This window comes from Bacteroidota bacterium, assembly GCA_018816945.1.
Classification (GTDB): domain Bacteria; phylum Bacteroidota; class Bacteroidia; order Bacteroidales.
This window is the reverse complement of the sequence record JAHIVC010000041.1, coordinates 1-57,671: the sequence shown is the minus strand read 5'-3', so window position 1 is coordinate 57,671 and position 57,671 is coordinate 1. Positions and strand designations below refer to the sequence as shown.

Sequence of the window (57,671 nt, the reverse complement as noted above, 5' to 3'; positions counted from 1 at the left end):
TGAATATTGCCAATTGCAAAATAGTTGGCTGCTAAATTTTCAGTTTTATTTCCTGATTCAAAAATTAATCCGGCAGATTGGTAGTACATAATTGCATTGGCAAAATCCTGGATTTTGGCATGATTGAATCCGAGATTTTTAAAAACAACTGAAACCATTTCACTATTACCTATCGATTGAGCAATTTTCAATGCTGATTTTAATTGGATAATTGCAGAATCGTATTTATTGGCTTCGGAGTAAATAAATGCAGTCAACAAGCAGGCTTTCAGTTCATTATTAACATCACCTAAGTCTTTGTAAAGAGATACTGCTATTTGAGAAGGTAATAATGCATCCTCAGGAAGCTTTGATTTAAAGTATAAATCGGCCATCTGGTAATTTAAATCTGCTTTGAGTTTTGAATCTGATAAAAGTTGAGAATTCTGTCCGGCTTTTATTAAAACACCGGCAGCACTAACATAATCCGATTTTGATATGAAAGTTTCGCCTATTTTAAGTAATTCTTGAATATTTTTCTCTTCATCGGGGGTTTTATTTAATAGCTCTGTTTGAGTGCTATCCTGAAAAGCAAACAAATATTGCGGGTCAAATATCCCTAAAACTAAAATTAAATAGATCATTTGTTTCATTTAATCCTATTTTTTATGGGCAATGTATAAGGTTTCTTCGGTGTTTATCGCATATTTTTCGATATCCGGAATATCCCATCTAATGCTTGGATTTATCTGTTCAACTGTAAAACCAGCTGTTTCAAGACGTTTTGGGTAATCAGAACCATAAATTCTCACATGGTCAAATTGTCCAAAATGATCTTCCCTTTCTCTCTCGTCGGTAATTGAAAAGTCTTCATAAGTTTCTCTTAATACTCTCGAAACAGGTACCTGTAATAAGGCCCATCCTCCAGGTTTAAGTACACGATATAATTCTTTCATTGCTTGCAAATCTTCCGGAATATGCTCAAGAACATGGTTGCAAAATATAATGTTGAAGGTGTTGTCTTCAATATCGAGTTTTCGAATATCAATGATGGATATATCTTTTGAATAATAAAAACCTTCGTGGTGCTTAATTCCTTCCTGATATTCAAGGTTGGGAATTGCACTTAAAAGAGCTTTTAAACTTCCAGATGGTGCAACATGCAGCATTTTATTGTGTTCAGTACTAATATCCGTAAAATGAGTTAAATAAAGATAAATCAATCGATCTCTATCGGTTGAATAGCATCTTGGACAGATACAATTATTTCTTCTTCCGGCCCCGATGATTCTTTTTTCTGTTATTACAGGAAGGTCAAATCCTCCCGGTAATAGCTTGCGTAGCTTACTCTTGCAAAAAGGACAGTAGTATTTATTTCCGATATAGAAAATAGATTGTACAATTTGCCAGCTTCCGCGAAGTTTTTTGCCTAAAGCATAAGGAATATATTTTTTTATTGCTGATTTCATGACTTATCTACTTTCTATTTTAAATTGTAACTGTTTTTCTAAAACGAATATACAAATTGATATTTATTTATTAAGTTTTAACTTTCGGGTTTTAGCCTTTCTTCCAAATCAGTAAAGTCCATCTATTAAATAATTATAAATTTTTCACTGAATCTTCCCAAATTACATTCAAGGATTAAAAAATAAAAACCTGTATTGAACATTTCTTTATTGATATTGATTTGATATGTGTTTGGTGATTGATATTCATTAACAAGTGTCTTAATAACCCGACCTAGTTCATCCACTACATATAAATTCACCCGCATGGCTTTTGGTAAATCATATTTAATGGCTGCTGATGTGTTTACAGGATTAGGTACAACTTTTTGTAATATTGAGATAGAACCATTAATTATATTATCACTTATTCCATTTATTGATTCCTGACTTTCATAGGCCCCAATATCATAACCGTTACCATATGGCCTTGGCCTATTAAGTATATCAAAAGTTAAATTATAAGAAAAAGAAGACAGATTTTGTCCGGTATTTACGGCCGGAGAAGTAATTTTTAAATCAAAATTATTTGCAGATGAATTTTGAAATTGAATATCGGAAATTTGGCCTTTCAACAAATTATTAGCTGTTTGATAACGGATTCCATCACTAATATTCATAAAGGAACTTTCTCCCAAAACACTATAAGCACCCGGATCAACAATGATATTGTTTTTAATGATATAGTTGCCTATCTGGGTATTTGTTAATTTTAATCCATAAGTTTTAGGGCTAACTATGGTATTATTATAAATTAAAAACTCAGAATTGGCTTTAGTATCAACATGTCCAACCCAGATTCCGTGTTTTTGATAATAAGGATTGGTTGGAAGGAAGCTTGGTTGATAGGATTTTCCGGCTCTAACAATTAAATTATTATAAATTTTGTGATTGCCGAATCCTAAAATATCAATACCATCTCCCTTTCCGTCGAATATCATATTATTATAACAATCACAACTACTTCCTCCTCCAATTAAAATTCCACTCATCTGAAACTGAGTTTCTTTGTAACTATCATTTCTGATTATATTATTATAAATGGCACAATTTTTTGTGGTCGAACTAACCTGGATCCCATCCCATCCGGTATTTTCAATTATGTTGTTGTATATCTGGACCCCTTCGATTACATGAGGTAATAATGTATCGCAACCTACAATTGCTTGCCCTGTGTATTTTGAACTTCCAATATACATACCTTCTTCTCCGATATCATGCAAATAGCAATCATGAATTTTAATATTGTACATGGTAAAATTGCCACGAACTGATGTAAGATCGCAGCTGGGCTCAGTTTTAGCATAAATCCCTGCAATCGGAGTATTAGAAATTTCCAGATTTTCAAGCTCTACATCCGTGCTTAAATTGTCGATGCTTAATCCTGCTCCGTTTTGAACATGTGAAACCTTGATGCCATATTTGAAATTTGAATGACCGGCACCGCTCATTTTTATGTATGAACAATTTTGAAATTTAATTCCATAGTTATGCGAGGTAATAATTTTAACCTGTCCACCTGAATTGATGATAACTATTGGTTTACTGCTTGTTCCGTGTATATTTCTGAACAAAAAATATTCACCTTCACCTTCTAGGCCGCCTGCTCCGGTTAGTAAGCAAATTGTATCACCGGGAGCATAAGTTCCACCATCAATAACGGTGGTTGTTCTGCTAATTAAATGATTATTGGATTGCCCATATAAGGAAATGCCCAAACTAAAAATCAGAGATAAAAAGATATAAAAACGTAAATAAATAATCTTTGGATGATTAATATATCTCATAATTACCAATTCATAGATTCTTTCTTAACTCTTTTAACCGATGAAAGTTTCAAGATTTAAGTACTTTTTAGTAAAAGTAATGAATAATAAAACTTATAATTATAGGTAAATCTCTTAGTGGTAAGAAAAATTTTAATTCAAAATGAAATTTTTATTTGATGATAAAACCCCAATCTCCCAGAAATTACATTCCTCGTTTGGCACGTTCCCAATTAACCGATTGCTGCCCTTTAAGAAATCTTCTGAAACCAAGGAATACCGAAAGATTCATTATAAAAAAATAATACGGGATGAAAAAAACTTTAATCTTGATTTTTTTATTTTCCAAATACCAACCGAGCAGTGCGGTGACATAGAAAAATATTTGTGCCCAAAAAAGCCAGGTAAATAACCGGTTGAAATCAAACAATCCACTTTGAAAAATAATAATTGCATTTAAAATTAATAAGATTGGTAAAGATAGAGGGGCGAGTGTCCATCGTAATACTCTATGTGAAATAAATTGAAAAGACAATAATCCGTATTTAAAAACATTTAACAGGCTTTTCAATCTGATAATTGATTGCAGACCTCCTGCAGAAATTCTGATTTTTCGCTTTAATTCCTCCTTAACATTGGCTGATGCAGTTTCAATGGCATAAGCTTCAGGGTCGTATTGAATGGTATATCCCTGCATTGCTACCCGAAGCGAAATAATCATATCATCGAGCAAAGTGTCTTTTTCAACGTGTTGGAATAGTTCCGTGCGTATTGCAAATAATTCACCGGCTGCCCCGACTACTGAATATAATTCGGCATCCCATTTTTTTAATAATGATTCATATTTCCAATAAATGCCCTCTGTTCCTGCAGCAGTGTCTTTGTCTTTCTGGAAAATTCTTTTTTCGCCCGAAACGCAGCCAACTTTGGGATCACTAAACAAATTTACAATTCGCCGAATGGATTCTTTGCCCAACATGGTATTTCCGTCTGAAAAAATCACAATCGGCGACTTGACAAACTTAACCCCTCGATTCATTGCGCCTATTTTTCCGCCTCTTGCATCTTCATGATACACTTCAACTCCTTTATCCGCATACTTTCTTAAAATGTCGGGAGTTCCATCATCCGAACCGTCTGTTACCCAAACTTGTCTAACTTTTTCGTGTGGATATTCCAACTCATACGAATTTTTAACTTTTGCATATACATAATCCTTTTCATTATATGCTGCTACGAAAAGAGTGACTTCCGGTTCATAATCGGGATTGATTATTTTTTTTCTTCCTAATTTTAAAATCCGCTTTATTTTAATCATGAAATAAAGTAAAATCCCATAGCCGATATAGGCATAAAATACGATAAACAGCGAAATCCAAAAAAATATTTTTAATGTCATCATGGCTTTTAAAATTAGTTATTTGATTTAGTAGCTAACATATTAAATTCATCAATGTTTTCAAACTTGAAATCCCCAAATTGATTTAACATCTTCTTAATTTCAGTATCACCTGAATGTTTGGTTTCGATAATGAGGCAAATGTCTTTTTTATTGCTAAGTATTTTTTCCATTCCTTTCAAAACATTCAATTCCATTCCTTCCACATCAATTTTAATCAATATTTTATTTGTTTCAGTTGATACACAATTCAAATCATCAAATACCTTCAATTCAATTTCGAGAATTTCAGATGTTCTTTTTATCGGATGAATACTCGATGCACCGGGCTTCAACGGATCGTAATTGAATCTTGCTTTCGAAGCTTTCTCTGCCAAACCAATCATCATCGGTTCGATAAATTCTTCCAAACGATTTAATTGTATGTTTTTTTTCAATGAAATATAATTGGTCAACACCGGTTCAAAGGCGATACATTTCACTCCGTTTTTGGCTGCAATAATACTGTATGTTCCGATATTAGCCCCTATATCGATAAAAAGATTATACAAAGGCAACAGTGATCTGAATTTTTTTAGGACCAGATATTCATAAGCACTGTTCGCCAACTTAAAATCGATGGTGTTTTTTCGAATATGAAATAACCCGTTATTTGACTTAATAACCGTGTCGGTCGAATTGGATCTTTTTACAATTAAGTATTTAAAGCTAATCCAGGCTAATCGGAATTCACCATTTGATAAATTATCCGAAAGATATTTCAAGAAAATAAAGAACTTTCTGAAAATGTTAAGATATGATAATTTTGCAAACGAATTCATTGTTAGTTTTAAACCCTTTCCCAGGTTTGTGTTTCAGGATTATATTGTTTTAATAATTTAGCCGGATTGCCGGCAACAATGGAGTAGGGAGGTACATCTTTAGTTACTACACTACCTGCTGCAACAATGGAGTGCTTACCGACGGTGATCCCGGCAACAATAACCGAATTAGCACCGATCCATGCTTCATCTTCTATGGTGATTTGAGCGGTTGTAACAGGTTGATCATGGATTGATAGGTTAATGTCTTCATAACCGTGATTTAAGCCCGACATTACAATATTCTGTGCAAACATGATATCGTTGCCGACCTTTATCGGACCGATAAATGTATTCCCTAAACCTATTCTGGTCCGGTCACCAATAATCACATCACCAACACCGTTGTTAATGGTTGTAAAATCCTCGATGGTTGAATAATCGCCTAAACTAAAATTGTTCCAGGGCAGAACATCAATCCGGGTTCTCTTTCGGATACGCGAACCTTTGCCTTTTTTGTGTACCAATGGGTTGACAAAAAGTTTGACCCATAATCTTGGTCTGGGTTGATTTTTTGGGGTTAATGCCCAGATGGTCAATTTTTTGAGTTTTGGACTCGCTTTTATTTTTTCTTTTAATCCCATAATTATTAAATGTTTGGTGCAACTTTTAATATGGATCTATAAATTTCATTCACATTATTTTCCCAACTGTGCGATTCTGCGAATTTGATTCTTGCCAGAGTTCTTTCATTGTTGTTTTCAACGAGTGCCTTTTCGATTAGTTGCACATATTCTTCATTGTCGGATGCTAAATAACAATAATCTTTGAAAACTTCCATGGTTTCAGTTTTTGTCGCTACTACAGCTTTTCCCATTGCCAGATATTCATCAATTTTACGGGGATAATTCCCAATGGTTAAGGGGTTTAATGCTTGCGGATTAAATGCAACATCAAATGAAAGCAAATAATTTGGTAATTTATCCATTGGTCTTGATCCAATAAAATGAACATTCTTCAGACGATGTAAATCGCTGCTCTTGAATTGCTCATCTTCAGGGCCAACTAAAACGATGCTCCAATTTGGCTTTGCTTTTGCGATATGTGCTATCGTTTTAATATCCAGTCTTGAACTCTTCAATGCACCAATATAGCCGATCATTGGTTTTTTAATATCATTTAATTCAGAAGGAATTTCTTTTACTGTATTTGGATTGAATAGGGTCAGATCACATCCTTGGCCTACATAATAAGAATGCTGATTAACTTTTTTTGCTATTTGCTGAAGATAAACTGAGTTTGCAACAACCAAATCAGATTTTTGCATTAAAGCGTCTTCAAATTTTGCGCCATGCATGCGGAAATAATCCGTTGCCCGCATATTATCACGTGTATAGTAAACACTAACTTTAGGTTTTAAAATATCTTTAAAGTTTAAGGCTCTCGTGAAATCACTATCGTTAAAAATGATATAATCTTTAAATTCAAGTTTTCGTATAGCTTGAGTTATCGATTTCGCGTATTTCTTATTATTTAAATTATTTAGAAGGTTGAAAAGGGGTCTAAAGCTAATTTGGTTGATTGATTCAAGTATAACATCGGGAAACAAATTCCACATCGAATCATTAATTCTAACCAATCCATTTTCCTTGCCTTTTATGATGCTCAATCGCTTTTTAACAAGAGAATCGGACCGATGTCGAATACTGGTAAGCCTATCAAGTGGATAATTGACATAAAGTACCCTGTTTTTTTTTGCAAACTCATAGGCAAGATTCACGCAGTTACTCCCAATTGGAGAATCAAGGCTTTGCAATCCATGTACGATAATGTCTTTCCCTTTTATCATAAATGGCTTTATTGTTTTCTTTTCTTATACAAATCGTTGATGTGATTATAAATTTGATCAACAAAATTACCCCACGAATGACTAGATGCAACCGCAATTCTTTTTTTAGCTAATTCCGGTGAATCTTCTTTTAGAGCCTTATCGATTTCGATAATATATTCTTCTTTTGTTGATGGTAAATAAGTAATGTCTTTAAAATAGGCCATGAATGTGGTTTTAGTAGCAACGGTAGGTTTTCCCATAGCCAAATATTCATCTATTTTAAGCGGATAATTTATATCGGTAATCGGATTTACTATTTGAGGATTTAAGGCAACATCAAAACCTTTAATGTATGCCGCCAATTCACTGGGATCTTTTCTTCCCAAGAAAATAACGTTTGATAATTGATGCAGTTTGCTTTTTTTGAATGCTTCATCTTCAGGCCCAACCAATACCAGGTTCCAATCAGTTCTTTGTTCAGCTATGTGAACCAATACCTCAATATCAAGTCTGATTTCAGTGAGGAAGCCGACATAACCAATAATGGGCTTTTTAATCCCTTTTAAGTCACCAGGAATTTCTAATTTTCCATCATCATCATTGTATCTGCTTAAATCGCAACCCTGACCAATCATATAAGAGTTGGGATTGGTTTGTCGTGCATATTCAGCAAAATAATCAGAATTAGTGACTGTGATATCGGCTTTGGCAATAATTTGGGGCTGTAAACGACTTCCGTGATAGGCATGGTATGGAACCAATATAACGGCATCTCTTAGTAAATAAATAAATACATCGGGTTTTAATAATTCTTTTAAATAAAAACCGGTAATCATCGAATTATCATTAAACAGCAAGTAGTTTTTAAACCCTAGTTTATCGGCAGTTTCCTTTATTTTTCGAGCAAATCTTTTATCGTTTATTTTATTAAAGAAATTAAATATAGATACAGATTTTATCCAATTGATCGATTCAGACATTGTCCTTGGATACAAGGTCCACATTTTATCGTTGATTTGTTCCAGATCAGGAGCTTCACCCTTTAATATTTTAAGCCGTTTTTGAACTTCGGGCAAGTCTTTATGAAACATGGCGAATTTTCGCTGCAGTGGCGAATTAACATAGAGAACCCTGTTGTTTTTCGACATTTCCAGTGCAGTATATTTGCAGGTGCTTGCAATTCCCAAATCGAAAGGTTGTAAACCATAAACTATTATATCACGATCTTTTATCATAGGTTTAGTTGTTTTGAAGAAAGAATTAATGTGTTTGTTTATAAACCTCTTTATATAATTCGAGTACTTCTTCAGCCATCGTTCTCCATGAGAATTTTTCAGCTTGTTTCAAGCCCCTTTGTACAATATCATCCCTGTAATTTTTATCAGAAAGGATTTTGTGAATTCCTTTAGTGATTTCCTCGGGTTTAGTCGGGTCAACAATATATGCATTTCCTCCTGAAATTTCGGGCATCGAAGAGGTGTTGGAAGTTATTACGGGTGCCCCGCTTTTCATTGCTTCAAGAATAGGGATCCCAAAGCTTTCTCTCATCGAAGGATAAAGAAATAGCTCACATAAATTATAGATGGCAGGTAAATCGGTGTTTTTGATATATCCTGTGAGCATAATGTGTTCCATCAAATCTTTATGTCCGATATCGGCAAGGATTTTTTCAAGATAGCCTGCCCCAAAGTCCAACATGAGTAAAGGGATTTTTTCATCTGAGGTTTTAATAAAATCAGAAAAAGCTTTTAATACATTTGGCGTATTCTTTTTTGGATCGGTATTTCCAAGGAAGAAAATAAATTTATCAGGTAAATTATATAAAGCTTTAACTCGGGCCAATTCTTGTTTATCATCTATTTGTCGAAAATGTTCGCTCACTCCGTTATAAATGGCAACAAGTCGATTATCATTTTTTGAATGACCGAAAAAGCCTTTGATTCTATCACGTTCAAATTTTGAAACTGTGATGATTTTTTTACTCTTTTTAATGTTTTTAGGTACCACATATCGGCGATACATATTCCCGATTTTTTGATACCAGGTGCCTCCCTTTTTGAAAATAGCTATGCTTTCCATGTAGATGATATCATGCAAAGTGATAATCAAAGGTATTTTTGTATTGATTGGAGCTGTGTTACTGGTACAATGTAATATATCGCAACCTTCTGCACGCGCTGCTTTTGGTAATGCAAATTGTTCCCATGTTGGATAGGGGCCTCCGGCTAATTCAACAATCTTAAAGTTTTTTGTTTGCTTTAAACAGTGTTTGTCCTCATCCGGTTTTACAAATACCACGTATTCATTTTCGTGATCGATCTCTTGCAAATAGTTTATAAGCTCAAGAGCTACCATGTCCATTCCGTGCTTTTTTACACGAAATAGTCGTTGACCTTCAATACCTATCTTCATATTTGGTGCTTTTATATTAGTTAAGTACTTGTGTGTTCAGTATGAATGAACTTTTTGTTTGCTCCCCTAACCCTTAATAATGAAAGAAACATTAAAAAGAATGCTTTAGGCAAGGTGATCAGGGCAAATAGTGTTTTAAAGTTATAAAATTTACCGGGAATTGAAAAGATGAATGTTAAAATGACTGCTGCAAGCACATATAACCATGCCATCATCCATTCATTGGAATTGAAAAGTATTGATAAAATGTTGATGATACCTAGCAATCCAAGTAGCATAATTCTGGGAGGTTGGATGAATTGAATGGCTTTATCGAAATAGTCAAAATTTCGATATTTGAATAAATGCTTCACTGAATTCAAAAAATCCTTACTGAAATAATGAATTTGAGCCGACAACCACCTTCTTCTTTGGTTTGAGAAAACTTCTGCTTTTTGAACTTTTTCGTCATAAACATAAGCATCATCAAGGTAGCCAATAATACGTGTTTCTTTAAGAATTTGTAACTCAATTTCTTTATCAAAACCACCAACGGCTTTAATTGATTTCATCATATTTTTGAAATACTTATAATCAATGGCCATTCCTGATCCGATTAATGCGGCAGATAAACCCAAAACACGATGTCCTTTTCTGAAAATCCGGTTATTGACTTCTTCACTTATGGCATCAAGTATGGCGAAGTTTGTGTTAGTGTTTTTTGCGACCCGATGACCTTGTACAGCAGTAAATCCAAGGTTAAATGCTCGGTTAACTTTTGAAATAAAGTCAACTTGCATAATGTTATCTGCATCCAAAACAACAGCCACATCATAATCATCACCCAATTCATTCATTGCTGCATTTAATGCTTTTGACTTGGTGCTAAGTTCGAAGCTAACTTCAATAATCCTCACATTTAGCTTTGAAAGTTCATCTAGGGTTTCCTTTTTAAACGAATCTGCAATAACGATAACGTCATAGAATTCTTTGGGATAATCCTGATTTAAAGCGTCAGCGGCAACATCAATAATAACTTGATCTTCTTTGTATCCGGGTATCAATACGGCATATTTCCTCATCGCATTAAATGATGGCATTTTGGGGCGAACTGCAAAAATGCTGGCAAATGCGAAAATGAAAATGTAAAAGCTTGATAACCCTAAATATATGATCAAAATGAATTGCAAAATATCAGTAAAAATCATTGTTAAGTTTTTTTAGGTTTAACAGCATGGTTTCCTCTATTTATGGTAGAATGAATGTGAGGTGTAGGTTCAAAATTCTTTTTTGCATCTTGATAACGGAATAAAGATTTGAACATCAATATGAACCCAAGTGGCAGGCTAAAAACTGCTTTTACGGCATTGATATTATAAAATTGTTTTGGAACAGCCATGAAAATTCCGAGAAAGCAAAGAGTTGCCTGTGCAAACCAAGCGTAAAAAAGAAAGCCTGAATTAAATAGTATAGAGAATAAGCTTATGATGAAAGTTAACCCAAGCAGTATAATACGAGGAGGTAGAAGTTGTTGCATCACTTTATCGAAGAAATCAACATTGCCCCGAACAAATAATTCGACAAAAGCGTCAAAAACAAATCTCTTTGCATAAATCAGCTGAAATGCCAACCAACGAGAGCGTTGTTTTACAAAGACTTCGGGTTTACTAACTTTCTCATCATAAATATATACACTATCCAAATACTCAATTGAATGTTTATTCAATAATAATTTAAATTCAAGTTCTTTATCTTCGGCAAATGTGTCGGCTTTTGCCATTATTTTTTTAAAAATGTTGTATTCAATAACCATTCCCGAACCAATGAGTGCTGCCGATAAACCCAAAGCAACATGCCCCTTTCTGAAAACACTATTATTAATTTCTTCGCTTATTGCATCCAGAATAGAAAAATGGGTATCCATATTTTTTGCAACCCGGTGTCCTTGTATTACTTCAATTCCCGAATTCATTAATTCATTGGATCGGCTAATAAAGTTCGAATCCATTAAATTATCTGCATCCAATATTACAACAGCATCATAACCTTCGCCTGCTATTCTAAGGCCTTCATTAATAGACTTTGCTTTTGTGCTAATCGCAAAAGAAACTTCAATTACATTTACAGAAAAAGCTTTGATTTTTTCAATTGTTGATTTTTGAAGTTGATCAGCTAGTACATAAACATCATACAACTCGCTGGGATAATCCTGATTTAAAGCGTCTTTCGCCACATTAACAATAACAACGTCTTCCTTATATGCCGGAATGAGTACTAAAAACTTTCTTATTTTATTGGTAGATACACCTTTTTTTTCTTTGTAAAAAAAGGAAGCCAGGGCAAATACAAATATGTATAATGAGGCCAGCCCAAGGTATAGCAGGATCATTAACTGTAATATGGTGATAAATATCATCTGTGCCTTCTTAAATATTTGAATAAAAATACGAAATAAAAAATACTATAACATGGGGTTCTCATGTATTTCCTTATTAAATAAATTTTTTAAATGCCAACCAATTGCTCGATTATAGGCATGGAATAGCTGGAACTTCCCTTTAAAGAAAAATTTTAATGCATTTTTTGGTATTGCGACGAATAACTGATAGAAAATTCCTATGTAAAAATCTTTTCCTTTGATATTTCTTCTCATGAATACCAGACGATTTCTATTCTGATAGTATATTTTCATTGGGCTCAATTTGCCTGTTGAGATGGATTCCTTATGGTAAATCAGAGAATCATGAACATAAAACATTTTATAACCTGCTTTGTGAATCCGGGCACACCAATCGGCTTCTTCATAATACAAAAAGAAAATATAAGACATCATCCCAATTTGCTTTACAATTTCCATTGGAACCATCATGGCTGCTCCATGTGCATAAGCAGTTTCCCTATCATGATCGTACTGTCCTTTATCAACTTCGTTGTAACCTATTGAAAAATTACGCATGGTTCGATTATCAATAGGTGTATATCCGGCGTACTGAATGGTGTCGGGTGTGTGAAAAAATCTAATTTTAGGGCTAACGGCACCAATTGATAAGTCAGATTCCAGTTTCTCTAATAAAGGTTCAATAAAGTTTTCGGTAACAACAGTGTCATTATTAAGCAATAAAACATATTTCCCACGGGCTCTCATCAAACCATAATTGTTTCCGGCTGCAAAACCATAATTGATAGGGTTTTCAACCAATATAATATTAGGAAATCTTCTTTTTATTAACTTGGGATCATCATCGGGCGAACAATTATCAATTACAATAATTTCAATATTTGGATACGAAATTTTGTTCAATGATTCAATGAGTTCACAAGTAACCTCCGAATGGTTATAGTTAACTGTTATTATTGAGATAAGCGGATATTCAGTTCTCCTCTTTTTAGGGATCATAGAGTCTAATGTGATTTGTCGGCAAGTTACTATAATCTCCTGTCAAGATCAAATTTAAACTGATCTACCAATATTTTTTTTGAAAAAAAATGTTTATAAAACCAAAGAAAAGCATTTTTATAAGCATGGGCATGGGTCCATTTTTTTTGAATCAGCAATCTGAGATAATTCTTTGGGAAAGCAAATAAAACCTGATACAAACCACTTAAAATCAATAAAGGAAATTTTACATTTCTACGCATATATATTAGCCGACCGCGATTTAAATAATAGGTTTTCAGAGGACTATCGGCACCTGTCGTAGCAGAATCTTTATGATAAATGATTGATTGAGGTATATAATAAATTTTATATCCGCTGTTTCTTACTCGTTTGCACCAGTCCATTTCTTCATAATAAAGAAAAAATATTTCACTCATAAACCCGATTTTATCAATAAGTTCACTTCGAAATAAAAAGGCCGCACCGTGGGCATAATAAGTCTCTTTTTCTTCGTCATATTTACCCGACTCAAGCTCATTGAATCCAATACCCTTATTACGAATGGTAATAGGGTTAATGTCGGTAAATCCTGCATATTGAATCATCTCCGGTATGTAATAATAATATATTTTTGGACTTACGATTCCAATGCTTTGCTCCTTCTCTAATTTCCGAACCAAACTTGTTAAAAAATCAGGAGTAACAATTACATCATTATTTATCAATAAAATGTACTTGCCCTTAGCCAGTTTAATTCCGATATTATTGGCTGCTGCGAACCCCAAATTATTTTCATTTTTGATAAGTCTTAAGTTTGGAAATTTTCGTTCTAATAAAGCCAGATCATCATCTGATCCGTTGTCAATGAGGATTAGTTCAATATTTGAATACGTAATCTTGCCAATAGATTCAAACAGTTCGATTGTATCTTGTAACCTGTTATAGTTAACTGTAATTATAGAAACCAGTGGGGTGTTGTTCATCCGTTCTTTGAGATTTTTTTATGTAAATTTAGTAAATATCCTAAATGCTGGATATGTCTCTATTTTCTGATAATATTGCTATCGAATGTTTTGATTAAAAAAATCCTAATTTTTTTTTATATTTAACGTCACTAAACAAAGGCTAAATTTAAATTACATAATTAATTAATTAAACTTTCTTATGGGTTGGCTGCAAGATAATAAAGAAAAAATCATACCAATACTTAAGTTTATTCGATATGATCATAAGCAATGGGTTAGAACGGTCATGTACAGAGAATGTTATGCTCTGTTAAACCAGCTACATCCGGAAAAATTGGACACACTAGAAATATCAGGTGCTGACAACTGGCAGCATTTGGGTTTTAAATCGTATCAGGCAACTGAGTATCCAGAGTTCGATATTTGTAAAGATAAGCTGGATAAGCAGTTTGATTTAATCATAGCAGATCAGATTTTTGAGCATTTATTATATCCATATCGTGCAGCAAAAAATGTTTATGAAATGTTAAAGCCCGGAGCTTATTTTTTAGTAGCAACCCCATTCTTAATTAAAATCCATCCCATGCCGGAAGATTGTACGCGATGGACCGAAACTGGTATGAAATATTTTTTGCATGAATGCGGTTTTGATCTGGAAAATATTAAAACTTATTCGTGGGGGAATAAAAGCTGTGTAAGAGCAAACCTGCGTCGAGGTTGGGCTCCAAGAGGTTGGTTTGGATCATTAAAAAACCAAGCCTATTTCCCTGTAGTAGTTTGGGCACTTGCCCGAAAAAACTAAAATATAGATATATCTGAAAACGTTACTATGAAAGGTTCCTTTAAATTAAATTGGTTATTTGAACAATTCACTTCACTGGCGAAGATTAAAAAACAATGGAAGAATTTAAAAAATCCTTGCTCATTTTATATGGGTTCCACACTTAAATTATTCCCTGTTTTTAATAACCTTATCATCACATTAAAATTCAAAGATGGAAAGCGTATCAAAATTTATGATTTTATGTCGTTTTATATTTATAATGAAATTTTTATCGACAAATGCTACGACGTTCAACTCAATAGTGAAGAACCTGTAATTTTTGATGTTGGTGCAAATACCGGATTTTTTGCACTCAGGATGAAACAATTGTATCCCAATTCAAAGGTTTATTGTTTTGAACCATACCCTCCTTGCATAGATCAATTGAATGAGACAATTAAAATGAATGCATTATCAGATGTTCAGGTTTTACCTATTGCTGTTAGTGATCAATCTGGCAAAAGTAAATTGTATATTCATCCCACTAATATAGGAGGGCACAGTATTTTTTCTGAAAACGTAAGCGAAAATTTTGTTGAAATTGAATTGGTGACATTAGCCAAGGCACTTACGGCAAACAAAATAAGTAATAAATGTGATTTATTAAAATTGGATTGTGAAGGAGCCGAATTCCCAATTATTAAATCATTGAATTTTGATTTAAGTAAGAAGTTTGAACACATCATTTATGAACCGACCTATGATTCCTACGACATAAATGAGCTAAATAATCATATGAAATCATTGGAATATAAAATAGAGCCACAACAGAGTTTATATCATGCTTATAAATTACTAAATTAGCCAAATTTTTAATTTTTACTCAAAGCATCAATTAATAATATGATAGGAATAAGTCTTCCAAAATGGATTAAACCTCATTTATATTCAAATAAGAAATATAGTGACTTAACTACTGAGGAATTAACAGATATCAAGAATAGAATTAAAAAGTTTCAGTCTGAAAATCCGTTGGTTTCTATTGTTATTCCTGCCTGGAATGAAGCAGATAATATTTTCCGGACACTATCTTCTTTAGCTGCAAGTACAACGAAAAATGAAGTAGAAATAGTAGTAATAAACAATAATTCAACCGACAATACTCAAAAGGTGCTTGATGAATTAGGTGTGAGAAATTATTTTGAGCCAAAACAAGGAACTTCTTTTGCCAGACAATGTGGTTTGGATAATTGTAAAGGTAAGTATCATTTATGTGCAGATTCTGATACCTTATATCCACCAAGATGGGTTGATTTAATGATCAAGCCAATGGAGAGGAATGAACATATAATGGGTGTATACGGAAGATATGCTTTTATACCCCCGATTGGAGTAAGTAGGCTCTCGATGTGGATTTATGAAAGAATTGTTGGCATTTTAGTTAGAATCCGGATGCGTAAGCGTGAATATCTTAATGTAATGGGCTTCACCATGGGTTTGGTAACAGAAATTGGCAGAACAACAGGTGGATTTAAAGTGAAAAATGTTCGGGTATTTAATAATACTAAAGATAGTAAGTATTTTACAGAAGAATCGGAAGATGGAACAATGGCTTTAAACCTTCAGAAAAAAGGGAAACTGAGATTAGTTAGCAATCCGAGAGCTGTTGTGATTACTTCTTCACGAAGGATTGTATTTGATGGTGGAATATGGGAAGCATTTAAACAACGTTTTGCTGTTCATGGAAAAAGACTTATAGAATACATTATTGGGAAGAAAAACCAAACTAGTTAGCAGAATCGGTTATTCCTCTAACTTCCCGATCTAACATTGGAGCCATGAACAGAAAGCCCCAACTAATGTAAGTTAAAATACCTGTTGGAATTTGACCAAGCACACCATTTCCATAGCTGGCACCTAACACTCCTGCATAGGCGCAAGCTAATGCACTCAGTTTACCCCGAAGCTCGGGGTCTTTCACCCGAAACATTATTAAGTATGAGGATTTGGTTAGAATAAATGCAAGGATAAATAAGTGAAATGTCAAACCAATAATACCCATCTCCGCCCATATTTGAACGTACCAACTGTCAGTAGCAACATTAGCTAAAAATCCATTTGGAGAGAATCGTTGACCCCAGTTACCGGCACTACCAATTCCACCGCCGAAGGGTCGGGATGATAAATAAACTTGCAGAACCCTTCTGTTATCAAGACGAACTTGCAGAGATGCATCATCTGCAGGAAAAAAAGCAGTACGCATACGCCTGATTTGAGAAATGCCTGAGCCGATATATGTATATTTAAAGAAAACATAAATCCCAGCTATTAAAACTAAGCCCAGCATAATAACTCTTAGGTTTTTCCTGTGAATCAGATATAATAAGGCACCAATCAAGGGCACAATAATTGCACCCCTTGTTCCTGAAATCATCATCCCCCAAATTCCGGTTATACCCATTATTAGAAAGAAAATAATATCCACTGGTTTTTTTGAGTTAAGTGCAACTAGAAGTCCAACAATACCTGCAGCTCCCTGTGCAGCTCCAAACTGACCGGCATCAGTATAGAATGAGAACACCCTAAGCTCCCCGAATAATACGTGCGTGATATATCCAACCTGATCAAGCCAGCGTTGTTCTGCATAATCAAGACCAAGATAAACTTGCTGCATTCCTTTTAACGACCCCAGAATTGAGATGACTCCCCACATGTACAAGAATAAATTGAGGTGTTTAACCTTTCTGAAAAGCAGGAAAACTAAAGGGACTGTTAACATCGAATATAAGGCTACACCGCGCATAGCGTAAAACCAGGCAGTCTTGCTTAAAGCTTCAGGGTTCAATATTTCTGCTGCCGCATAAAGAAACCAAAGAGTAAGCAATATAACAATGTCATTATTAAATGCTTTTGTATCTATTCCATCATAAAAGGTTCGGAAAAATACTGCGACCAAGGTCAGAACTAAAAAAAAGTCAATAGTTAGCCCAAACGGAATCCCGGTAATGTATCTAGTTATTCCGACAGCCAACCAGGCTAATATAATAATTGTAATCAGTCCTAACCTTGGATGGGTAAATAATCGATTTAGATAAACTAACACTAAAGGAAGCAGCATTAGTACCAATGCAAATTGTAATTTAACTTGTGTCAAAATAAAACTGAATAATACAGCAATCGCAAACATGCCAATCATGAATATTGGGTCGTTGAGCTTATATGAGCCAGTATATCTCTTTAGTCTATTAAACATAGTTAACTTTGCATTTGATAAAGTTACAAAGATTTTATTGAACAATAGCAGACTTAATATCCTTAATGATGATTATGAAAAACTTCCAGCCATCCGTAAAAATTCTTCGTAAGGATAAAGAAAGCGCATTGTTCAGATAATATAATCCGACTATGATACCTATAATTGTGAACAAAATTGTTACCAGCGCTACCAATTCCAATATATTAATTACAGTAAGTTCATAAGTAAATATTTCAATAGGGAATAAAGGCATATAGTTGGACAGTATAATTCCGGCAATTGATAAGAAGAATATGAATTTGCCCAGATAGAAAATCATGAATATATCACCAAAAATGTTCGCAAGCGCCATATAAATTACTTTAATAAAATTCTTTTTAGGTTGGTTAATACTGTCCAATGCAATTCCGGTAAATTTATCTACTGCAATGAAAAGTCCATAAATACAGAAAAATCTAAAGATATTTTGTGTTACAATATATTCGGGCCCACCAAGTACATGTACAAATTGTTCCGAAAAGATGAATGCGAAAATAATAACAGGCAAAATCACAAAAGTGAGTGCACCTGAATAGGAATAAAATAAACGCTTAACTTCGTCCATATTGTTCTCAATACTGGCTTTTGACATCTTGGGGAATGCAGTCGCTGCAAAGCTCCTTAATGGGATTTCCAAAATCTCGGTCAATCTTAAAGGTACACTATATAAAGCAACACCAACAGTCCCAATAAAAGGGCTTAATCCTAAGAGAACCACATCTGAGCTTTTTAATAAATTGGCCCCAATCAATGTTCCGGTAGTATATTTTCCAAAATTTAATATGGTTTTATTTGTTTGCTTATTAGCATTAAAGATATAATGATAACCATCCCATTTATTTAACATGGAGTGAATAGAAACGGCTAAATTAATGGTCAAAAAAGCGTATAGAATTGGCATGATCCCTAAGTGGAAAAATAAAAAATTAATAATTAGAAAGATGAAAAATCCACCATCTCTTAATAAATTGACCAATAATATTTTTCCGAACTTTTGATCAGCATATAAAACTGATATTGCAAGATTGAAAGGCAAGTTGGCAAAAGAAAGAATAGGGTACCATATAAAAAACAAGGAATAGCCTGATCCCTCGATGGTTGTTGGAAATAGAAAATAAGCAATCCAAATAATAATGGCAAGAAGTATAGTCGCCATGAGCCCAAGCACCCAATTCGTACCTATTAGTTTTTTTCGATCATCATTTTTTGCTCCTGATAGAAATCTAATGATGGCCGTTCTGGTAAGACCGAACCGTAACATTTCAAAAAAATTCCCGGCCGTAACAAAAATAACCCATTCACCAAAAATATTTGGTTCAAGTGAACGTACCAGCAACATGAAGCTTAAAACCCTAAAAATAGCAGCCCCAAGATTACTCGCCAACGATAAGAAGTTATCGTTACTTAGTGCTTTAAAAAAGTTAGATTTCACAATTGTCGTTTTATTCAACCCTTACCTTGACCCTTAATCTGAAAGGATAGGTAATAATGGTTTTTAACTTTTTTCTTAACGATCTTTGCTCATTTTCAGGAATATCATTGATTATATCATCTAAAGAGTTCAGTTCTGTTAGATTTAGAACGACCATGGGCTTTTCTCTTGATACTTCCTGCATAGTTTTTAGTGCTGCAGAATCCGAAATTCTCCAATAGTCATTTGCTTTAATGATAAGTAACGGTACATCAACTGAACTCATTAACTCAAATGGATATGAATTGAAAATAATTGCAGGGATTTCTAAGAAAATATAATCATACTTATAATTGTCTTGTCTAAGGTAATTACTTAGCAATAACTCATTAATATGTTTGATTTCCACAAATTTATTATCGATTTGGTAGGTAATGGTACTGTCAAAATCATTGCCCTCAGTAGTTGTTTCATCTTTTGAATAATTCAAAAACAATACTTTTTCGCCATAAGAACGCAGTTTATTAATTAGTGCTGTTGCAACAGTTGTTTTCCCAACTTGTCGCTGAGTACTAAATATTAAAATCAGGTATGGCTTTTCGGAGGTGAATATTGAATTATGGGTGATATGCAATTTTATTTGTTGTAAAAGCATTTCCGTCAGACGGTTACAGGTATATGAACAATCCCGACCGGGTTCCACGATAGGATATGCACCGGCTAATTTAAGATTTGTTGATTTTTCAACTGCCGATGGATTTTTAACACTGGTATCAAAATACTCAAGCATTAAAATTATGAAGGCGACAATGAAGAATCCAAATACGCCTGCTACTAAGATCAATAGTTTGGTTCGTGATGGATTTGCCTGCAGTGGGAACGATGGCTCATCAACAATTTTAATATTGGAAGATAGTAAATTGTTTTGTTGTTCCATTTTTGCCACATTGAAACTATGCAAAAACTCCAGATAAGATTGCTCCGCTACACTTATTTCTCTTTCAATCCGTTTTAACATAGCACCTAAAGGAGCAAAAATTTGATAGATACGCGTGAAATCTTGTTTTCTATTACTAAGTACCCGTAAACTTGCCTGAGCTTCAACGAAAGAAATGTTATTGTTCATGTACTCCACAAGTAAATCTTTAATGGGGATTCCTTCATTTGATCTGGAATATAAAAATAATTGATCAACATGGGCCTTTACCTCATCCTTAATTCTTTTGGCTTCAGCTTTTAGGTTAACCAGATTAGAGCCAATGTAGGGGTCATATTCGGTAGATATTTCATTAATGATAACCAGTTCAGATATTTCTGAGATCCGTTTCATTTTTTGCATGATGATATCGCTCTTTAAATAGATGCTGTCTTTTCCCATCAGTTTTGTTTTCAGTTCTCGTAAAGCAGCTGAAGCTGATGCAAGCCTAATTTGTTCGTTTTGATAGTAAAGATCTAAATCTTCCTTTTGTGCCGCAATGTATTTACTTTGCTCATAATAGTTAATAATATTATTTTCTTTGTTAAATTCAAGAAGCCTATCTTCAGCATCCTGTAACTTTGCATCAGCTTCTTCCACTTTTCTTTGGTAATATGCTACAACTTCATCTGTTTCATTTGATTTCAGCATGGTGTAGTTCTTTATGAATACTTCAGCCAGTATTTTAAGTGTTTGTTGACAAATACCGGGATCATCTGCCTGATATGAAACTCGAATAAAATCGGAATTGCTTACTCTGTAAACTCCGGAATTAGACTTAATACTTGCAACACTATAATGAGGATGATTATAATGCAGCAATTCGTAAATAAAATTTGTATCGCTGGAATTATAATAATTAGTGAAATTATCAACTGTATGATAAAAGTCATCCTTTCTGATATAAGGAGGTATTACAGGGTCTTTTTTATATGGCCATTCAAACCTGCTAAAATCAATCTTTGCTTCGTCCGGGTTAATGATTACCGTTGAGGTATTAATTTGATTGGTTGAATTATCAGTATACCCTGAGGCAGTTGGAGTAATCTTTTTTATCATAAGTCTGTTGCCAACAATCAAATCATCTGAATATAGATTATTTTGCCTTCTGATATCATTGATACTTGTATTATATAGCCGGGATATAGTGTAAACATTTTCTCCCGGTTTTACAATGTGATATAAATAGTCGGTAGGAAGTTCTTTATGAATAATCAAAGTTTGTCCCACATTTACTGAATTATTTCTCAAATTATTTTGATCCACAATTTCGCCTGCACTGATATTATACATCGCAGCAATAGAGTATAAGGTTTCACCGGGGCGTACGGTGTGAAATATACTATTATCCGATTTATCTATATTAGTCTGAGGTTGAGTAGAAGTATTTGAAGTGTTGGATGTGGCGCCTAATAATTCGTTTGATTTTTTTGACGAAATTTGTTGTTCAAGTCCTTGTATTTCCTGTTCAAGTCTTCTTATTTGCTCTTCTTTATCTCTTGCCAATCCCATCTTTCCATTTTTTACTACCAAGTCTTTTACGTGTTTTGGAACAATTTGGTGTAATGTGGCATGATTACTGGCTGAGATATATTGTGGATTGGGTTCTTCAAGTGAGATATCTTGGGCTAAGAGTCGTATCGCCGTATTCTCAATCGTTTGATTTGCTTTAATGAGATTTATTAGATTATCAAATTGGATATTTGTTGAAAAATAATCGACAGACCTACTGTTTGTCGATTCAATTGAATAACCGGTGGCAATCCCTGTATAAATAATAACTTCTGAAGAATAGGTTTTTGCTTGATTACGCGTGAATATGTATACGAGTAATGCCATGGATAATGGTATCGCAATAAGTAAAAACAAATGTCTTTTTATCAGTTGTATAACTTTGTGTAAATCCATTATTTTAATACATTAATGAGATTAAACCTGATACCTACTAATTCCTCAAGTAAAGTATACGCACTATTAAATCTTCCTACCGTTAAGGCGTAATCAGTAGCTCCCCTGGTTTGATAATCTTTTTGTCGGGCATATTCTTCAGGCGGTATATCACCTATTAAGAACATATTTTCTGCGTTACGCATCATCATATCAGCAACTTGCTGATAATCATTGGTTATTTTTAAAATTTCCTGTTGTTGCATTAATATGTTATATGTTGCAATAACTTCTTGTCTAATAACCCTTACATGAATTTCTCTGTTAACAATGGCTATTTCTCTGTATTTTTTCTTTTTATTAATCTCATTTTTTCGGTCCACAGCATAAAAAATAGGCATTCTAACATAAATCCCGGCTCCATAGTTAAGCCTTCTCGATTCATAAAGATAAAATTGGGTCTTTTTTACAAACTCATCACGTTCACTATAGAGGTAATTACCATAATTAACAATCATGTCTAATCCCCAATGCTGAAGCCATTGTCTTTTAGCGGATATAATTTCATATCTTGTGAAATCTGCATTTAATTCATCCATTTTAATTTGTGGCGAATTAGCAATAGCTGAATCAATAAGGGCTTCAAGAGGAGGCAGCTTTTGCGCTATGTTATCTCTAATTGGATTAAAAAACATCGAACTGTCTATCACTTGAGCTTCCACAACAGAAGTAAAGGCAATGAAAAAAAGAGGAACTGATATTTTTATTAAGAGTTTATTCCAACAAACCATGGGTTCTGTTTTTTCGAAGAATTATGATATTTAAAATTATAAATTTTCAACTAAACAAACTACAATTATTTTATGATAAATAATTAAGGCAAATTCAAATAGTTATTAAAGAGTTTTTAACAGTTAAGTATTATGTAATATGTTAAAATTTACCTATATAAGAACTGTTTGTAAATTCAAAAAGTAAACTATTATACGTTTTCTTTTTGAAAAAGAGCTGGAATTGTTCGCAATATCAGCTTAATATCACCCCAAAAAGAATAAGTTTTAGCATAATGATTGTCTAAAACTTTCCGTTCTTCTTCAGACATTTCGCCCTTTCTTCCTCTCAATTCTACTTGCCATAGTCCAGTAATTCCAGCCGGACCTAAGAACCTTTCACTCCAATCGTCGGATGTTAATAATTCAGCTTCGTATAAAGGCAATGGCCGATTACCAACAATCGACATATCGCCTTTTAAAACATTGATTAATTGAGGGAGTTCATCAATGCTTGTGTTTCTAATAATCTTCCCAATCTTGGTTACGCGTGGGTCATCTTTAATTTTAATAAATGTTGATGATTCAGAAGATTTTTTAAGTTCATTGTACCAATATTCGCAAACTTTATGTCCACCTGTATAAAGAGTGGGTGAGCAATAGAGTCCTTTCTTTAACTTTGAACACCTTGGACATTGATTCTTTAAATAATCGTCTGCATTATTCGAATCCTGTTCATGATTGTTTTTAGAATATTGATTGAGATGATCTAATTCTTTCAATCTGGCATCCGATCCATGATACATTGATCTGAATTTGTAAAAATCGAATATTTTATATCCAGTACCTACTCTTTTTGATGTGTAGTAAACCTTACCTTTTGATTCAAGCCTGATTGCAAGGGCAGCAAAAATAAAAACAGGAGATAGGAGCAATAAGGCGAAGCCTGAAACCATGATGTCAAATAATCGTTTTATGATCGGCACACTATAATCATGAACGTTCTTTTTTGTAACCTTCTCTTTTGAGTAATTTGCTTTAAAAGATTTTAGAAATTCAATACGGGTATAAATTTCCTCAATATTTATCGGAATGATGTAAAAATCATCAATTCGTTCTTTAATTGCAAGTTTATAAAGCTTCTCGTCCTGTTCGTGTGTAATGAGAATAAATGGCGTTTTAGGGTGCATGCCTTCATTTCTGATCATTCTGAAAACTTCTATCCCATTTATGCCTGGTAGATGTGCCTCTGAAATTATCCCATCCAATTCCTCAAGAGTCCTAAGTTTATTGATCGCCTCAAGTCCATTTTCAGTTAAAATAATACCGAAAAGAAGGGACGAATCCTGATATTTCTTGATGACTTCCTGATTGCCACCGATATAAAGAATATTTAATTTCTTTTTAGTTCCGTTTTCCATCAAATTCAAAGTTAACGATTGAATTATGATTTCCTAGAGATGAGTAATTCAATTCTGATGGATAACTCTTCAGGATTAAATGGTTTTACGATATAATCGTCGGCACCCAATTTTAAGCATTTAATTTTCTCCGCTGTACTTTCTATTCCAGATAACATGATTAATGGGATGTGCTTAAAATAACCACTTGCGCGCAAATTTTTAATGAAATCATATCCATCCAAATTAGGCATTTGTATGTCAGCTACTATTAAATCAGGTATATTCCCTTCTTCCAACCAAGTTAGTCCTTCCATCCCGTCATTCTTTGTCACAACATTGTATTCCCTTTTAAGGAAATTCTCCAATAACATACGGATGCTGAGCTCATCGTCAATAATAAGAATCTTTTTTTTCATGTAGTTAGTATTTAATATTCGCGCAAGACTCAGTTCGAGCCAAATTAATTTGATGTAAAAATAGTATATTTTAGTTATTGGACATCTATGTTTGTAATAATTTATCTACAAAAAATAGTTAATAAATACAAAAAATGAGTTTGCATTATTTTTCGGCTAACAATTTTTTTAAATCGTTTATTTCATCCCTTAGTCTTGCGGCTGTTATGAAGTCAAGTTCTTTTACTGCTGCTTCCATTTGTTTCTTATTATTCTGAATAGCTTTGTTGATCTGATCTTTATTCATATATTTTACGACAGGATCAGCTGCAATGGTATGTTCAAAAGATTTAATGTATGCTTTTGTATTGGCAACAGCAGATTGTCCCATAATTGACTCTCTGGACTTGGTGATCTGTGTTGGCGTAATATTATATTTAGTATTGTATGCAATTTGTTTTTCCCTTCTCCTATCAGTTTCATCCATGGTTATTTGCATCGACTTTGTAATTTTATCAGCGTACATAATTACTCTGCTTCCCAAATTTCGGGCAGCCCGCCCGGCCGTTTGTGTCAGTGACCTTGCTGATCTGAGGAATCCCTCCTTATCCGCATCCAAAATTGCAACGAGCGCGACTTCCGGTAAATCCAGGCCTTCTCTTAATAAATTTACGCCAACCAATACGTCGTAAACACCAAGTCTTAAGTCTCTTAAAATTTCAACCCGATCAAGCGTTTCTACGTCCGAATGAATATAACTGCATTTGATGTTCAGACGAGTCATGTATTTTGTAAGTTCTTCCGCCATTCTTTTGGTAAGGGTCGTAATCAAAACACGTTCATTTTGGCTCACTACTCTTTCTATTTCATGAAGCAAATCATCAATCTGATTTTGACTTGGGCGTACTTCAATAACCGGATCCAATAGCCCGGTCGGCCTGATTATTTGTTCGACATAAATACCATCCGAAAGCATTAATTCATAATCGGCAGGGGTTGCACTTACATATATGGCTTGACCAATTATACTCTCAAATTCATCGAATTTAAGAGGCCTGTTATCCATGGCTGAAGGCAGTCTGAATCCATATTCTACAAGATTATGCTTCCGTGATCGATCTCCACCGTACATTGCTCTTACCTGAGGAATCGTCACATGACTTTCATCAACAACCAACAAAAAATCATCCGGAAAATAATCGATCAAACAGAAGGGGCGACTACCGGTGTCACGTCCGTCAAAATATCTGGAATAGTTCTCAATTCCTGAGCAATATCCCAGTTCCCGCATCATTTCCAAATCGTAGGTTACTCTGTCTTCAAGCCGTTTTGCCTCCAGGTTTTTTCCAATTTCTTTGAAATAGGCCACTTGTTTTACCAAGTCATCTTGGATGTTATAAATAGACTGTATCATTTTATCTTTAGAGGTGACGAATATATTTGCCGGATAAATGGTCATGTCCTCCATCGATAAAATAGATTTGCCCGTAACAGGATCGAAGGTTTCAAGTTCTTCAATTTCATCTCCCCAGAAAACGATGCGATAACAGATATCTGAATAGGCCGGGAAAACGTCCACCGTATCTCCTTTTACCCTGAAGTTACTCCTGTTTAACGCAATTTCATTTCGTGAGTATAAGCTTGTAACCAAGGCATGCAAAAAAACATTTCTGCCGATTTTGTCCCCTAATTTCAAACGAATCACATTATTTGTAAAATCATCGGGATTTCCAATACCATAAATACATGAGACTGATGAAACAACAATTACATCCCTTCTTCCCGATAGTAAGGATGATGTGGTGCTTAATCTTAATTTCTCAATTTCATCATTTATTGAAAGATCTTTTTCAATATAAGTATTTGTTACCGGTAGGTATGCTTCAGGTTGATAATAGTCGTAATAGGAAACGAAATACTCTACTGCGTTATTCGGAAAAAACTGTTTGAATTCGCCATAAAGTTGGGCTGCAAGCGTTTTGTTATGACTCAAAACCAAAATAGGCCTGTTAAGCTGATTAATTACATTGGCAATGGTAAACGTTTTACCCGAACCTGTAACACCTAAAAGGGTTTGTGCTTTATCGCCACGCAAAACACCTTCCATCAGTTGTTTGATAGCTTCGGGTTGATCCCCGGTCGGTTCAAAATCAGAAGTAAGCTCGAATTTCATATATTTTATACTGGAATTCAAAAATACGAATTCATCAAATCAACTTCTGTATTATTTCAAATTTAATTTGGTTTTTATGGGATAATGATCGGATAAATTAATTTTGATTTCCTCATAATCGAAAGATTTAAAATGCGGATCAAAAAGAATATAATCAATACGGAATGCCGGTAAAATGCTTGCAAAAGTTTTTCCAATTCCAATGCCACTATCAACAAAAGCATCATGCATTCCGGCAGAGAGATATCTATAATTATAAGAGCAGGACAATTCGTTGAAATCTCCACATAAAATCACAGGATAAGGAGAGTGTGAGATATGGTTTTTTAAAACTATAACTTGTTTGGTGCGGTTAATCAATGCTTTACGTAATTTATTAAGCAATAAACCGGTATTGGGTTTTTGTATGCTATCACCGGTGCTAATTCCTGAAACAAAAGCATAGTCAACGTAATTAAGACTGATTGATTCCAGATGAATGTTATAAATCCTGATGGTATCATCTGCGCGTATAACATCGATGAAAGTGCCAAATTTTCTTGTTTCTGCCAAGTCAAGGTTTCCCGAATTTATGATGGGAAACTTGCTGAAAGTTGCCATTCCAAATACTTTGTTTTTTTTGGGATTGAAATAGCTCTCAAAATAGTAATTGTTCGATCCCAGTTGTTGTTTTAATTGGGCATGCGAAGCATAAATATTTTCACCAATATAGTTAAACTCCTGTAAGCATACGATGTCACTATTTTGGGATTCAATAAAATTAAAAATCTCATGCTGGATTTCTTTATCAAAAACACCTTTGCTCGACTTCTGTGAAAAATTATGGACATTATAAGATAATAATGAGATTGATTCAATTGGTCCGGCTTGCTTCCCGACGAAACTAAACTGAATAAATTTTCCGATCAAATTAAACCCGATTAAAATTGCAGTCAAAGAAATTAGAAAATAACTTCGTCTGAAACCAATCCATAAAATGATAAAAAGCAGATTTGTAATGATGAGTAAAGGATAGGCCATCCCAAAAATGGATATTGCCCAAAAATCAACAGGATTGATATAAATTGACAAATAAGATAGTCCGAGAAGTATAATAAAGATATAGTTCAGATAGAGTAAATATCTTAAAATGTAATTTTCCGGTTGTGGTTTTCCTTTCACTATTTGTTACTGCTTTTGAACAATAACTCTTTTTCTTTTGAGGTCAGGCTGCTATATCCTGATTTGGATATTTTTTCAAGGATAAGGTCGATTTCTTTTTGTTGTTTGATTTTAGCTCTGTTAAATTCTTCATCAGTTACCGGGCGTTTACTGTAATTCGGATTGCTGTATGATTTTCGAGGCTTACTAGCGTAAAAGAATTTAGGCATTTTAAGAAAGTTCCAGTTCATCGCAAAACCATTTTTTGTTAACCAAATATAGGCAAAACCCCATATAGCACCCCCTAAATGCGAAATGTGGCCACCTGCATTGCCTTTTTGAATGCTCAAAACATCGATGATAATAAAGAAAACGGCTAAATGTTTTAATCGAACTCTGCCTACTATTATCAGGTTTACATAATAATTCGGAACGTGGGTGGCAATGGCAACCAAAATGGCAATAACTGCGGCAGAGGACCCAAGTAAAGGAACTGAAAAGAGCACTTCCCTTTGGAAAACGGGAAAGAAATTATAGGTAAAAACAAATAATAATGCTCCGAAGAGACCTCCCCAAACATAAACACTGAGCAATTTTGCGGAAGTCAAATATTCAGAAAATATTCTTCCGCCAAAGTATAACATCACCATGTTGAAAAATAAATGGAAAAATTTTTCCTGAAGAAACATATAAGTTAGCAATGTCCATGGTTTGAGCAAGAGTTCGCTTACATTTGAAGGAACGGCGAACCATGTAATAAACAGAGAACTACTATGGTTTCCGACAATATCATTACCTGATTGAGTTAGCCAAAAAAACAAATTAATAATGCTGGCTAAAATGAAAATTGCAACATTAATTAAGATCAGACGTGAAAGTAAGGACCGCTGCTTAAAAAAAGTTTTAACCTCCTCAATCGGGCTATTATTTATATACATATTTCTTAGCTAATTTCGTTTCCAATATTTGATCAGGAAGAAACCAAAAATCATGCCTCCTAAATGCGCAAAGTGGGCAACATTATCGGCCGGGTTATTTGCAACACCGGAATAAAGTTCTATCGCTCCATAAATCATCACAAACCATTTGGCTTTTATCGGAATGGCAAAATAAAGATAAATTACTGCATTTGGGAACAGCATTCCGAAAGCAAGCAATAAGCCGAAAACCGCACCTGATGCACCAACTGTAGGTGTATTGATCATCGCGTTTAATTTAGCCATCGCATCATTAGAATAATTCATTCCTTGCTGGATCACGCTACTTCCTTCTCTATAAACAATATCGATCAAATCAGGGCTTAGCGCAGCCTCAATGGATTGAATACGTATAAATGTTACAAGCATTTGTATCAAGGCAGCTCCTATTCCCGTAACCATATAGTAAGTCAGGAATCGCTTTGGGCCCCAAACTTCCTCCAATGTTTTCCCGAACATCCACAATGCGAACATATTAAAGAAAATATGGCTCATGCCACCATGCATAAACATGTATGTGACCAATTGAAATGGATTGAATTGCTCAGACTCAAAATAATGCAAACCCAGATGTTTACTTAAATCAGTATGAAAGACATTTTGAAAAGTAATGGTGCCCAGAAAAAAAAGCCCATTTATAATTAATAAGTTTTTTACTACAGGCGGTAAAATATTAAATCCTGTAGGCCTAAACTGCTGATAATTCATATATTCGTTTTTTAATTAAACAATCCTTCAACTTCTTCAATCGAAATTACTTTAAATATTGCTTTCCCTCCGGGCGAAACATCAGGTATTTTGCAGGCAAATAATTTATCGATCATGGCATTCATTTCTTCTTTTTGAAGATTTACTCCCGATTTGATAGCCATATTAGCTGCCAATGCACTTACTAAATTAACCCTTTTATTAAGATTTAAATCAATCAGATTTTTTCGGTAATTCTCAATAATCCTGTCAAGACTGTCTTTGATGTTTATGTCCTTTAGGTCAGCCGGCTGACCTGTAATTACATAGGCATTCTTACCTAATGCATTTATTTCAAAGCCCAAAATTTTTAAATCATCTTTAATTTCATCAATAATGGCAGCATCCAACGAACTAAAAGTAATTGTTTCGGGGAATAATTCTTGCTGCGAATGGGAAACCTGTCCTTCAAATACGTTCATATATTCCTCGAACAGAATTCGCTCATGTGCCCGACTTTGATCAATTACCATAATACCTGATGCTACAAATGTCACGATAAAACGTTGCTTGATCTGAAATATTTTTTGGTTGGTAACTTTACTCGAATCGGCCTTTAAATGATCAAGTTCAGTTTGCTGCTTACCTCGACTAATTTCCTGTTCGAAATTTTCCTTATAATTGATGTTCCCTTGATAAAGTTTCCCCCAGTTTTCATAATTTCTTATTTCTCTTGGCGTTCCTGCCAATTTTTGTCGTGATTCAAAGGGATTATAATCAGTATTTATTTTTATGCTGGGTTGATTTACCTGAATACCTATTGGTGGCTCAGGGAAATCTAGCGACCTTTCGGTTTCAAAATCGAGTGAAGGCGTAATGTTGTATTTGCCTAATGCTTGCCTTATAGCCGATCTAAGTAGAGCATACAAGGTTTTATTGTCCTGAAAATTGACTTCTGTTTTTGAGGGATGGATGTTAATGTCAATCATTTTTGGATCAATTTCGATAAAAAGAAAATAGCTTGGAAAGCTATTTTTTGTGAGCAATTCCTCAAAAGCCGCATCAACTGAGTGGTGCAAATATGGGTGTTTGATAAATCTATTATTGGCAAAGAAAAACTGTTCACCTCTTGTTTTGCGTGCAAATTCTGGCTTTCCAACAAAACCATAGATTTTAATTTTTTCGGTTTCTTGTTCTACCGGTACAAGCCGATTCGAATATTGTGATCCAAATAATCCGGTAATTCGTTGTTTTAAATTTGAATTATTCAGATGAAAAACCATTTTTTCGTTGTGATGAAAAGAAAAAACAATTTCAGGATGAACCATGGCAACCCTGATAAATTCATCAATAATATGTCGAATTTCAATTTGGGTCGATTTTAAAAAATTTCTTCGGGCAGGTACATTGAAAAATAAATTTTTAACCGAAATGTTTGTTCCTGCAGGGCATTGAATAGGCTGTTGGTCAATTAGTTTTGATCCCTCGGTATTTAATTGGGTGCCAAGCTCATCCTCAGTTCTTCTGGTTCGTATTTCAACTTGTGCAATAGCTGCTATTGATGCAAGGGCTTCACCTCTAAATCCCATAGTTCGGATGGCAAACAAATCATCTGCTGTTTTAATTTTTGAGGTTGCATGACGCTCGAATGCCATTCTTGCATCGGTAACCGACATACCGCAACCATTATCAATAACCTGAATGAGCGCTTTACCGGCATCTTTAACGATTAGTTTGATAACTGATGCGCCCGAATCAATCGCATTTTCCAATAATTCTTTTACGGCAGATGCAGGTCGTTGAATAACCTCACCTGCTGCAATTTGATTTGCAACGGCATCAGGAAGTAATCTTATGATATCCGACATTAATCCATTGTTATAATACTGACGAGTTTCTGAACAAAATCAGTAAAGAAAATATAATAAACTGCAATAAGCAGGATGACTAAATATATGGTTGTTCTTCTCCTCGAACCCTTTTTATCATCGGTTCTGCCCCTTCTCCATTTACTTTGTAATTCTCCTCTGAAAAACGATTTATGATCAGTACTGTCGTCCAATCCCAATTCTTTCTTCCTTATTTCCCTTTTTTCTTTTTCAGGATCATAATACAGCGGTTTATATTCAAATGCTTTTGGTTTAGGTGATTTAAAGAAAACAAATTTCATGTACTTATTTTTTAAATTTTTATAAAATTAAGATATTTAACCTTTGCCAAGCCCTTTAGTTTTGATAACAAAATTATCGTTTTTTTTATAAATCAACCATGATTGATTCAGTATCTTTCTTTATTTTTAAACTGAAATTTAAATTCTAATAATGAAATCAAATACACGAAAAAAAATTGACAATTTAATCGTAGTGGGTGATCGCCTTTTAATAAAGCCCAAAACACTCAGTAATAAAACAAAAAGTGGCTTGTTTTTACCCCCGGGTTATACCGAAAGGGAGGAGATTCAAACCGGTTACATCATTAAATGTGGACCCGGATATCCTATCCCTATGTCATCAGATGCTGATGAACCATGGAAGGCCGGGGAAGATCAGGTGAAATATATTCCTTTGCAGGCGAAGGAAGGCGATTTGGCCATCTTTATGCAAAAAGGTGCGATTGAAATTGTTTATGATGGTGATAAATATTTTATAGTTCCTCAACAATCAATCTTATTGCTTGAAAGAGATGAGGGCCTATTCGATTCGTGATAAGTAAAGCCACGTTTGTCTCTGTTTTGTTGTTCATTTGATTAAACGATAAAAAAATTCTGCGAGTCAGATCAAATTATTTCTAAATTTGCAACAGTTGGTGGTTTACTCAATTGAAGAGGAAAACCTTAAAAAGGGAATCCCGTTTAAATCGGGAGCTGTCCCCGCAGCTGTAAGTCCACAGAAGGCTTAAGATACTTCAGCCACTACCCGATAAATCGGTTGGGAAGGCAATTTTAAGCAGACGAGCCAGAAGACCTGCCAATATGCTATTCATCTTCCTTATGTAATAATTATGAATGATGACATGCCGGGTAGAGCATAAAAACGAACCTATGATAAAATCTGTTAAAAATTATTTCTTACTTGGATTGCTGACAGTTCTGTTAACAACTCCGCTTTATTCGCAAAATAAACCGCGTATTATTTCATTGGCACCTTCGCTAACGCACGATTTAATTTTGCTGGGAATTCAGGATCAGATTGTCGGGATCACCAATTATTGTGAAAATAATACAGCTAAAAGCATCCCTTTAATAGCATCTGCTATTGATGTAAATATCGAACGGGTAGTGAGTTTAAAACCTGATTTGGTAATTGCCACTTCATTAACGAATCCGGAAGTGCAACAATCACTTAAAAATTTCGGAATTAGAATGGTGTACTTTCCGCTTCCAAAGTCTTTTGATGAAATTAATGAGCAATTTCTTGAACTTGGAAAATTGCTGGATAGAGAAGCCGTGGCAGAGAAAATAATTGATCGGGAGAAAGCAAAAGTTGAAGCCCTGAAAAAAATGATCCCCCAGGTTAGCCATCCTAAAATTTTTGTACAAATCGGTATTAAACCATTATTTTGTGTAATTCCGGATACATTTTTAGATGATTATATCACTTATGCTGGCGGGCTGAATGCTACTGATGATCTGAAAAATGGAAGTATATCCAGAGAAAGCGTACTGTTGAGAAATCCTGATGTGATTGTTTTATTTACAATGGGCAATATTGGAGAAGAAGAAAAGAAAAACTGGATGAATTATACCTCTGTCAATGCAGTTAAAAACAAGCAGATTTTTATCGTTGATTCAGATATTGCCTGCAGTCCAACCCCCGATCATTTTACTCAAACCTTGGAAATCTTCATAAATTTCCTTTATAAAAATATCAAAAATGAATAAGCTGGGTTTTGTTCATATTTATACAGGTGATGGAAAAGGAAAGACCACAGCAGCGGTTGGACTGGCATGCAGAGCGTTGGGGCATGGATTAAGGGTTTTATACGTCCATTATCACAAAAATCCTGAGAAGTACGGATACACTGAGATCGCTAGTTTAAGGAAGTTGGGGGCCGATATTCTTGCTTTTGCTAAAGATCATCCATTCTGCGAAGCAGGGATTAATCTAGACGAATTAAAAACCCAAATAAGCAACAGTTTTAATGAAATCAATTCCATTCTGAAAAACAAAAATTATGATTTACTGATCATGGATGAAGTGCTGATTTGTGTGAGGGATTCATTTTTAGACGAAAAAATACTGTTAGATTTTGTGAAGAATAAACCGCCATCACTTGAATTGGTTCTTACCGGTAGGGGAGCCACTCAAAACTTAATGGATTTATCAGATTATGTTAACTTTATAAAGAAGATAAAACACCCTTACGATCAGGGAGCGAAAGGTAGGATCGGAATTGAATTTTAAATTATGAAATACTCGCGTTGGCTCATATACATAATCATTTTGTTGATAGGCCTGATATTGGCAATAGGATTATCATTGAGTATTGGTGAACTCAACTTTTCAATATGGGAAATTCCCGGTATTTTAAAGCATGGTGAAGGTAGCATGGAATACTCCATTCTGAAAAACATCCGGATTCCCAGGGTTTGGATGGGGCTATCAGTTGGTGGAGCTTTGAGTTTGTCAGGGGTTATTTTGCAAGGGATTTATCGGAATCCATTGGTTGAACCGTATACGTTAGGCATTTCCGGCGGTGCAGCTTTAGGAGTTTCATTCGCCATCGTATTTGGACTTCACTTTTTGTTGGGTGCATTAATGCTTCCGCTTTTTGGTTTTATCGGAGCCTTTATTTCAATCGTACTGGTTTATTTTGTCAGCATGCGGCATGGAAAACTGAAGATTCAAAGCATGTTGCTGATTGGTGTAATGATCAGTTTTATTTCATCGTCGGCTATGATGCTATTGATGGCCATCACTACCACCGAAAATCTTCATGGAATTGTTTTTTGGATGATGGGATCTCTGGATGAGCCTAATCATTCATTAATTCGTTTGACCATTTGGATTTCTCTTTTTGGCCTGTTTGCATCTTACTTTTTCGTTCAACCACTGAACGCTTTGCGATTAGGTCAGGAGAAAGCAAGGCACTTAGGTATAAATACTGAAATGAGTATTCGTTTATTATTTATCATTGCCTCTCTTATGGCAGGAGTGAGTGTAGCTGTGGCAGGCGTCATTGGATTTGTTGGATTGGTTATCCCTCACATCATGCGCATTTTGGTAGGTTCCGATTTTAGAATTTTGTTGGTGTCATCCTTTTTAGGAGGGAGTATTTTTCTGATCTTATGCGATACTTTATCAAGGGTGCTGATTTCACCAAACGAATTACCCATTGGAGTTATCACCGGAATTGTTGGAGGAATTACCTTTGTGATCATCCTAAGTCGTACTTCCCTGAAATTTAATAAATCCCAGTGATGAAGAACAGTCTTTTTTCAATACAGGATTTTAAATGTGGATATGATAAAAAATTCCATATTCAAAATATCAACTTTGATTTACCCAAAGGATGTTTTGCAGGGATCATTGGCCCAAATGGTTCAGGTAAAACTACGCTCTTCAGAGGGATTAGTGGCGAACTTGTAACGCTTTCAGGCAAAATCTCAATCGAAGGAAACATCTTAAAAAAGATGGGATTTAAAGAAAAAGCCAGAAATATTGCCGTCGTAAGTCAAAATATTGAATCGGTTCAGATCAGTGTTGAAGATTATGTGCTGATGGGCAGAATCCCTTACCAGGGCCGTTTTCACTTTTTCGACTCGGAATATGATATTGAAGTAGCTCATAAATACATGAAACTGACGGGTATCTTTCAGCATAAAGATAAGATCATGGCTCAAATGAGTGGGGGAGAACAACAACTGGCAGCCATTGCTCGCGCCCTTACTCAGGAACCAAACCTGCTTCTGCTCGATGAACCGACTTCTCATCTGGATATTACACATCAGGTACAGGTGCTCAATTTGATTCAAAGGCTTAATAAAAACCTTGGTTTGACCGTGTTAATGAATATCCATGATTTAAACCTGGCAGGCGAATACTGTGATTATCTGGTATTGATAAAAAATGGAGAAATTCAGGTGAAAGGTAGCCCCGAAGAAGTGATCCGCTATGATATTTTGGAAGAGGTTTATGAAACCGTTGTTATTACCCGAACCAATCCCATATCTAAAAAACCCGTGGTATTTCTGGTATCAGAAAAGGTATTAAATGAAAAATCAGTATCAAATGAGTCATTAGGAGAAAAGATATAAAATAAATTCATTTTTTAACCCTATTTTTCTAAATTTGTTGAAAACACCTTAATCTTTTAACCATGAAAAAGTTGATCTCCGTAATTCTTTTATTACCCATTTTAATTTCTTGTTCGCATATGAAAACTCAAGTTGATTTAATTGTATTTAATAGTAATATTTACACTGTAGATGATGGTTTTAGTATTGCCGAAAGTTTTGCCGTAAAGGATGGTAAGTTTATTGCGGTTGGTACAACCCAGGAAATTCTGGATAAATACAGTGCTCAAAGATCCATTAACGGCATCGGGCAATATCTTTACCCCGGACTGATCGATGCCCATGCACATTTTTACGGATATGGAATGTCCTTATTAACCAATGCTGATTTGCGTGGGACTAAATCACCTGAAGAAATTGTTGAAATTTTAAAAGCCTTTCACGAAAGCCATCCTGCCGAATGGGTTATAGGAAGAAGCTGGGATCAAAACGATTGGGAAGTAAAGAATTTCCCTACCAAAGATATTTTGGATAAAGCTTTTCCAAACAATCCTGTTTCTCTGCGCAGAGTTGACGGACATGCCGCATGGGTAAACAGCGAAGCATTAAAACGAGCAGGAATCACAGCTAAAACAAAGGTTCAGGGGGGCGAAGTCATTCTTGTAAATGGTGAGCCGAGCGGTGTGCTCATTGATAATGCCATTTCTTTAGTTGAGAAAATAATAACCGAACATGCTGCTGAAGTTAGTGCAGAAGCCTTATTGGAAGCACAAAAGAACTGCTTTGCCGTTGGACTTACTTCTGTTGTCGACTGTGGACTTGATTATTCAACTGTTATGCTAATCGATGAGCTTAATAAAGGCGGAGAACTGAAAATCAGGTTAAATGCCATGCTAAGCCCTACTGAAGAAAATTTTGAAAATTTTGTTAAGAACGGGCCCTACGTAACCGATTATTTAACGGTCCGATCCATTAAACTATATGCAGATGGAGCCTTGGGTTCACGCGGTGCATTAATGATTGAGCCTTATTCTGATGATCCTGGAAATCGGGGTTTGTTAATGGAAGATAATGACGTGTACCGAAAGGTTTGCCAATTGGCTTACGAAAATAATTATCAGGTTTGTATCCATGCCATTGGCGATATGGGTAATCGTTTTAGTTTAAATTTATTTGGTGAGTTTTTAAAAGAAAAAAACGATCGTAGATGGCGAATCGAACATGTTCAAATTATTCATCCCGATGATTTTGAATTATTTGGTAAGTATTCTATTGTTCCTTCTATACAGCCGACGCATGCAACTTCAGATATGTATTGGGCAGTCGATAGGGTAGGAGCCGAGCGCATGAAAGGTGCTTATGCATACAAACAATTACTTGCAATCAACGGTTGGGTGCCAAGTGGAACCGATTTCCCGGTGGAAGAAATTAACCCCATGTACACTTTTTATGCTGCCGCAATCCGAAAAGACAAATCCGGTTATCCCGAAAATGGTTTTCAAATGGAAAACGCACTAACCCGCGAAGAAACCTTAAAATCGATGACCATTTGGGCTGCTAAAGGCAGTTTTGAAGAAGATAAAAAAGGAAGCATTGAGGTTGGGAAAATGGCCGATTTCATTATTCTTGAAAAAGATTTAATGACCACTGAAGAGCAACACCTGCCTTACATGAGAGTGTTATCAACCTTTTTAGCAGGCGAAGAAGTGTTTAAATTGGCAAAATAGAATTGATGAGCTTAAATTATATTAAGGAAACGATTGCAATTAATTTGAATTTTTGGCTTCAAAGTGTTTAGTTATGTCTTCAATAAGCATAATGATATATTTCTCTTTATTAAACAGAAATAAACGTGTCGAAAATTGTAATTGCTTTTCAATCTTTATGTTGTTGTAATCGAAGAAAGGTCTGGAAATTTGATTTTTATAAATAACTTCATTATTTGTATAAGAAGTGAGGGCTGCAATTCTTAAATCGCAGGTTTTACATCTTGAAGTTTCACCGCATTCTTTTTGTTCTTCAATCTGATAGGCACATCCAATTGCTTCACCGCATTTTACATATAGTAAATCCTCATCCTTTTTATTTGAAAAAATAGTTTTTAATGAATCATTAAAAGCCTGTAATCTTAAATCTTTATTTAACAGCAAAACACAACTATTGATGTTGTTTAGGATTATGTCTAGAAACTCGCTTGAACCCCTTAAAAAGTTAAAACTTTCGTTATTCATAGACCGGTCACTTTTCATAATAAATAATGTTTAAATTATAAAGATAATGAAATTTGAATGTAAAACTAAATCTGTATGTCAAATGTTTAACTTCATAAATCATTAATGGCTTTTAAAAAAGTGTTTTTAGTTTCAACCAACATAGCAAAGTGGTTGGAGGTGCAAAGACTATTTCTACATCTGTCGTGTTATACTTCATAATTCAGAATTACATTCTTTATATTTGTATTGTGAATAGAAACTTAAATGTCTGGTTTTCTTAACACTCAAATTTTTAGTTTCATCGCGATGTTTCAGGGATTTTATTGCTGATTCTTCTATTGTTTCATCTTTAAAATAGCACAGTACAATAATCCATTTCCAACATTTATAAATGAATTGGTTGTTAAAAAATCCTTTACTGCTAAAGAAAATCCCGATGGAAACAATTTTAATCATGGGTTGTCCTGGTTTTGAATTTCAGAAACCTTTGTCCCACGCGATAATTTAAACTTTGTTAAACCATCTTTAAGAATGGGCAACATTAAAAAACTTATAATCCATAATTCGCGTTGCAGCTTTGATTTTGTTTTTTTATGGTCTGGAATATTAGTTGCTCAAATTAAATTAAGCACTATCCGTCAGTTGATTATAGGTAATGTCATCTAACGGGTTATTCGTTTCTCGATATATTTTGAATTTAAGATTCTTAACGTTCCCATATAATCTAACTTAAATTCGATCAAATCACCAACGACATAATTCTTTTTGTTATCACCAAGGTTTATTACGATCATATCTGAACTTGCCCCGGCCAATTGTAAACTTTTGTCAACCAATTCTATATGCTTTACTTCAACATCCAGAAGCCCTAAATCAATAATAGCCCGATATGATTTCTCCCCAATATTTGTTTGATCAAATTCGATATTTTTGCCTTCTACATTTGTCCCAAATTCACCCATCGGTACCACTGGTTTCTCAATTAATTCAATTATTTCAGCATAAAGTTTAAATACATCCGATTGCATTTTTTTTAAAGGCACATTATTATAGACATCAGTACCCAAAAACAAAGTTTCACCCACTCTAAAATGATTAATTCCCTTAGGCAAAAGATGCTGAAAAATTAACGGGATCGTAACCGATGACCCGCCCGAAACATAAGGTATCTGTTTATTGAATTTAGCTTCGATCAATTGCTCATATAAACTTAATTGAATTAATTTGTCGTGATTTGGTAAAACCCCATATAAACAAGACAGATTTGCACCAATTCCTACAACTTTAATATTTTCTAATTTAAAGACACTTTCATAAAAAGCTATAAAATCTTCCCCTAACACGCCTTCTCTAAGCTCTCCCAACTCGATCATAATTATGATCTGATGAATTTTGTTTTGTTTTTTAGCTTCTTTTGCTAAAAGTTTAATGGTCTCAAATTCGGTATTCATGCTGATATCAGCGTATTTCACAATCCGCGGAATTGATCTCCTGGCCGGGGGCTTAATATAAATGGTTTCAATTTTAGGATTGATTAATTTAATCTCCTTCAAGTTTGAAACCCGAGAATCGCATATTTGTGTTATCTCAAATTTTAATAGTTCGGTCAAATATTCTTTATGCCCACTTAGTATTTTTGAAACAACCGACCATTCAATATTGTTTTTTTTGAAGAGCGCATTGAGGTAGTCGAAATTTGATTTTAATTTCTTGAGATCTAAGTTTATGTAAGCCATGATTTTTTTTGTTTTTTTATACTACGATTCGTTTAATGGTTTCTGATAAGTGAGCCAAAACTTCATAATTAAGCTGATCACTTATATCACTAAAAGCACTTACTTTTATTTCTTGATCACCTTGTTTACCGATAATGATTACCTCATCACCTACTTTTGGATCAGGCAGATTTGAAATATCGGCTATAATCATATTCATATTTACAACACCTATCACATTGCATCTCTGACCTGAAATAAGCACATGTCCTTTGTTACTTAGCGAACGGTTGTAACCCGACGAATATCCGATAGGGATGAGCGCAGTTTTAATGGTGGTTTGTGCCAGATAAGAAATCCCGTAACTTACAAACTCACCACTTTTAACTTCCTTGATCGTCATGATTTGGCTGTTCCAGCCAAGTATTCTTTCTAATGGATCTGTTTTTTTTGGTTTATTGTTGATGTATTGAATAAAAACTTCAATGCTCGACCAAAATCCATAGAGCATAATCCCAATTCTCACCAAATCCATTCTTGCTTTTGGATATATAAAAGATGCCGCAGAATTAGACACATGTTTGTATTTTGGAACGATTTCATACTTTTCAAGAATCGTCAACATTTTTTGATAATTCTTTAACTGTTTCTGGATTCTTGGATGATTCGAGATGCTTTCGGCTCCGGCTAGATGTGTGCAAAAACCAGCCACATTAAAAAATGCTTCATTTTCATTGATGATAGAAATAGCCGTATTTAAATCTTCTAAATTTAAACCCGAACGATTCATTCCAGTTTCTGCTTCGAGATGAATATTTGCCTTGATATTGAGCTTCTTTGCACATGCAAGTGCAATTTGCAAACGTTCGATGTTAAAAATGAAAAATTCGATTCCTTTTTTTATTACATCAAACATGTTTTTGTCAGAAACCCATCCCATGATCATAATAGGTTTTGGTTCTGAAAGACTATGAAAAACCCTGATCGCTTCGATATAACTAAAAACAGAATAATGATTAATGCCGTATTTTTCAAAGAGTGGAACAATTTGCTCTATACCGTGGCCATAGGCATTTGCTTTGACAACAGCCGAGATTAAGACTTTAGCGCCCATTTTTTTCTTTAAAAAATCAACATTGTTCTTTAATGCTATCTCATTCAGTGTAATAATGGAACTATCGGTCATGTGGTTATTAAGCATCATTGGTATTTGAAGTTTTGTAAATTGTATAGAAAATATTTATCCCAGTTTCTATGATCTCATCCGGGAAATCGTAATCAGGATTATGAAGTTGGGTTTGCGAAAGCCCCGCTCCCAAGCCAAACAAACAAGTCTTGTATTTTTGCGAATAATATCCAAAATCTTCCGACCATTTAAAGGGCTTCTCAATAAATTCAATTTTTAGATTATTTTGCCGTGCTGATTGTTCAGCCATGCTCACACATTCATTATTATTGATGCTTGCCGGAAATGCTTCACTATAGGAAATTTCGCATTTCAATTTTTCGAATTTTGAAATTGCGTTGATGATTTTTTCGGTGTGATGAGTTAATAATTCCATGTCCTCATTTTCAAATGAACGCAGGGTAATGTTTATTTCGGCAAATCCAGGTGAGGTGCCAAAAGAGATTTCCCCCAATTTGATATGAATAATGGTAAGCAATGTAAGATCTTTAAACAGGGTTTTGTTTCCGATAAATTCATTTAGCTGCTGAATAATTTTAGATATAGCATTTGCGGGACTGATTCCATTTTCAGGTTCCGCAGCATGAGAGGTTTTGCCGAAAAGTTTAATCGTAATGCCTTTTGAAGCAGCAGTAAAACTCCCGTTTTTAATTACTATTGTATGTTTTTCAAATCCGGGAATATTATGTAGTGCATACATAAAATCCGGTTCAATGGTTTTAAAAGCAGGATCTTCCATCACGTCTTTTGCCCCTTGTTCCACTTCTTCGGCAGGTTGAAAAAGTAAAACCACTTTCCCATACTGGGGAGGATTTTCTGCAATTCTTAGAGCCAGTCCTGCCAGAATGGCCATATGTCCATCGTGCCCGCATACGTGCGCTGCCTTTTGATTGACAGAAGCATAGCTGAGCGATGATTTCTCTTTTATTGGTAATGCATCCAGTTCGGCTCGAAACATAATTGTTTTACCGGGCCTCTCACCTTTAAAAACAAAAGCTAGCCCTGTTTTACCTAAGGAAATTACTTCGGATGGAGCTAGGGTATTTATAAAATTAGCAATCCGTTCTGAAGTTTTGAATTCTTGATTCGAAACTTCGGGATTTTGATGAAGGGTATGCCTTAATTCAATGATTTTATTATTTATCATAACATTGCTTGAAGAAGAAATTTGCCTGAAAATAAGATGAGCAGTAAATTAATGTAAATAGATAGCTCAATAATATATATGAGGCATTTGTAAAAATTAGGCTAAAACTGAAAAAGCACACCATCTTGCAATTCAAGAAAGGAGATAAAGCAGGATAGTTATATACACAGGTTAGTTTGAGCTAATCTGCATTGCTGTTTGATTAATGTATTAATTTAAATCTTAATCGACCTTTTTGAAACGCATTTCCGAATATTTATTCGTAAATCCAAGTTTTTCGTAAAGAAATCGAGCCGGGTTATTAGGCTCTACATGCAATGCAATATCTCCACTCGAAACTCCCATTGCCTTTTGCATCAGTTGTTTCCCGATGCCTTTTCCTCTATAGTCTTTATGGGTAGCAATGTAAACCAATATGTTTTCAGGGATATATCCTCCCATGCCGGTTTGATTTACTACAACGGCACTTAAAATTTCAGCCTCTTCCGAGGCAACCAAAATAAAACCGCCAAACGAATTTATTTCTTTTATCGCATAATCAATGCATTTTGTAATATGAGGTTTGGGATCACCAAATTGCTCTAAATGTTGGTGCAAAAATTCAACTATTTCCTGTCGTTCACTAAAGCTTGGTTTGTTTTCATCGTTAAACATTTTTGTTTTGAGCATATAATTTTCCTCCTATTAATTGTTTTGTATTAGGCTCAAAATACGAATAATTACTTGAAAATCAAAGTTTATTTGATTTAGCTAATTATTTGGTAAGGGTTTTAGGTTTTATAATCTTAATGAGAACAGGGAAGTGATTGGAGATACAAAGATTATTTATTCGCCTGTCGTTGAGATAACAATAGCTGTAAATTTCTAAATTTTTTGTGAAAATGTAATCGATACTATAACTGTTTCTAGGTTATAAAATTCTGATGCTAATACCTAAGGATAGGTTCATACTTATTATCATTGTTAATGGTTAAAACCCTGCAATTTTATTGCAGCTACTTTAGGTTCTGTAATGTTCTAAAAAAATTACAAATTATATCCGTCCAGGTGGGCCAAATTCTACATAAATAACAAAATTCAATATCCAAATCACAATGTTTGGTTTTTTAAAATTTCATTATTGGTATAATTTATACGGATTTGTATTTGATATTTTGAACATTGAATATTGACTTGCCCGCGGCAGGTTGTTTTTATGGCTCTTACCAAATGATTCCTGTTCAAAAATCAAGCCTATGTATTTTCAATCCATGTTGGTTTAGTTATACATGCATCAATGCACAAATAATTTTAATAATTCATTGTGACACTCAAAATTGTAAATTGAGTGATTAATTCCTCAAATGATTATTTTTGTGCTGTGATTAAACAACCTTATATTTATTTGGCTCCTTTGGAGGGTTATACCGAAATAGATTTCAGAAATATTTTTGCCCGACATTTTGGGGGTGTAGATGCAGCAATCGCGCCCTTTGTTTCCTTGATGCATCATGACCTGGAAGATAAGCGCAGATCGTGGGATATACCTCATGCAGATGTGCAAGGATTGAAAACCATACCTCAGTTCATGGGGCGAAATGTGAAGGATTTTAAACATTTAGCTAAATGGATCAAGTTTAAAGGTTACGAGGGCTTAAACTGGAATTTAGGTTGCCCCTCAAAAAGGGTAGTTCGAAGGGGTAGAGGCTCAGGTTTATTAAAATATCCTGACGAAATTAAATCCTTCTTAGATGAGATTTTTAAAGATATTGAAGTTGAGTTTTCCATAAAAACACGTCTGGGATTGGAGAGCCCGGAAGAAAGTTATCAGCTTTTTGAAATTTACAATCAATATCCTTTGAAGGAAATAATTTTACATCCCCGGCTTGGCATCCAAATGTACTATGGGGAAGTAATGCTGGAGCGCTTCGGAGAAATCCTGCATTTATCAAAAAATGAAATTGTTTACAACGGAGATATTAATACCGTGGAAGAATATCAAAAAATCATGGAAAAATTTCCTTCCATTTCACGGATCATGATTGGCAGGGGCCTGATGAAGGATCCATTTTTGGCCGAAAGAATTAAGGGATATTCACCTTCTGTTTTATTAAATGAAAAGGAGCGTTTTTTAAAGTTTCATGAGGATTTATATCGTGTTTTTGAGGAGAAGTTCAGGGATAAACATGAGTTGTTGGGAAAACTGAAAGATTATTGGCGTTATTTCTCATTCTATTTTAATGATAGAAATGAAGTTTTTAAATACCTTTCCAGAAGCCTTGACTTGGATGAATTTCAATTCAGGCTTCATGAAATTATTACCTGAGTCATATTATTGATTGCTATAATTAAAAAAAAGCTGAAAAGGATCTCCTTTTCAGCTTTTTTAATTTTCTATCATCTTTATTCTAGAAATCAGCTAATGTGCTTTTATAAATAAATGCCCAAAAAGGCTTGAATATGCTCATTACTGTTATCGTACTTTATTTCGGCAAATATTTTACCAACCTGGATTCCACCTCCGAATTCCCAGTCTATATGATCTTCGGTTCCACTACCATCATCAATACCCATATCAGCGAACTTTAATTTAATCATTCCATAGTTTACGCCACCTAGCGCATACACTTTAAAATTGTCAGCATTCAGGATATAATATAAAGCATCGGCATTAAACGCCATATAGTTCATGGTTACTTCAGCACCAAATGCATTATATTTAAAAGGAAGATAATATGAGAATCCGGCTGTAACGCCAAATTTGTCGCCAACATTGAATAATGCCCTTACGTGTGGACCAAAATTTATTTTTGCTTCAAAGTTGTCATCTATTCCTGCTTTGGTTCCGGCCATGCCACCAAGGCCAAATTGAAGTTGCGAAAAGGCAGTACTTCCAGCTATTAAAAATACTGCAATGATTAATAGGGTTTTTTTCATGGTTTTAGTTTTAATAAGGCCTACTCTAAACGCTTTTCGGCTAACGCGATATTAAGTTTTAAAATCAGACAGTTTAGCTATATTATTTGTTACTTTATTTTCGTAAAAAAAATGAAAAAAATCAACCCAACTCCAAACAATAACCTCTATTTTAAATCCAAACTCCCGTATTTAAGTTTGAAAATCAAGTTAAAGATATAAAAAAATATTATTTCATTGTTTCATTGTTTCATTCTTTCAATATTTCATTCTATATCGTTTAATACTCATCTTCACAACAGAATAACAACTTTATTATAACTGTATTATAACTGTATATCCATCTTCCTACTTCCCCTTTCGCCAGCGTTTAGATGCTATTTTCATGGGAAAAACACCTTTATTCACGAATTTCACATCTTCAATTGAATAGAAGGCATTTGGATTGTATGTTTTGATAAGATCAAGTACAATAGGCAAGTCGGATCTTTTAATAATGCTATAGATAATACTAACCTTTTGAGTACTTCCATCGGCTTCGTGATGGGTTATCCCGTAACCGGAATCGATTAAAATCGCAATTAGTTCGGAGGCCTCTTTGCGGGTAATAATCTGTAATTTAACCACACCAAAAGCCAATTTTTCTTCAATGATTAACCCGATATAATTTCCGGTGGCAAATCCTGCTGAGTAAGCAAAGTAGCAAACCCAGTTGTCCAGATTTTCGAAAATTTTAGAGATCGCAAGTAGCCAGATAAACACTTCAAAAAACCCTAAGAAGGGTGCCCAAAATTTTTGCCCCTTTGAAATCATTACAATCCGGACGGTACCTATGGATACATCACCGATTCGGGCGATGAAGATTAAGAAGGGAAGTAAGAAGTAAGTGAAAAGATTTGAATCATAAAGAGTTTCCATCATCAGCTATTTATTATAAAAGTAAAAAATAATAGAGGAGAATATTTATCTATCCTAAATGTTTTGTCGAATTCTAAGATTAAATATTTTAAAATTTCGGAATTATCGGGTAATTGGTTTTAAGTCTTTTTTGTAAATTTTGAATATATAATAGGAACTATGAGTATAATTAAAAATAAAATAGAAACTTTATTAATATCCTTCTTAAGAATTTTATTTTCAGCAGATAATTTCTCGTTTTCAGAAAATAATAATTCCATAAATTTATCATCATTGCGCTCCCATTCTCTTTTAAAAACATATAAATTTAGAGTGTCTTTCTTCCAATCAATAAACCATTTTTTTCTTTTATTATTAGTAACTGCAATGATTACAATTATAAGTGTTGTTAAAAGTGCATATATGCTTATAACGAAAGCATTTTCTTTCATTATCTCCTTAATAGTATCCATTATTGGTTATCCTTATATTTTAATGTCATGTTTTTATAAATCAACAGGTAAAGATAAAAATTCTAAAATAACATTGTTTTTATTTGATAAAGAAATAATTATTAAATAGCTATGAACATAATCCAAATAACGAATAATTTCCCAACAGAATTAAGCGCAATCAATTACTTTGAAAAAGTACGCTGGGGGAATAAAATACGCTGTCCTTATTGTAATTCTATTAAAAAGTCAGCAAGGAATCAAGATCACCGTTATCATTGTAAGGAATGTGAAAAAACATATTCAGTAACGGTTAACACCCATTTACATAATACAAGGTTACCTTTAAAAATGTGGCTCTATGCAATTGCTTTAATCAGTGATGCAAAGAAAGGAATGTCAGCAAAACAGCTTGAAAGGAACTTAGGCATACATTATGAAACCGCTTGGACAATGTATCATAAACTTAGGGATTTGATGACAATCGAAAATAACTCAATCAGGTTAAATGGAGTTGTAGAAATGGATGAAACATTTTTAGGTGGCAAACCTCGCAAAAATGCAAAAATGATGCTTTCATCTTCTGAAAAAGAAAATCTGGATTTAAAGCTTTACGACTTGAAACAAGATTTTGGATGTTCGGAATCAAAGTATAAGAAAAAATATCCAACCGTAAAACCTAAAAGGGGCAGGGGTGCAAACCGTCCTATTGTGGCTGGAATAGTTGAAAGAGATGGAAATGTGATCGCTGAAGTAATGAATCAGTTAACCCATAGCGAATTAAAAGCAATGGTTAAAAAGCACGTTGACATGGACGAATCAATTTTGGTTACAGATGAATATAAAGGTTATCATCGAATGAATAATATCATTGAACACATTAAAATTGATCATCAGAAAATGTGGAGTTATAAAGGAATCAATACTAATTCGATTGAGGGTTTTTGGTCTATTATCAAACGTGGATTAGTAGGGCAGTATCATCATGTAAGCCTTGAATATTTGCCTAAATATATAGCCGAATTTGTGTTTAAATACAACAATCGCAATGAAGATGATATGTTTATAACATTGGTTAGAAATTGTATGTTAAATAAATGAAATTATGTGTAATTTTATAGCAAAAGAAGAAGTAATGGCAAAAAATAATTGGTTAGATCAGTTATTTACCGCAGCTGCTCTTATAGGTGGAGCATGGCTTACAATTGAACTAATAAAAACTTTTGGAGAAAAAAAAGTTTATTATTCTTGTCCTAATTGTGGTTTTGATAAAATTGAAAAGGGATTAACTGAATGCCCTAGTTGCAAAGTAACCTTGAGTTGGAGTGGAACAAAATAAAGAATATATAATCAAATCGGAATCAAAACGAGAAATATATGAAGTTTCTAAATTTTGGTTTGTTTTTATTAAAATATCTACCAAAATATTATTCCTTGCAATCGCTTTATTTATTTCTTATCAATTATATGATAAATGCTTATATGAAGAATGTAATGATTTCGTAGTTGGTTATTTTTCAATTATTGGGCTATGCTGTTTTGGTCAATTAGGATTAGAACCAGAAAAACTAGTAAATTTCTCCCTCACCAAATAACCGATAATTCCGTAAAATTTTTGAAAGCATTTTATACTAGGCCTTTGTCCAGATACGGGTATTCAAATTCAATTCTTTAATGATGGTAGCATTTACCATGAATAAATTATACATATTTTCCACATCCTCAAACTTAACACCCGAACGCATTATTTTCGGTTCGAACAGATTTTTTGTAAAACTCATGGCACAATAAACCCTCGATCCGATAAACGACAAATGAATGGGGCGCTTGTATTCTTTATGTATTTTTACCAATGCCTCCATAATCGTTGGGGTTAGGATGTATCGCGCTTCAATTTGGTCGGTTGCATGGACCACAAAATATTTTTCGAACTCTGGGTTTTCTAATTTAACTAAGTCGGCTTTTCCCGTAATCTTTTGTAACTTTTTCCCCATATTGCCGAGAATTCTTTCTGCTACATCGGGGGCAATATAAGTTTTCCCTGTAAAGTGTTTGTTAAAATCGGCATGAAAAAACAACCCTTTAAAAATAGTGACCCATTTATCCTGACGATGCCCATCATGATCGGTACTGATACTTTTATACTGCGTATGTAATTCTGAGCATCTGAAGTCGGTTTTATCAATTACACCCGAAATAAAATCATCTCCTTCATATTTGTCGTAATGCGTTCTGAATAAATCACTTTCTAAATATTCGGTGATGCTGATATATTGATCGGGAACATAGTTCCAATTTGGGTCGATAGCGTGAACAATCTTTGAAACTACTTCCGATTTATAGGCATTACGATATAACCTCTTTTTTTTAATCGAAAGAATAAGAATGACGATTGAAAAAATGATGATTGCAGCTAATATAATAATTGAAAATATAACAGAATTATTTAGTGTAGAAGCAGTAGTAAGGGTAACAATAAAAATAATAAAAGAAACAACGATCCCTGCAATACCGACCAATCGATGGAAGAGTAGTTTTTTACGCATTCCCTCAAGCCCCGATAATTTTTCTTTTAAATCCTTGTTGTATAATTGTTCAAGTTCTTCTCTTTTAATCATGATTTAAATATTATTTAAATAAATTGTTTACGTTCACAACTTCACGTTCGGACTCCGGAATTACAAATACTTCTTTGTGTTTTAAATGCATCATCCCGGCAATAATGCTTTTAGGAAAGGTTTGTACCGCATTATTAAAATCAGTAATTACAGCATTGTAAGTCCGGCGTGCTGCCGATATTTGTGATTCAACTTCGTTCAATGTATGTTGAAGGTTGAGGAAATTCGCACTTGCTTTTAGGTCAGGATAATTTTCTACGGCCACCATTATACTTTTCATACCTGCAGAAATTTGATTATCGAGGGCCACTTTCTCATCGCTCGAAAGATTTCCACTGATCGCTTTTGTTCTCATTTCTGTCAGGTTGTTTAATGTTTCTTTCTCATGAATCGCGTACTGTTTAATCGATGCAACAATATTTGGGATCAGGTCATAACGCTTTTTGAGTTGAACATCCATGCCTCCGAATGCGTTGTCAACTTCGTTTCTGGCACGTATAAGGCTGTTGTACATGCCAATAATAATAAGTAGTACCAACGCGATGGCAATAATAATGATGATTGTTGGATTCATAGTTTTAATGGTTTTTAGTGATGGATAATAAATTGAAGATGAAAGAATTTTCATCCTTGGTGATTGATGCTTTTATCTCGAAGGCCTTCAAATTTCTTGCATTTAAAAGGATAACGTAAATATACAAATTTTGCGAAATTGACAATATGTGTACTAATTATATCTAGATGGTTTTATTCGCAAATTATTTGTCACAAATTACTAATTTTGTAGTCCCAAAAAAAATAGAATATGTTTGAAGGTTTATCAGAAAAGCTGGAGCGCTCGTTTAAATTATTAAAAGGGCAGGGATATATTACAGAAATTAACATTGCAGAAACCCTGAAAGAAGTGCGTAAAGCATTACTCGATGCGGATGTTAGCTATAAAATTGCCAAACAATTTACAGAAGATGTTAAACAAAGGGCCCTTGGCCTAAATGTATTAACTGCAGTTTCTCCCGGACAACTAATGATTAAAGTTGTTCATGATGAACTAACACGCCTGATGGGTTCCGAGAAAGTGGATCTGAATGAAAAGGGAAATCCTGCCATCGTTTTAATTGCCGGTTTGCAAGGTTCCGGTAAAACTACTTTTTCGGCCAAACTGGCCAATTACCTTAAAACTAAGAAAGGTAAGAAACTATTATTGGTTGCTTGCGACGTTTATCGTCCTGCAGCTATTAAACAATTGCAGGTTTTAGGCGAACAGATCGGGGTTGAAGTATTTACTGAAATTGATAATAACAACCCTATTAAAATAGCCAAGCATGCAATTAGTTATGCAAAAGATAAAGGCCTGAATTATGTAATCGTTGATACAGCAGGTCGTTTGGCGATTGATGATGAGATGATGAACGAAATTTCGTCGATCAAAAATACCATTAATCCGCATGAAACCTTGTTTGTAGTAGATTCAATGACAGGTCAGGATGCGGTTAATACTGCCAAAACCTTTAATGATCGATTGGATTATGACGGCGTTGTTTTAACAAAATTAGATGGCGATACACGTGGTGGGGCCGCATTAACAATTCGATCGGTTGTTAATAAACCAATCAAGTTTGTGGGTATTGGCGAGAAAATGGAGGCCATCGATATTTTTCATCCAAGCAGGATGGCAGATCGTATTCTGGGGATGGGCGACATTGTTTCGTTGGTTGAAAAAGCACAGGAACAATACGATGTAGAAGAAGCTAAAATTCTGCAACGAAAAATTGTCAAGAATCAGTTCAATTTTAATGATTTTCTTTCTCAGATCAAGCAAATCAAAAAAATGGGTAATGTGAAGGATTTGATGGGAATGATACCGGGAATGAGCAAAGCATTGAAAGATACAGAAATTGACGATGATGCCTTCAAAAGCATTGAAGCCATCATCTATTCGATGACGCCTCAGGAACGGGAAGATCCGAAATTATTGAACGGTACTCGAAAAAAACGTGTGGCCATAGGCAGCGGGACAGATATTCAGGAAGTAAACAGATTGATTAAACAATTTGGAGAAACCAGCAAAATGATGAAAATGATGACAGGCGGCAAAGGCAAAAATATGATGAATTTGATGCGGAATGCAGGGAGAAGATAGCTGTTTGCTATTAGCCGTTAGCTATTAGCAGTTAGCGTTTAGCTTCATAATTTTGAAAACAAGTCCCAAATATCATTATATAAAGAACATAATTAAATTATTAAGAATTAAGATTAAATTAAAGGCCTAGTAGCCAATAGCTAATAGCAAACAGCCAAAAACAAACAAATGAGAGATTTCAAAACATTAAATATTTGGCAAGACGGAATGGAGCTAGTAAAGGCAGTTTATCAGATTGTTGAATTATTGCCTAATGATGAAAAATTTGGCATGAGAAGTCAAATGACTAGAGCAGCAATTTCAATTCCTTCAAATATTGCAGAAGGATGTAGTCGGGATAGTCAAAAGGATTTTAAGAGATTTCTTGAAATAGCCTTAGGTTCAGCTTTTGAATTGGAAACTCAAATTTTAATTTTAATTGAAATTAGTATTTTAAAAATTGATGAAATTCAATTATTATTGGATAATTTAACAAAGCTTAAAAAGCAAATTAATAGTCTAATCCAAAAACTTAAAGCCAACAGCCAATAACTAACAGCCAACAGCTAAAAGCCAATAGCCAACATATGAAAATTATCGACGGAAAGAAAATAGCAGAAAAAATAAAGTCTGAAATTGCAAAAGAAGTTGCTGCGATGATTGATAAGGATGAGAGAGGTCCACATCTGGTAGCGATTTTAGTTGGAGATGATGCTGCAAGTCATACCTATGTCGCATCAAAAGAGAAAGCTTGTGCTTCTGTTGGAATGACATCATCTATTTATCGTCATCCTTCATCTATCAGTGAAAAAGAATTATTGGAGATAGTTGATTTCTTAAATAATGATGATGAAGTTGACGGATTTATTGTACAGTTGCCTTTGCCCGCTCATATTGACGAAAATAAAATAATACAACGTATCGATCCCAAAAAGGATGTGGATGGCTTTCACCCCATTAATATTGGAAAGATGGTTCTTGGATTGCCAACTTTTATTTCAGCTACACCTCAGGGAATTATGATGCTTCTAGAGCAGAGCAAAATAGAAACCGCCGGTAAACATGTTGTAGTGGTCGGAAGAAGTAATATCGTTGGAACTCCTGTTAGTGTTTTATTGTCGCGCAAAGCAAAAAATGCAAACGCCACCGTTACCCTTTGCCATAGCAAAACAGAAAATCTGAAGGAAATATGCAAATCAGCAGATATCTTAATCGCTGCTATCGGTGTTTGTGAATTCATCAAAGCAGATATGGTCAAAGAAGGTGCAGTAGTTATTGATGTGGGAATGCATCGCGTAGCTTCTACTAAAACCCAATCGGGATTTAAACTTATAGGTGATGTTGCATTTGATGAAGTAGCCGAAAAATGCAGTTATATAACTCCTGTTCCGGGAGGAGTTGGACCAATGACAATCGTATCCTTACTTCAAAATACTTTAAAAGCCTATAAAAAAGAGGTTCGCTAAACAAGCAGAACAGACATAGATGATTGAATCAGTTGAACAGAATTTGAAGAATGGGAAATTGCTTCCATTAATGGAGGAATTTTACACCATTCAGGGTGAAGGTTTTCATACAGGCAAACCAGCCTATTTCGTGCGTATTGGTGGATGTGATGTGGGATGTAGCTGGTGCGATACCAAACGATCGTGGAATGCAGAGCTTCATCCCGCTGTATTAGCTGATGATATCGTTAAACGGGCTGTTGCAACCCCGGGAAAGGCAGTTGTTGTGACCGGAGGCGAACCATCTATGTATGAATTGGGCTATTTCACTGCCGAATTGCACAAAAATCAAATACTCACTTTTATTGAAACCTCCGGTGCCCATAAACTGAGTGGCGAATGGGATTGGATTTGTTTATCGCCCAAACGACAAATCCCACCTAAAAAAGAAATCTTTAAAAAGGCCCATGAACTTAAAATGATCGTTCAAACTGAGGCTGACATTGCATGGGCAGAGGAGAATTCTCTCAAGGTTAGCGAGCATTGCGAACTCTATTTGCAACCCGAGTGGAGTGTAGCTCCGAAAATTTTACCGATCATAATTGAATACGCCAAGAACAATCCCAAATGGAAAATTTCGTTACAGAGTCATAAGTACATGAAAATTCCATAAATTAGGCTATGCTTTTAAAAAAGATGAAATATCGCTTTCCGGGTTTAATATTCATCTTTATATTTAGTTTTATCACTCCTACATTGATCGCTCAGCATCAGGTGAATAAAAAAGCCTTAAAACTTCAAGAGCTGGCATTTATCCATTTCAAACAAAATGATACTACCAATGCACTTGAGTTTGCACTTGAGGCCATCAAAAGAGATAGTTTATTTGCTTCCTCATGGGTACTTGCGGGTAATATTTATGAGATGCATGAACAAATTGAATTGGCAGCTCATTTTTATCGAAAGGCGTTAGATCTTTCGACCGATGAATTCAATCATCTGTTTTATGCGTTGGCGGAGTTGGAAGTGAAATTGAAAAATTTCGACGCTGCCATTAAATATCTTTCGAAATATTTAAGTTTGAGAATAGCCGATGAACGGGAGCGAAGAGAGGCTGAACAATTAAAATTAACTGCGGAATATAGAAAAAATGCCTATCAAAACCCTGTTGAATTTAAGCCTAAAAACCTTGGTCAAAAGGTGAATAGCTCAAACGATGAATATGTGAATTCATTAAGTACGGATGAACAATCAATGTATCTGACCATTAAAAGTAAAGTTGTTGATGTGATTCAGAACGCTCCGGCTTACATCGAAAATATTTATCAAACCCAATTGGATAGCATAAATTGGTCCGATCCGAAAATTGTAATATTTGGGGATCAGTTCATTGATGGGGCAGGAGGGGCATCGGTTTCACCTAATAATCGTTATCTCTTTTTTACATCCTGTAATAAGGCAGATAGCAAAGGCGGCTGCGATTTGTATTATTCCAAAATTATTGACGGGAAACTAAGTGATGCTAAAAATCTGGGCTCGATTGTTAATTCAGGTAGTTGGGATTCTCAACCATGTTTTTCATCCAATGGTATAAGTTTGTTTTTTGCCAGCAAACGTCCCGGTGGGTTTGGTGGGTCGGACATCTGGATTTCAGAACTGGATAAAAACGGAAATTTTACAAATCCTCAAAATGCAGGTTCAACCATAAATACCACTGGCGATGAGATGGCTCCCTTGATCCATTACGATGCTGCCACGCTCTTTTTTTCGTCGAACGGCCATATTGGGATGGGAGGGTACGATTTATTCGTGAGTAAATATTCATCCGATGGAAATTGGAGTATGCCTGAAAATCTGGGTTATCCCGTGAATACCGATCGGGACGAAATTAACCTGATCGTGGCCCCCGACGGATTAACTGCCTACATTTCTTCCGATCAACCGAATGGATTCGGGGGCTTTGATATTTATAAATTTAGCTTGAATCAAGCAGTTCGGCCCAATCCGGTAACTTATGTTAAAGGGATTGTTTATGATGCTGAAACAGGGGAGAAGTTAAATGCAAAAGTTGAGTTGGTGAAGCCGGAAACAGGTGAACTGTTCACCCGTTCCGAATCTGATTTGGAGACCGGGGCCTTTTTGGTTGCTCTACCGATGGATCAAATGATTTCACTAAATGTGGACAAAAAGGGCTACTTATTTTATTCCGATCATTTTAATACCCATTTTAAAGGCAGTAAAGCCGATCCTGTTGAAATCCAGATCCCGCTCAAAAAATTGAAATCAGGCGAAATCATGGTTTTGAATAACATCTTTTTTGAAATCAATAAATTCGAATTGATGGAAAGCTCGTTTCCTGAGTTGAATAAATTGGAAGCACTTTTAAGTGAAAACCCGTCATTAAGAGTCGAAATTTCAGGGCATACCGATAATGTCGGAACCATAGATTATAATAATGAACTTTCTAAAAAAAGAGCCAAATCGGTTTATGATTATTTGATCAGTAAAGGTTTCGAACCCTTGATGATGGAATATAAAGGCTTTGGTTTTACTAAACCAATTGATACAAATGATACTGAATCAGGTAAATCCAAAAACAGGCGGACAGAAATCAAAATTTTATAGGAATGAAGGAAACCAAGGTTTATCGGTAAAAAAAAGAGCCAATTGTTTTTAGGTAAAACAATTGGCTCTGTGGTTCAAAATAGATAAGGGCCTTTAAAAGTCATTAATTTTAAATTGTCCAACTTTCTCTGTACCGCTTTTAAAAATAGTTATGTCAGAATAAGAAGTAGAAAGTACATAAGTATTAATAGTGTTTATAGTTTTATTGGTTCCGCTTACCACAATTTCAAATACTCTCCAGGTATCACCGTTACCTGTAAATGCAGGTGGATTAAAAGTGTTTTTTAGGCCTGAAGAGTCATATAACTCAACTTTTGCGGGAGACGACTTAATTTCAGCTCCTGCATTTGCAGTATATTTATTAGTATAATTATGAACCGAGAAACGATACATGCCATTAAAGAAACCTGAAATGGTGGTTGTTTCAGGCCCTTGGCCTGAGGTGTCGTCAACATCGAGGCTTATATATTGATTCGGGTTTTTTGCAGAGCCTGAAAAATACATATGAAATCTTCCGCCGCTGCCGTCTGGTCCGGTTAAATGACTATCCAAATCAGATGGTGTCAATCCCCATGTTAAAACAATACGGAATGATCCTGCTGCAGGTGCATTGACTAAAGTAACCGGATCCAAAGTGTTAGTTCCGGATACCAATGTTACTTGAAATTGTCGCACGAAATATCCATTTGAAACAACAAAGCAGAGATAAGTTCCTGCTACAGCATTAGTTATGGTATAGTTTCCATTTTGGTCAGAAGTAACCGTATAATTTGAATTATTATAATCCGTAGCAGTTAAGTCACGGGTGAAATAGAGGGTAGCATTAGCGAGGCCAAGTCCGTTTTGTGAGTTAATAACAACTCCGGTTGCATTAGCATCCCCTACATTCTCATCTGAATCTTTTTTACAGGAATAAAAACTCATTGATACTCCAATAAACAAGATTATGCCTATTAGTAATAATTTCTTTTTCATAAGTGGTGGTTTTAAGTGTTAATTATTAGGTTTTTGGCTGTTCGAATATAAAATTAGTAATTTTTCTTCATATTCAAAATAATTTAGATATTTAAGTTATTAATTTAATAAGATAATTACTTAAGATTTTCGAATTTTGATAAAGAATATTGTTCATAATATTTTTTTTAAAGTCTGGTTTTTGTATTATAAAACATTTTAAATTTATAGGAAATAAATATGAAATTTTTATCTGTATATATTATACCTTAACTTATTGAAAATGTAATTTGAGCGAAGCTGGATGTTTGAAATTTTATTATCAGATTTTTTTTATGTTTGATTAATTCATGTATTTATCTTTAATTGAAAATCAAAAAACCTTATTATCATTATTAAAAACTAAAACTAAAAGATTATGAAAAATTTATTAAAAATGATTATCTGTGTGATCGTGTTGTTCACAGTTACTGAGGCTAATGCGCAAAAAAAAGTAGGTGGTGGTGTATGGTATGCTACTGAAATGGAAAATGTCGGTATCAGTATTAATGGTGCTTATTTCTTTAGCGATAATTTTAGCGTAGCTCCATCTTTCACATATTTTCTTGAAAAAAACCATGTGAATTGGTCAATGTTGGATTTAGATGTTAACTATTCTTTTACAGAATTGGATTTTGGTAATCTTTATGCTATTGGAGGTTTAAATTTAACCTTCTTTAGTGTCGACTTAGGTGGCTGGGGTAATGCTTCAGGAACAAATACAAGTTTCAATGCAGGTATAGGTCTGGGCATGCCGATAGGTGATAATATGACATTATGCCCTGAAGTACGATATACTTTTGGTGATGGAGATTTTCTTCGTATTGGAGTGAAGCTCTTAATAGAGATTTAGTAACAAAAAAGGGAAGATTTAATCTTCCCTTTTTTTGTCTGTTCCCATTTTAATTTGCAAAAACTTTTTATCCGTTCATTTTAGTAAAGTTGTAAATATTCTTTCCGAATAATTCTTTCTAACTCTGTTAAATAATAGTTAAATCTTCCCGTCAGGTTGAAATGGTCATTTCTATATGTACATTTGTAGATCTGTTAAACTATTTACGTAATGAAATACCTGTTAGTAATTATTTTAGGTTTAATTATTTTACAATCATGCACTTCAAATTTATCTTCTGATAAGGCTTCAGGTATTTCTGTTCTTAATTTTGATGAATTGGAGCCTTCTTTACATCGGGAGAATGATACTACCTATATTATAAATTTTTGGGCTACCTGGTG

The 57,671-nt window shown here is 34.4% G+C and carries 54 protein-coding genes and 1 riboswitch (1 of these 55 running past the window's edge); of the genes, 18 read left to right on the top strand and 36 right to left on the bottom strand.

What is annotated here, in order from left to right:
- The 13 genes from KKG99_06965 to KKG99_06905 form a co-directional block, all read right to left on the bottom strand.
- A protein-coding gene (locus tag KKG99_06965; GenBank protein ID MBU1012727.1) for a response regulator crosses the window boundary here: on the bottom strand, window positions 1-632 show its 5' portion. Its footprint begins 1,873 nt before the window's first position; the window shows 632 of its 2,505 coding nt (coding positions 1-632); the start codon lies at window positions 630-632; the stop codon falls past the left edge of the window.
- A gap of 6 nt (window positions 633-638) precedes the next feature.
- The gene (locus KKG99_06960; protein ID MBU1012726.1) at window positions 639-1,448 is read right to left on the bottom strand and encodes a methyltransferase domain-containing protein; all 810 of its coding nucleotides are present in this window, start codon (window positions 1,446-1,448) and stop codon (window positions 639-641) included.
- 125 nt (window positions 1,449-1,573) lie between these two features.
- Window positions 1,574-3,274: a right-handed parallel beta-helix repeat-containing protein gene (locus tag KKG99_06955; GenBank protein MBU1012725.1), complete on the bottom strand. Its 1,701-nt coding sequence runs from the start codon at window positions 3,272-3,274 to the stop codon at window positions 1,574-1,576.
- Window positions 3,275-3,458: 184 nt separating this feature from the next.
- Window positions 3,459-4,655, bottom strand: coding sequence for a glycosyltransferase family 2 protein (locus tag KKG99_06950; protein MBU1012724.1), 1,197 nt, complete (start codon window positions 4,653-4,655; stop codon window positions 3,459-3,461).
- 11 nt (window positions 4,656-4,666) lie between these two features.
- Window positions 4,667-5,473 (bottom strand): FkbM family methyltransferase, encoded by an 807-nt coding sequence (locus KKG99_06945; protein MBU1012723.1) that lies wholly within the window; start codon window positions 5,471-5,473, stop codon window positions 4,667-4,669.
- Between the two features lie 8 nt (window positions 5,474-5,481).
- Window positions 5,482-6,096, bottom strand: coding sequence for an acyltransferase (locus tag KKG99_06940; GenBank protein MBU1012722.1), 615 nt, complete (start codon window positions 6,094-6,096; stop codon window positions 5,482-5,484).
- A gap of 5 nt (window positions 6,097-6,101) precedes the next feature.
- A complete protein-coding gene (locus KKG99_06935; GenBank protein MBU1012721.1) occupies window positions 6,102-7,301 on the bottom strand; it encodes a glycosyltransferase in 1,200 nt (399 codons plus the stop codon).
- 8 nt (window positions 7,302-7,309) lie between these two features.
- Window positions 7,310-8,518 carry a glycosyltransferase gene (locus KKG99_06930; protein ID MBU1012720.1) on the bottom strand — a complete coding sequence of 403 codons (1,209 nt, stop codon included), beginning with the start codon at window positions 8,516-8,518 and terminating at the stop codon, window positions 7,310-7,312.
- Between the two features lie 25 nt (window positions 8,519-8,543).
- Window positions 8,544-9,695, bottom strand: coding sequence for a glycosyltransferase family 4 protein (locus KKG99_06925; GenBank protein ID MBU1012719.1), 1,152 nt, complete (start codon window positions 9,693-9,695; stop codon window positions 8,544-8,546).
- Window positions 9,696-9,715: 20 nt separating this feature from the next.
- A complete protein-coding gene (locus KKG99_06920; protein ID MBU1012718.1) occupies window positions 9,716-10,756 on the bottom strand; it encodes a glycosyltransferase family 2 protein in 1,041 nt (346 codons plus the stop codon).
- A 128-nt stretch (window positions 10,757-10,884) separates the two neighbouring features.
- Entirely contained in the window at window positions 10,885-12,090 is a 1,206-nt protein-coding gene (locus KKG99_06915) for a glycosyltransferase (GenBank protein MBU1012717.1), read from the bottom strand.
- Window positions 12,091-12,135: 45 nt separating this feature from the next.
- Window positions 12,136-13,071, bottom strand: a complete 936-nt coding sequence (locus KKG99_06910) for a glycosyltransferase family 2 protein (protein MBU1012716.1) — start codon at window positions 13,069-13,071, stop codon at window positions 12,136-12,138.
- A gap of 29 nt (window positions 13,072-13,100) precedes the next feature.
- Window positions 13,101-14,036, bottom strand: coding sequence for a glycosyltransferase family 2 protein (locus tag KKG99_06905; GenBank protein ID MBU1012715.1), 936 nt, complete (start codon window positions 14,034-14,036; stop codon window positions 13,101-13,103).
- A 181-nt stretch (window positions 14,037-14,217) separates the two neighbouring features.
- Here KKG99_06905 and KKG99_06900 point away from each other — a divergent pair, with 181 nt between their 5' ends.
- Genes KKG99_06900 through KKG99_06890 form a run of 3 tightly spaced genes read left to right on the top strand, consistent with a single transcriptional unit; the run spans window position 14,218 to window position 16,575 of the window.
- On the top strand, window positions 14,218-14,820 hold the full coding sequence (locus KKG99_06900) for a class I SAM-dependent methyltransferase (GenBank protein MBU1012714.1): 603 nt from the start codon (window positions 14,218-14,220) through the stop codon (window positions 14,818-14,820).
- Between the two features lie 27 nt (window positions 14,821-14,847).
- On the top strand, window positions 14,848-15,645 hold the full coding sequence (locus KKG99_06895; GenBank protein ID MBU1012713.1) for an FkbM family methyltransferase: 798 nt from the start codon (window positions 14,848-14,850) through the stop codon (window positions 15,643-15,645).
- A gap of 39 nt (window positions 15,646-15,684) precedes the next feature.
- Complete coding sequence (locus KKG99_06890; GenBank protein MBU1012712.1) at window positions 15,685-16,575, top strand: glycosyltransferase family 2 protein; 891 nt, start codon at window positions 15,685-15,687, stop codon at window positions 16,573-16,575.
- Here the strand turns inward: KKG99_06890 and KKG99_06885 are convergent.
- The 12 genes from KKG99_06885 to KKG99_06830 form a co-directional block, all read right to left on the bottom strand.
- Complete coding sequence (locus KKG99_06885) at window positions 16,568-18,034, bottom strand: O-antigen ligase family protein (GenBank protein MBU1012711.1); 1,467 nt, start codon at window positions 18,032-18,034, stop codon at window positions 16,568-16,570. The genes KKG99_06890 and KKG99_06885 overlap by 8 nt on opposite strands.
- Window positions 18,035-18,068: 34 nt before the next feature.
- A complete protein-coding gene (locus tag KKG99_06880) occupies window positions 18,069-19,508 on the bottom strand; it encodes a hypothetical protein (GenBank protein ID MBU1012710.1) in 1,440 nt (479 codons plus the stop codon).
- Between the two features lie 10 nt (window positions 19,509-19,518).
- Complete coding sequence (locus KKG99_06875; GenBank protein ID MBU1012709.1) at window positions 19,519-22,371, bottom strand: LysM peptidoglycan-binding domain-containing protein; 2,853 nt, start codon at window positions 22,369-22,371, stop codon at window positions 19,519-19,521.
- Window positions 22,371-23,141: a TolC family protein gene (locus KKG99_06870; protein ID MBU1012708.1), complete on the bottom strand. Its 771-nt coding sequence runs from the start codon at window positions 23,139-23,141 to the stop codon at window positions 22,371-22,373. The genes KKG99_06875 and KKG99_06870 overlap by 1 nt, the downstream gene beginning before the upstream one ends.
- 191 nt (window positions 23,142-23,332) lie before the next feature.
- The gene (locus KKG99_06865; protein ID MBU1012707.1) at window positions 23,333-24,541 is read right to left on the bottom strand and encodes a sugar transferase; all 1,209 of its coding nucleotides are present in this window, start codon (window positions 24,539-24,541) and stop codon (window positions 23,333-23,335) included.
- Between the two features lie 23 nt (window positions 24,542-24,564).
- Window positions 24,565-24,939 carry a response regulator transcription factor gene (locus KKG99_06860; GenBank protein ID MBU1012706.1) on the bottom strand — a complete coding sequence of 125 codons (375 nt, stop codon included), beginning with the start codon at window positions 24,937-24,939 and terminating at the stop codon, window positions 24,565-24,567.
- Between the two features lie 145 nt (window positions 24,940-25,084).
- Window positions 25,085-27,091 carry an excinuclease ABC subunit UvrB gene (uvrB, locus tag KKG99_06855; protein MBU1012705.1) on the bottom strand — a complete coding sequence of 669 codons (2,007 nt, stop codon included), beginning with the start codon at window positions 27,089-27,091 and terminating at the stop codon, window positions 25,085-25,087.
- A 51-nt stretch (window positions 27,092-27,142) separates the two neighbouring features.
- Complete coding sequence (locus KKG99_06850) at window positions 27,143-28,252, bottom strand: endonuclease/exonuclease/phosphatase family protein (GenBank protein MBU1012704.1); 1,110 nt, start codon at window positions 28,250-28,252, stop codon at window positions 27,143-27,145.
- On the bottom strand, window positions 28,252-29,169 hold the full coding sequence (locus KKG99_06845; protein ID MBU1012703.1) for a rhomboid family intramembrane serine protease: 918 nt from the start codon (window positions 29,167-29,169) through the stop codon (window positions 28,252-28,254). Before KKG99_06845 ends, KKG99_06850 begins: the two co-directional genes overlap by 1 nt.
- A 9-nt stretch (window positions 29,170-29,178) precedes the next feature.
- Window positions 29,179-29,916, bottom strand: a complete 738-nt coding sequence (locus KKG99_06840) for a rhomboid family intramembrane serine protease (GenBank protein ID MBU1012702.1) — start codon at window positions 29,914-29,916, stop codon at window positions 29,179-29,181.
- 11 nt (window positions 29,917-29,927) lie between these two features.
- The gene (gene mutL / locus KKG99_06835; GenBank protein MBU1012701.1) at window positions 29,928-31,763 is read right to left on the bottom strand and encodes a DNA mismatch repair endonuclease MutL; all 1,836 of its coding nucleotides are present in this window, start codon (window positions 31,761-31,763) and stop codon (window positions 29,928-29,930) included.
- Window positions 31,763-32,065: a hypothetical protein gene (locus KKG99_06830; GenBank protein MBU1012700.1), complete on the bottom strand. Its 303-nt coding sequence runs from the start codon at window positions 32,063-32,065 to the stop codon at window positions 31,763-31,765. The genes mutL and KKG99_06830 overlap by 1 nt, the downstream gene beginning before the upstream one ends.
- A gap of 151 nt (window positions 32,066-32,216) precedes the next feature.
- Here KKG99_06830 and KKG99_06825 point away from each other — a divergent pair, with 151 nt between their 5' ends.
- From KKG99_06825 to KKG99_06800, 6 genes are all read left to right on the top strand, one after another.
- On the top strand, window positions 32,217-32,600 hold the full coding sequence (locus KKG99_06825; GenBank protein ID MBU1012699.1) for a co-chaperone GroES family protein: 384 nt from the start codon (window positions 32,217-32,219) through the stop codon (window positions 32,598-32,600).
- An 81-nt stretch (window positions 32,601-32,681) separates the two neighbouring features.
- A riboswitch (cobalamin riboswitch) is annotated at window positions 32,682-32,881 on the top strand.
- A 54-nt stretch (window positions 32,882-32,935) separates the two neighbouring features.
- Window positions 32,936-33,775, top strand: a complete 840-nt coding sequence (locus KKG99_06820) for an ABC transporter substrate-binding protein (protein MBU1012698.1) — start codon at window positions 32,936-32,938, stop codon at window positions 33,773-33,775.
- Entirely contained in the window at window positions 33,768-34,298 is a 531-nt protein-coding gene (locus tag KKG99_06815; protein ID MBU1012697.1) for a cob(I)yrinic acid a,c-diamide adenosyltransferase, read from the top strand. The genes KKG99_06820 and KKG99_06815 overlap by 8 nt, the downstream gene beginning before the upstream one ends.
- 3 nt (window positions 34,299-34,301) lie before the next feature.
- Window positions 34,302-35,315 carry an iron ABC transporter permease gene (locus KKG99_06810; GenBank protein MBU1012696.1) on the top strand — a complete coding sequence of 338 codons (1,014 nt, stop codon included), beginning with the start codon at window positions 34,302-34,304 and terminating at the stop codon, window positions 35,313-35,315.
- Window positions 35,315-36,151 (top strand): ABC transporter ATP-binding protein, encoded by an 837-nt coding sequence (locus KKG99_06805; GenBank protein MBU1012695.1) that lies wholly within the window; start codon window positions 35,315-35,317, stop codon window positions 36,149-36,151. The genes KKG99_06810 and KKG99_06805 overlap by 1 nt, the downstream gene beginning before the upstream one ends.
- A gap of 62 nt (window positions 36,152-36,213) precedes the next feature.
- A complete protein-coding gene (locus KKG99_06800) occupies window positions 36,214-37,857 on the top strand; it encodes an amidohydrolase (protein MBU1012694.1) in 1,644 nt (547 codons plus the stop codon).
- A 39-nt stretch (window positions 37,858-37,896) separates the two neighbouring features.
- On the opposite strand, the gene KKG99_06795 is transcribed toward KKG99_06800, so the two are convergent.
- The 5 genes from KKG99_06795 to KKG99_06775 all read right to left on the bottom strand — a co-directional run bounded on the left by KKG99_06795 (window position 37,897) and on the right by KKG99_06775 (window position 43,060).
- The gene (locus KKG99_06795) at window positions 37,897-38,379 is read right to left on the bottom strand and encodes a hypothetical protein (GenBank protein ID MBU1012693.1); all 483 of its coding nucleotides are present in this window, start codon (window positions 38,377-38,379) and stop codon (window positions 37,897-37,899) included.
- 626 nt (window positions 38,380-39,005) lie between these two features.
- A complete protein-coding gene (locus tag KKG99_06790) occupies window positions 39,006-40,079 on the bottom strand; it encodes an alanine racemase (GenBank protein ID MBU1012692.1) in 1,074 nt (357 codons plus the stop codon).
- 16 nt (window positions 40,080-40,095) lie between these two features.
- A complete protein-coding gene (gene alr, locus KKG99_06785) occupies window positions 40,096-41,244 on the bottom strand; it encodes an alanine racemase (GenBank protein ID MBU1012691.1) in 1,149 nt (382 codons plus the stop codon).
- A gap of 7 nt (window positions 41,245-41,251) precedes the next feature.
- Window positions 41,252-42,391, bottom strand: a complete 1,140-nt coding sequence (locus KKG99_06780) for an amidohydrolase (protein ID MBU1012690.1) — start codon at window positions 42,389-42,391, stop codon at window positions 41,252-41,254.
- A gap of 222 nt (window positions 42,392-42,613) precedes the next feature.
- Window positions 42,614-43,060 carry a GNAT family N-acetyltransferase gene (locus KKG99_06775; protein MBU1012689.1) on the bottom strand — a complete coding sequence of 149 codons (447 nt, stop codon included), beginning with the start codon at window positions 43,058-43,060 and terminating at the stop codon, window positions 42,614-42,616.
- A 658-nt stretch (window positions 43,061-43,718) separates the two neighbouring features.
- On the opposite strand from KKG99_06775, the gene KKG99_06770 reads away from it, so the two are divergent.
- Window positions 43,719-44,696 carry a tRNA-dihydrouridine synthase family protein gene (locus KKG99_06770; GenBank protein MBU1012688.1) on the top strand — a complete coding sequence of 326 codons (978 nt, stop codon included), beginning with the start codon at window positions 43,719-43,721 and terminating at the stop codon, window positions 44,694-44,696.
- 104 nt (window positions 44,697-44,800) lie between these two features.
- On the opposite strand, the gene KKG99_06765 is transcribed toward KKG99_06770, so the two are convergent.
- From KKG99_06765 to KKG99_06755, 3 genes are all read right to left on the bottom strand, one after another.
- Window positions 44,801-45,307: a porin family protein gene (locus KKG99_06765; protein ID MBU1012687.1), complete on the bottom strand. Its 507-nt coding sequence runs from the start codon at window positions 45,305-45,307 to the stop codon at window positions 44,801-44,803.
- 327 nt (window positions 45,308-45,634) lie between these two features.
- Entirely contained in the window at window positions 45,635-46,204 is a 570-nt protein-coding gene (locus tag KKG99_06760; protein MBU1012686.1) for a DUF2179 domain-containing protein, read from the bottom strand.
- A 119-nt stretch (window positions 46,205-46,323) separates the two neighbouring features.
- Window positions 46,324-46,656 carry a hypothetical protein gene (locus KKG99_06755; protein ID MBU1012685.1) on the bottom strand — a complete coding sequence of 111 codons (333 nt, stop codon included), beginning with the start codon at window positions 46,654-46,656 and terminating at the stop codon, window positions 46,324-46,326.
- A gap of 111 nt (window positions 46,657-46,767) precedes the next feature.
- Here KKG99_06755 and KKG99_06750 point away from each other — a divergent pair, with 111 nt between their 5' ends.
- On the top strand, window positions 46,768-47,736 hold the full coding sequence (locus KKG99_06750) for an IS1595 family transposase (protein MBU1012684.1): 969 nt from the start codon (window positions 46,768-46,770) through the stop codon (window positions 47,734-47,736).
- Window positions 47,737-47,740: 4 nt separating this feature from the next.
- On the top strand, window positions 47,741-47,974 hold the full coding sequence (locus tag KKG99_06745; protein MBU1012683.1) for a hypothetical protein: 234 nt from the start codon (window positions 47,741-47,743) through the stop codon (window positions 47,972-47,974).
- Between the two features lie 292 nt (window positions 47,975-48,266).
- On the opposite strand, the gene KKG99_06740 is transcribed toward KKG99_06745, so the two are convergent.
- Entirely contained in the window at window positions 48,267-49,253 is a 987-nt protein-coding gene (locus KKG99_06740) for a DUF3137 domain-containing protein (GenBank protein MBU1012682.1), read from the bottom strand.
- Between the two features lie 10 nt (window positions 49,254-49,263).
- Window positions 49,264-49,827, bottom strand: a complete 564-nt coding sequence (locus KKG99_06735; protein ID MBU1012681.1) for a LemA family protein — start codon at window positions 49,825-49,827, stop codon at window positions 49,264-49,266.
- A 231-nt stretch (window positions 49,828-50,058) separates the two neighbouring features.
- Between KKG99_06735 and ffh the strand changes: the two genes are divergently transcribed.
- The 5 genes from ffh (at window position 50,059) to KKG99_06710 (ending at window position 55,442) form a co-directional block, all read left to right on the top strand.
- Window positions 50,059-51,393: a signal recognition particle protein gene (gene ffh, locus KKG99_06730; protein MBU1012680.1), complete on the top strand. Its 1,335-nt coding sequence runs from the start codon at window positions 50,059-50,061 to the stop codon at window positions 51,391-51,393.
- A 168-nt stretch (window positions 51,394-51,561) separates the two neighbouring features.
- A complete protein-coding gene (locus tag KKG99_06725; GenBank protein MBU1012679.1) occupies window positions 51,562-51,924 on the top strand; it encodes a four helix bundle protein in 363 nt (120 codons plus the stop codon).
- Window positions 51,925-51,959: 35 nt separating this feature from the next.
- Window positions 51,960-52,838 carry a bifunctional methylenetetrahydrofolate dehydrogenase/methenyltetrahydrofolate cyclohydrolase FolD gene (gene folD / locus KKG99_06720; GenBank protein ID MBU1012678.1) on the top strand — a complete coding sequence of 293 codons (879 nt, stop codon included), beginning with the start codon at window positions 51,960-51,962 and terminating at the stop codon, window positions 52,836-52,838.
- Between the two features lie 19 nt (window positions 52,839-52,857).
- Window positions 52,858-53,490, top strand: a complete 633-nt coding sequence (locus tag KKG99_06715; GenBank protein ID MBU1012677.1) for a radical SAM protein — start codon at window positions 52,858-52,860, stop codon at window positions 53,488-53,490.
- Between the two features lie 23 nt (window positions 53,491-53,513).
- Entirely contained in the window at window positions 53,514-55,442 is a 1,929-nt protein-coding gene (locus tag KKG99_06710; protein MBU1012676.1) for an OmpA family protein, read from the top strand.
- A 93-nt stretch (window positions 55,443-55,535) separates the two neighbouring features.
- Here the strand turns inward: KKG99_06710 and KKG99_06705 are convergent, their stop codons facing one another.
- The gene (locus tag KKG99_06705) at window positions 55,536-56,417 is read right to left on the bottom strand and encodes a carboxypeptidase regulatory-like domain-containing protein (GenBank protein MBU1012675.1); all 882 of its coding nucleotides are present in this window, start codon (window positions 56,415-56,417) and stop codon (window positions 55,536-55,538) included.
- 415 nt (window positions 56,418-56,832) lie between these two features.
- On the opposite strand from KKG99_06705, the gene KKG99_06700 reads away from it, so the two are divergent.
- Window positions 56,833-57,288 carry a porin family protein gene (locus KKG99_06700; protein MBU1012674.1) on the top strand — a complete coding sequence of 152 codons (456 nt, stop codon included), beginning with the start codon at window positions 56,833-56,835 and terminating at the stop codon, window positions 57,286-57,288.
- The last annotated feature ends 383 nt before the right edge of the window (window positions 57,289-57,671 follow it).

What these genes read in the sequence shown, in the direction of transcription:
- KKG99_06960 (MBU1012726.1), bottom strand. Translation starts at nt 1,448, where the DNA reads ATGAAATCAGCAATAAAAAAATATATTCCTTATGCTTTAGGCAAAAAA.
- KKG99_06955 (MBU1012725.1), bottom strand. Translation starts at nt 3,274, where the DNA reads ATGAGATATATTAATCATCCAAAGATTATTTATTTACGTTTTTATATC.
- KKG99_06950 (MBU1012724.1), bottom strand. Translation starts at nt 4,655, where the DNA reads ATGATGACATTAAAAATATTTTTTTGGATTTCGCTGTTTATCGTATTT.
- KKG99_06945 (MBU1012723.1), bottom strand. Translation starts at nt 5,473, where the DNA reads ATGAATTCGTTTGCAAAATTATCATATCTTAACATTTTCAGAAAGTTC.
- KKG99_06940 (MBU1012722.1), bottom strand. Translation starts at nt 6,096, where the DNA reads ATGGGATTAAAAGAAAAAATAAAAGCGAGTCCAAAACTCAAAAAATTG.
- KKG99_06935 (MBU1012721.1), bottom strand. Translation starts at nt 7,301, where the DNA reads ATGATAAAAGGGAAAGACATTATCGTACATGGATTGCAAAGCCTTGAT.
- KKG99_06930 (MBU1012720.1), bottom strand. Translation starts at nt 8,518, where the DNA reads ATGATAAAAGATCGTGATATAATAGTTTATGGTTTACAACCTTTCGAT.
- KKG99_06925 (MBU1012719.1), bottom strand. Translation starts at nt 9,695, where the DNA reads ATGAAGATAGGTATTGAAGGTCAACGACTATTTCGTGTAAAAAAGCAC.
- KKG99_06920 (MBU1012718.1), bottom strand. Translation starts at nt 10,756, where the DNA reads ATGAGGAAATATGCCGTATTGATACCCGGATACAAAGAAGATCAAGTT.
- KKG99_06915 (MBU1012717.1), bottom strand. Translation starts at nt 12,090, where the DNA reads ATGATATTTATCACCATATTACAGTTAATGATCCTGCTATACCTTGGG.
- KKG99_06910 (MBU1012716.1), bottom strand. Translation starts at nt 13,071, where the DNA reads ATGATCCCTAAAAAGAGGAGAACTGAATATCCGCTTATCTCAATAATA.
- KKG99_06905 (MBU1012715.1), bottom strand. Translation starts at nt 14,036, where the DNA reads ATGAACAACACCCCACTGGTTTCTATAATTACAGTTAACTATAACAGG.
- KKG99_06900 (MBU1012714.1), top strand. Translation starts at nt 14,218, where the DNA reads ATGGGTTGGCTGCAAGATAATAAAGAAAAAATCATACCAATACTTAAG.
- KKG99_06895 (MBU1012713.1), top strand. Translation starts at nt 14,848, where the DNA reads ATGAAAGGTTCCTTTAAATTAAATTGGTTATTTGAACAATTCACTTCA.
- KKG99_06890 (MBU1012712.1), top strand. Translation starts at nt 15,685, where the DNA reads ATGATAGGAATAAGTCTTCCAAAATGGATTAAACCTCATTTATATTCA.
- KKG99_06885 (MBU1012711.1), bottom strand. Translation starts at nt 18,034, where the DNA reads ATGTTTAATAGACTAAAGAGATATACTGGCTCATATAAGCTCAACGAC.
- KKG99_06875 (MBU1012709.1), bottom strand. Translation starts at nt 22,371, where the DNA reads ATGGATTTACACAAAGTTATACAACTGATAAAAAGACATTTGTTTTTA.
- KKG99_06870 (MBU1012708.1), bottom strand. Translation starts at nt 23,141, where the DNA reads ATGGTTTGTTGGAATAAACTCTTAATAAAAATATCAGTTCCTCTTTTT.
- KKG99_06865 (MBU1012707.1), bottom strand. Translation starts at nt 24,541, where the DNA reads ATGGAAAACGGAACTAAAAAGAAATTAAATATTCTTTATATCGGTGGC.
- KKG99_06860 (MBU1012706.1), bottom strand. Translation starts at nt 24,939, where the DNA reads ATGAAAAAAAAGATTCTTATTATTGACGATGAGCTCAGCATCCGTATG.
- uvrB (MBU1012705.1), bottom strand. Translation starts at nt 27,091, where the DNA reads ATGAAATTCGAGCTTACTTCTGATTTTGAACCGACCGGGGATCAACCC.
- KKG99_06845 (MBU1012703.1), bottom strand. Translation starts at nt 29,169, where the DNA reads ATGTATATAAATAATAGCCCGATTGAGGAGGTTAAAACTTTTTTTAAG.
- KKG99_06840 (MBU1012702.1), bottom strand. Translation starts at nt 29,916, where the DNA reads ATGAATTATCAGCAGTTTAGGCCTACAGGATTTAATATTTTACCGCCT.
- mutL (MBU1012701.1), bottom strand. Translation starts at nt 31,763, where the DNA reads ATGTCGGATATCATAAGATTACTTCCTGATGCCGTTGCAAATCAAATT.
- KKG99_06830 (MBU1012700.1), bottom strand. Translation starts at nt 32,065, where the DNA reads ATGAAATTTGTTTTCTTTAAATCACCTAAACCAAAAGCATTTGAATAT.
- KKG99_06825 (MBU1012699.1), top strand. Translation starts at nt 32,217, where the DNA reads ATGAAATCAAATACACGAAAAAAAATTGACAATTTAATCGTAGTGGGT.
- KKG99_06820 (MBU1012698.1), top strand. Translation starts at nt 32,936, where the DNA reads ATGATAAAATCTGTTAAAAATTATTTCTTACTTGGATTGCTGACAGTT.
- KKG99_06815 (MBU1012697.1), top strand. Translation starts at nt 33,768, where the DNA reads ATGAATAAGCTGGGTTTTGTTCATATTTATACAGGTGATGGAAAAGGA.
- KKG99_06810 (MBU1012696.1), top strand. Translation starts at nt 34,302, where the DNA reads ATGAAATACTCGCGTTGGCTCATATACATAATCATTTTGTTGATAGGC.
- KKG99_06805 (MBU1012695.1), top strand. Translation starts at nt 35,315, where the DNA reads ATGAAGAACAGTCTTTTTTCAATACAGGATTTTAAATGTGGATATGAT.
- KKG99_06800 (MBU1012694.1), top strand. Translation starts at nt 36,214, where the DNA reads ATGAAAAAGTTGATCTCCGTAATTCTTTTATTACCCATTTTAATTTCT.
- KKG99_06795 (MBU1012693.1), bottom strand. Translation starts at nt 38,379, where the DNA reads ATGAAAAGTGACCGGTCTATGAATAACGAAAGTTTTAACTTTTTAAGG.
- KKG99_06790 (MBU1012692.1), bottom strand. Translation starts at nt 40,079, where the DNA reads ATGGCTTACATAAACTTAGATCTCAAGAAATTAAAATCAAATTTCGAC.
- alr (MBU1012691.1), bottom strand. Translation starts at nt 41,244, where the DNA reads ATGACCGATAGTTCCATTATTACACTGAATGAGATAGCATTAAAGAAC.
- KKG99_06780 (MBU1012690.1), bottom strand. Translation starts at nt 42,391, where the DNA reads ATGATAAATAATAAAATCATTGAATTAAGGCATACCCTTCATCAAAAT.
- KKG99_06775 (MBU1012689.1), bottom strand. Translation starts at nt 43,060, where the DNA reads ATGCTCAAAACAAAAATGTTTAACGATGAAAACAAACCAAGCTTTAGT.
- KKG99_06765 (MBU1012687.1), bottom strand. Translation starts at nt 45,307, where the DNA reads ATGAAAAAAACCCTATTAATCATTGCAGTATTTTTAATAGCTGGAAGT.
- KKG99_06760 (MBU1012686.1), bottom strand. Translation starts at nt 46,204, where the DNA reads ATGGAAACTCTTTATGATTCAAATCTTTTCACTTACTTCTTACTTCCC.
- KKG99_06755 (MBU1012685.1), bottom strand. Translation starts at nt 46,656, where the DNA reads ATGGATACTATTAAGGAGATAATGAAAGAAAATGCTTTCGTTATAAGC.
- KKG99_06750 (MBU1012684.1), top strand. Translation starts at nt 46,768, where the DNA reads ATGAACATAATCCAAATAACGAATAATTTCCCAACAGAATTAAGCGCA.
- KKG99_06745 (MBU1012683.1), top strand. Translation starts at nt 47,741, where the DNA reads ATGTGTAATTTTATAGCAAAAGAAGAAGTAATGGCAAAAAATAATTGG.
- KKG99_06740 (MBU1012682.1), bottom strand. Translation starts at nt 49,253, where the DNA reads ATGATTAAAAGAGAAGAACTTGAACAATTATACAACAAGGATTTAAAA.
- KKG99_06735 (MBU1012681.1), bottom strand. Translation starts at nt 49,827, where the DNA reads ATGAATCCAACAATCATCATTATTATTGCCATCGCGTTGGTACTACTT.
- ffh (MBU1012680.1), top strand. Translation starts at nt 50,059, where the DNA reads ATGTTTGAAGGTTTATCAGAAAAGCTGGAGCGCTCGTTTAAATTATTA.
- KKG99_06725 (MBU1012679.1), top strand. Translation starts at nt 51,562, where the DNA reads ATGAGAGATTTCAAAACATTAAATATTTGGCAAGACGGAATGGAGCTA.
- folD (MBU1012678.1), top strand. Translation starts at nt 51,960, where the DNA reads ATGAAAATTATCGACGGAAAGAAAATAGCAGAAAAAATAAAGTCTGAA.
- KKG99_06715 (MBU1012677.1), top strand. Translation starts at nt 52,858, where the DNA reads ATGATTGAATCAGTTGAACAGAATTTGAAGAATGGGAAATTGCTTCCA.
- KKG99_06710 (MBU1012676.1), top strand. Translation starts at nt 53,514, where the DNA reads ATGAAATATCGCTTTCCGGGTTTAATATTCATCTTTATATTTAGTTTT.
- KKG99_06705 (MBU1012675.1), bottom strand. Translation starts at nt 56,417, where the DNA reads ATGAAAAAGAAATTATTACTAATAGGCATAATCTTGTTTATTGGAGTA.
- KKG99_06700 (MBU1012674.1), top strand. Translation starts at nt 56,833, where the DNA reads ATGATTATCTGTGTGATCGTGTTGTTCACAGTTACTGAGGCTAATGCG.